Below are 55,093 nucleotides of genomic sequence, written 5' to 3' on the forward strand. Positions count from 1 at the left end.
CTTTCTGCTTTTTTTTTGTTTTGGGGGGGGGGGGGTGGTGGGCCCCGGGGGGGGGGGGGGGGGGTTTTCCCCCCCCCCCCCCACGCCGGAGCGTGACACGGGCACGCACGGGCACCCGCCCCCCCTGGCCGAGCACCGCCCCTGCACCGCACGCAACGAGACTCCGCTGCAACGCGCCGACCGCAACGCCGTCGAGCTGCTCCAGGCACTCCGCGTCACCCGGACGGGCGTACAGATCCTCTTCGTGTTCCCGCTGTCGCTCGCCTTCACCTCGCGCGTCGAGGGCCTCGGCCCGTTCCCGCGCGTCACCTACGTCATCACGCTGCTGATGGCGGTCCCGGCCGCGGCGCTGTTCACCGCGCCGGCTGCGCCGTGTGGATGTGACCACGGACCGGGCCGGCGTGCAGGTCTCCTCGCGGCCGGCCAGCACGCAGGAACGTTTCCCGTCTGCTTCGGCCTGTGGGGGCTGCTCTCCCGGCTGGTGCGGCGCGCGGGACTGCGTGAGGAGGAGAGGGGGACCTCGGCCTCCGAGAGCCCCGGGACGCCGTCCCGGGACGGTACGAGGGGCCCCGCACCACTGGGGCGCCGGGAGGCCTCGGCACGGCACCGGTGAGGGCGGCTACGGCTCCTGCTGGACGGCCGTGGGCACGGGCTGGGCGGGGGTGGCCCACGGCAGTTCGATCGAGATGGTCTTGCCGCCCTCGCGCGTGGGGCGGATCCTGAACCGGCCGCCGCACTCGGCGGTCAGCCACCGGATGATGACCAGGCCGCGGCCGTTGTCCTGCTGGACGGCGGCGGGGAGCCGTCTGGGGAAGCGCGGATGGCTGTCCGTGACGCGGATGCACAGCCGCTCGTCGCGGTCGAGGGCGAGGTCCACGGTGAAGGTGGGCGACTGCCCGAAGGTGTGCTGGACGGCGTTGGTGGCGAGTTCGGAGATGATGAGCCGGACGGTGTCGGACACCTCCGTGCCCGCCGGCAGCCCCCACTCGGCGAGCGTGCCCACCACGTAGGCACGCGCTGCCGAGACCGAGGCCGGATCGCTCGGCAGAGTGACGGATGCTTCCAGGTGGTCTGCCATGGCGACGTCGTCCCTTTCCCACGGGACCGCGGTCCGACACGGAGCGGATGGTTCGAGTACGGTCCCGGACTGGTGCTTCGTCCGCCAGACTGCCACCGAATCACCCATGAAGGACGGCGATCCACCAAGATATGCATATATCTGTCGCTCGATGCGGTGAACTCTGCGACGCGAGACCGTATGTGGGTGGCACGGAAGGAGTAGGGAGAAGCCCATGCAGCACGGTCCCGCGGTGCGCCGCCGGAAGCTGGGCGCCGAACTGCGCGCGCTGCGCGCCGCGGCGGGTCTCACCAGCGGTGAGGCGGCCCGGCTGGTGGGCTGGCACCAGTCCAAGGTCAGCCGGATCGAGACGGGCACGAGCGGGGTGAAACCGGCCGACGTGCGGTTACTGCTCGACGCCTACGACGTGGCGGACACCCAACTGCGCGAGCTGCTCACGATGTTGGCCGGCTCCGACGACAGCGGCGGGCGGCACCACTGGTGGCACGCCTACCGCGGGGTGCTGCCGCCGACCTACCGGGACTTCATCAGCCTGGAGTCGCAGGCCGGCACGATGCGCACGCTGGAGACGACCGTCGTCCCGGGCCTGCTGCAGACTCCCGAGTACGCCCGCGCCGTGACGCGGGCGGCGGTGGAGGGGCTGCCGGAGGACCGGCTGGACACCCTGGTCGAGGTGCGGCTGGCCCGGCAGGACGTGCTGCGCGCGGATCCTCCCCTGGAACTGAGCGCCGTCCTGGACGAGGCGGTGCTGCGGCGGGAGGTGGGCGGGCCCGGGGTCATGACCCGGCAGCTGGAACGGCTGGTCGAGGCGGCGCGCCTGCCCCAAGTGCGCTTGCAGGTGCTGCCGTTCGCCGCCGGGGCGCACATCGGCGTCACCGGCCCTTTCGTTATCTTCTCATTTTCGAGCACTTCTGATCTGGATGTGGTTGTTCTCGACCACTTGACGAGTAGCCTCTACCTGGAACGGAAAGAAGACCTCCAGGCGTACACGGAGGCCTTCAACGCCCTTCAGATCCACGCCCTTTCGCCCGAGGACTCGTTGGATTTCATCGCCGGGACAGCCGCCGGCGCGTAAGGAGGCACCATGCGTGCACTGCCTCGTCATGTCCCCTCAAGCAGCGAACTGCACGGTGTGCGGTGGTTGCGCAGCAGCTACAGCACCGGCGCGAACAACTGCGTCGAGACCGCGTGTCCGGACACCCCGCCCTGGGCCGGACTGCTCGCCGTGCGCGACTCCAAGGCCCCGGACGGGCCCGCACTGCTCTTCTCCACGCGGAGTTGGGCCGACTTCACGTCCGGGGTCGACCGTATGTGAGCGCCTTTTTGATCCGTCCGTCATCGTGCGACGCACGGCCGTGTCACGCCGACTCATGGCCGCGTCTCGCCGATCAGCCGTACAGCGCGTTCGATCTGCTGAGAGGTCAGGTCCGCGCGGGCGGTCAGCCTGAGCCGTGAGACGCCGTCCGGCACGGACGGCGGGCGGAAGCAGCCCACGGCCAGGCCCGCCGCGCGGCACTCGGCCGCCCAGCGCACGGCGTCCTCGGGAGAGGGCGCCCGCACCGAGACCACCGCGGCGTCCGGACGCACCGCTTCCAGGCCCGCGGTGGTCAGGCGTGCGTACAGCTCGTCGGCCACCGCGCGGGCCCGCTCCGCCCGTTCCGGCTCGCGACGCAGCAGCCGCAGGGCCGCCAGGGCGGCTCCCGCCGCGGCGGGGGCGAGGCCCGTGTCGAAGATGAACGTCCGTGCCGCGTTGACCAGGTGGTCGACGACCCGGGCCGGGCCGAGGACGGCTCCGCCCTGGCTGCCGAGCGACTTGGACAGCGTGACCGTCGCGACGACGTCGTCGGCGCCGGCGAGTCCCGCCGCGTGCGGGGCGCCGCGGCCACCGTCGCCGAGCACGCCCAGGCCGTGGGCGTCGTCCACGACCAGTCCGGCGCCGTGCTCCCGGCAGGCCTCGGCGAGTGCGGCGAGCGGAGCCGCGTCGCCGTCGACGGAGAAGACGGTGTCGGACACGGCGATCCCCGTGCCCTCATGACCCGCCAGCGCCTTGCGCACGGCCTCCGGCTCGGCGTGCGCCACGACCTGCGTCGTGCCGCGGGCCAGCCGGCAGCCGTCGATGAGCGAGGCGTGGTTGCCCGCGTCGGAGACGATCAGCGAGCCGTGCGGCGCCAGCGCGGTGACCGCCGCCAGGTTGGCGGTGTAGCCGGAGGAGAAGACGAGGGCCGCCTCGAATCCGCAGAATGCGGCCAGTTCCCGTTCCAGCTCGGTGTGCAGTGCGGTGGTGCCGGTGACGAGCCGGGAGCCGGTCGAGCCGCCGCCCCAGGTCCTCGCCGCACGGGCCGCGCCCTCGGTGACCTCGGGGTGGTGGGCCAGCCCCAGATAGTCGTTGCCCGCCAGGTCGAGGAGCGGGGAACGCGCCGGACGGGGACGCAGGGTCCGCACGAGTCCGGCGCGGCGGCGCAGCTCCGCCTGCTCGTCGATCCAGCCGAACGCCATGGGTGGTCCTCCGCGGAATTTGTAGGCAGTGCACAGACCCTAGCGGGGCGACCAGCGGGTCACTGTGTGGCAATACCCACACCTCGAAGGGACTCTGTTGTGCGAACTCTCCTTGGCCCGGACCGCCTCGGTAGGACAGGATCGGCTCTCATGGACCTGCTGAACACGCTGGTGGACAAGGGGCTTCGGCGCGAACTGCCGACCCGGGACGAGGCACTGGCCGTCCTCGCGACGTCCGACGACGATCTGCTCGATGTGGTGGCCGCGGCCGGAAAGGTGCGCCGGCACTGGTTCGGCCGGCGGGTGAAACTCAACTATCTCGTCAACCTGAAGTCCGGCCTGTGCCCCGAGGACTGCTCGTACTGTTCGCAGCGGCTCGGCTCCGAGGCCGGGATCCTGAAGTACACCTGGCTCAAGCCGGACCAGGCGTCCGACGCCGCGGCGGCCGGGGTGGCCGGGGGCGCCAAGCGGGTCTGCCTGGTGGCCAGCGGGCGTGGCCCCACCGACCGTGACGTGGACCGGGTCTCCGAGACGATCAGGGCGATCAAGGAGAACAACGAGGGCGTCGAGGTGTGCGCCTGCCTCGGCCTGCTCTCCGACGGCCAGGCGGAGCGGCTTCGCGAGGCCGGAGCCGACGCCTACAACCACAACCTCAACACGTCCGAGGCGACGTACGGGGACATCACCACCACCCACACGTACGCGGACCGGGTCGACACGGTCAACAAGGCGCACGCGGCCGGTCTGTCCGCCTGCTCCGGGCTGATCGCCGGCATGGGCGAGAGCGACGAGGACCTGGTCGACGTCGTGTTCTCGCTGCGCGAGCTGGACCCCGACTCGGTTCCGGTCAACTTCCTGATCCCGTTCGAGGGCACCCCGCTCGGCAAGGAGTGGAACCTCACCCCGCAGCGGTGCCTGCGGATCCTGGCGATGACCCGGTTCGTCTGCCCGGATGTGGAGGTCCGCATCGCGGGCGGGCGCGAGGTCCATCTGCGCACGATGCAGCCACTCGCCCTGCACCTGGCCAACTCGATCTTCCTGGGCGACTACCTCACCAGTGAGGGCCAGGCGGGCAAGGCGGACCTGGAGATGATCGCGGACGCCGGGTTCGAGGTGGAGGGCACCGGTCAGGTGACGCTGCCCGAGCACCGGACCGCGAGCGGCTGCGGAAGCGGCGATGGCGGCTGCGGCTCCGAGAGCGGGAGCGTGTGCGGCTCCGTGCCGGCCGCGCAGCCCGCCGAGCCCCGGACCGACCTGGTCGCCGTGCGCCGCCGGGGCGCCGGGACGGACCTCGCGCCCAATGCCTGAGCGGCCGGTCGCCGAGCTGCTGGAGCTCGACCGGCGGCACGTGTGGCACCCGTACGGCCCGATGCCCGGACGGCAGGAACCGCTCCTCGTGGAGTCGGCGAGCGGGGTGCGCCTCAGACTCGCGGACGGTTCGGGCGAGCTGGTCGACGGGATGTCGTCCTGGTGGTCGGCGATCCACGGCTACAACCACCCGGTGCTGAACGAGGCCGCGCGCGAGCAGCTCGGGCGGATGAGCCACGTGATGTTCGGCGGACTCACCCACGAGCCCGCCGTACGCCTGGCGAAGCTCCTTGTCGACATGTCGCCGGACGGGCTCGAGCACGTCTTCCTCGCCGACTCCGGGTCGGTGTCGGTCGAGGTGGCGGTCAAGATGTGCCTGCAGTACTGGCGTTCGCTGGGCCGCCCCGGCAAGCGGCGGCTGCTGACCTGGCGCGGCGGCTACCACGGCGACACCTGGCAGCCGATGTCGGTGTGCGACCCCGAGGGCGGGATGCACGAGCTGTGGAGCGGGGTGCTCCAGCGCCAGGTGTTCGCGGACCCGCCCCCGGCCGAGTACGACGAGGTCTACGCCGAGCACCTGCGGACGCTGATCGCGCGGCACGCCGACGAACTGGCCGCGGTGATCGTCGAGCCGGTGGTGCAGGGCGCGGGCGGGATGCGGTTCCACTCCCCCGCCTATCTGCGGGTACTGCGCGAGGCGTGCGACGCGCACGGTGTGCTGCTGGTGTTCGACGAGATCGCCACCGGCTTCGGCCGCACGGGCGCGCTGTTCGCGGCGGAGCACGCGGCGGTCGCACCGGACGTGATGTGCGTGGGCAAGGCGCTGACCGGCGGCTATCTGACGATGGCGGCGACCCTGTGCACCGCGCGGGTGGCCGACGGCATCTCCCGCGGCGAGGTGCCGGTCCTCGCGCACGGCCCGACGTTCATGGGCAACCCCCTGGCGGCGGCCGTGGCCTGCGCCTCGATCGAGCTGCTGCTCGGGCAGGACTGGCTCGCCGAGGTCAAGCGGATCGAGGCGGGCCTGCGCGAGGGACTCGCCGCGGCCGGGGACCTGCCGGGCGTGCGGGACGTACGGGTCCTCGGGGCCATCGGCGTCGTGCAACTGGACCACACCGTGGACATGAAGGCGGCGACGGGGGCGGCCGTGCGCGAGGGCGTGTGGCTGCGGCCGTTCCGCGATCTGATCTACACCATGCCGCCGTACGTCACGGGCGACGCGGACCTGGCGCGCATCGCGCGAGCGGTGTGCGCGGCGGCGCGGGAGGGATGACATGACGGTACTGGTGATCACGGGCACGGGCACGGAGGTCGGCAAGACGGTCGTGACCGCGGCCGTCGCCGCGGCGGCGCTGGCGGCAGGCCGTTCGGTGGCCGTGCTGAAGGCCGCGCAGACGGGCGTGCTCCCGGGCGAGGCGGGCGACGCGGCGGAGGTCGCGCGCCTCGCGGGCCAGGTGACGACGGCCGAACTCGCCCGCTACCCGGATCCGTTGGCCCCGGCCACGGCCGCGCGCCGGGCCGGCCGGGCCCCGGTGCACCCGCACGAGGTCGCGGAGGCCGCCGCCAAGCTGGCCACCGAGCACGACCTGGTGCTGGTGGAGGGAGCGGGCGGACTGCTCGTACGGTTCGACGCGGCCGGCGGCACCCTGGCGGACGCGGCCGGGCTGCTGTCGGCGCCCGTGCTGGTCGTGACCGCGGCCGGTCTGGGCACCCTCAACGCGACGGAGCTGACCGCGCGTGAACTGCGGCACCGGGGGCTGGACCTGGCCGGGGTCGTGATCGGCAGCTGGCCCGCCGAGCCGGACCTGGCCGCGCGCTGCAATCTCGCCGATCTGCCGGACGTGACCCGGGCGCCGCTGCTGGGGGCCGTGCCCGCGGGGTCGGCGGCTCTCTCCCCCGCCGCCTTCCGGGCCTCGGCCCCGCGCTGGCTGGCACCCCGGCTGGACGGCACGTGGGACGCGGAGGCCTTCCGGAGGAGGCAGGCGCCTGCCGCGTCCTGAGTTTCCGGGGGCACGGGGTGAAACCGGCGGGGACGTCCCTCGCGTGTCGACCTTCGTACGCGACCACCGTCGAAGGGAACACCGTGCACTGCGAACAGCCACGCCCCTCCCGCCGTGCGGCACTCGTGCTGGGTGCGGCCGCCGCCCTCGCGCTGGGCGGCGGCACGGCCCACGCGTCACCGGCCACCGGCGGCGTCACCGCCCGGCTGCGGGAGCTGGAGCGGGAGCACACCGCCCGGCTGGGCGTCTACGCCCGCAACCTGCGCACGGGGCGGACGGTGGCCTACCGGTCCGACGAGCGCTTCCCGATGGCCTCGGTGTTCAAGACGCTCGCCGCGGCGGCCGTGCTGCGCGACCTCGACCGTGACGGCGAGTTCCTTTCCCGGCGGGTGCGCTACACCCAGGCCTACGTGACGAGGTCCGGGTACTCCCCGATCACCGAGCAGCACGTCGCGAACGGGATGACCGTCGGCGAGCTGTGCGACGCCACCATCCGCTTCAGCGACAACACCGCCGGCAACCTGCTGCTGAAGGAGCTCGGCGGGCCGACCGCGATCACCCGCTTCGCCCGCTCGGTCGGCGACGTCGTCACCCGGCTGGACCGCTGGGAGCCCGAGCTGAACAGCGCGGAACCGTGGCGCGTGACCGACACGACCACGCCGCGCGCCATCGGCCTGACCTACGCCCGGCTCGTGCTGGGCGACGCGCTGGCGCCGCGGGACCGGGCCCGGCTCACGGACTGGCTGCTGCGCAACACCACCAGCGCCGAGAAGTTCCGCAAGGCCCTGCCCGCCGACTGGCTGATCGCCGACAAGACCGGCGGCGGGCGCTACGGCGGCAACCACGACGTGGGCGTCACGTGGCCGCCGGACGGTCCGCCGATCGTGATGTCGGTGCTGACGACCCAGCCGGAGGAGGACGCCCCGGCCGACAACCCGCTGGTGGCGAAGACGGCCGCGCTGCTGGCAGCGGAACTCGCCTAGGGGCCGGCCCGCGTGCTGGATGCGCTCGGGTCGGGGGCCGGTGCGGCGAGAGCGCGTGGGGTTCGCGTTCAGCTGGCCGTCCGCCCTGCCGGTGGCGCGCATCGACCAGGTGCCGGGCCGCGCCCGTCTGCCGTAGCCGGCAGGGGTGGGCCGGGCCTCTCCGGGGGAGAATCGCGGTGAGGCCGGCCTTGTCCAGGGAGGTCCCATGCCGCTCCGCTCCGGCACGCTGCCGCGGGACGCCGTGCGCCATCCGCTGTTCGCCCGCTACTACGCCCGGATCAGCGTCACCGCGGAGACCCGGATGGGCATGGGCCGGGTGCGCGAGAGACTGCTCGGCGGGCTGTCCGGGCGGGTGATCGAGATCGGGGCGGGCAACGGCCTGAACTTCGCGCACTACCCGGGCACCGTCGCGGAGGTCGTGGCCATCGAACCGGAGCGGCGGCTGCGGCAACTGGCCGTTCAGGCCGCGCTGCGCGCCGAGGTGCCGGTGGACGTGGTGCCGGGTGCGGCCGAGGCGCTGCCGGTCAAGAGCGAGGGCTTCGACGCGGCGGTGGTGTCGCTGGTGCTGTGCAGCGTGCGGGACGTGCCCCGGGCGCTCGCGGAGCTGAAGCGGGTGCTGCGGCCGGGCGGTGAGGTGCGGTTCTTCGAGCACGGCCGGGGCGGCGGCAGGGCGATGGGCGCCACGCAGCACGCGCTGGACCGGACGGTGTGGCCGCTGCTGAACGGGGGCTGCCATCTGTCCCGCGAGCCGGTGCGGGCGTTGCGGGAGGCCGGGTTCGAACTCGGCCCCTACCGCCGGGCGCTGATGCCGGAGCAGGGGCCGGTGCTGCCCACGTCGTACTGCGTGCTGGGCACGGCGTGGCGGCCCTGAGCCACCCGGGCGCAGGCCCGGCTCGCCGGGTTCCTCACCGGCTCTCCACTGGAGCACTTCCCGCTCGATGTCGCGGACGGAGGCCTCACCGCTCCTGACGCGTCAGGTCGCGGACCGGCTCGGGTGAGGTGACGGCCCCGGCACCCGTCGGCGACGGGGCAGGCGTAGGCGGCAGCGGAGGCGAACAGGGCGTGGGAGCGCTCGGCGGTCCCGCGTCGACGCACGCGTCCGGCCGGGTCGTCGCCGTACCTGGGAAGCCGGCGCGCTCGTGCCGGCAGGAATCCGGTCCGGAGTCCGGCCCGCGGACGGTGCCGGGTGTGGGCCCGGTCACATTACCCTCGGGCAGAGCCGGGAGTCCCGGCACCGACCCTCGAGGAGGCGGCCTTGTCCACACCTGCTGCGGAGCACGCACCCGGCCTCGCGCCGGCCGACGGGATCGCGGCCCGGGCCCGCGGTCTGACCAAGGCCTACGGGTCGGGCGAGACGGCCGTGCTCGCACTCGACGCGGTGGACGTGGACGTGGTCCGCGGCCGGTACACCGCGGTGATGGGGCCGTCCGGCTCCGGCAAGTCCACGCTGATGCACTGCCTGGCCGGGCTCGACACGGTCTCGGCCGGTCAGGTGTGGCTCGGCGACATCGAGATCACGGGCCTGAAGGAGCGCGAGCTGACGCGGCTGCGCCGGGACCGGATCGGCTTCATGTTCCAGTCCTTCAACCTGATCCCGACCCTGAACGCGCTGGAGAACATCACCCTGCCGATGGACATCGCGGGCCGCAAGCCCGACCCGCAGTGGCTGGACCGGGTCATCGACACGCTGGGCCTGCGCGACCGGCTGAGGCACCGGCCGTCGCAGCTCTCCGGCGGCCAGCAGCAGCGCGTGGCCTGCGCGCGGGCCCTGGCCTCCCGGCCGGAGCTGATCTTCGCGGACGAGCCGACGGGCAACCTCGACTCGCGCGCCGGTGCGGAGGTGCTCGGCTTCCTGCGCGAGGCCGTGGACCGGCTGGGGCAGACCGTCGTCATGGTCACCCACGACCCGGGGGCCGCCGCCCACTCGGACCTGGTGCTGTTCCTCGGGGACGGCCGGATCGTCGACGAGATGCGGCAGCCGACCGCGGAGGCCGTACTGGAACGTATGAAGCGTTTCGACGTGATCCGCACCCGCTCCGAGGACACCCCGGCCGAGGAGAACTGACCCGGTGCTCAAGGCGACCCTGAGGAGCTTCCTGGCACACAAGGGGCGGCTGCTGCTCTCGGCGCTCGCCGTCCTGCTGTCGGTCGCGTTCGTCACGGGGAGCCTGATCTTCTCCGACACGGTCGGCCGGACCTTCGACCGGCTGTTCGCCTCCACCGCGGCCGATGTCACGGTCAGTCCGAAGGAGGACCTCGACGAGGCGGTGCCCTCCGGCCGGACGGCGACCCTGCCGGCGGCGCTCGCCGAACGGGTGCGCCGGGTCGAAGGGGTCGCGGCCGCGCGCGCCGAGGTGGAGGTGGCGGGCCTCACCGTCACGGACGGGAACAACGAGTCGGTGAGCCCCACCACCGGCGCGCCCACGCTCGGCAGCGCCTGGCTCCCGAGCCCGCGCAGCCCCGTCGAGCTGAGCTCGGGCCGCGCCCCGCGAGGACCCGCCGAGGCCCTGCTCGACTCGGAGACCGCCGGTCGCGAGGACGTGGACGTCGGAGACACGCTCACGGTGATCGCACCGCCCGGCTCGTTCCGGGTCCGGGTCGTCGGCCTCGTCACCTTCACGACCACCAACCCCGGCGCCGCCCGGATCTACTTCGACGCCCCCACCGCCCGGGCGAAGCTGCTCGGCGCCCCGGGCGCCGCCACCTCCCTCGCGGTCGACGCGGCGGACGGCGTGGACGACCAGCGGCTCAAGCGGCGCGTGGCCGCCGCGCTCGGCCCGCGCACCTACGACTTCCGGACGGCCGGCGAGCAGGCCGAGTCGGACGTCGAGCAGCTCGGCGGGTTCCTCGACGTCATCAAGTACGTGATGCTCGGCTTCGCCGGGGTCGCCGTGCTGGTCGGGGTGTTCCTGATCGTCAACACCTTCTCCATGCTCATCGCCCAGCGCACCCGTGAACTGGGTCTGCTGCGCGCGCTCGGGGCGGACCGGCGCCAGGTGCGCCGTTCCGTCCTCGCCGAGGCCTTCCTGCTCGGTCTGGTCGGCTCCACGCTGGGGCTCGCCGCCGGCATCGGGCTCGCGGCCGGGCTCATCGAGCTGATGGGCCTGCTCGGGACCAACATCGACGCCGACGAGATGGTCATCGGCCGGGTGACTCCCGTGGCGGCTTACGCCGTCGGTCTCGGCGTCACCTTCGTCGCCGCGTACCTCCCGGCGCGGCGGGCGGCGGGCGTCTCGCCGATGGCGGCGCTGTCGGACGCCGAGGTGGCCGGGGTGGGCCGACCGCTGCGGGTGCGCGCGGTGGCGGGCGCGGTCGTCGGGGCGGCCGGTGCGGCGGCGCTCGCGGGGTGCGCGGCGTCCGGGCGGACGGCGTCGGCGGCGTCCCTGCTGGGTCTCGGGGTGGTGCTGACCCTGATCGCGGCCGTGCTCGCGGGGCCGCTGCTGGTGCGCCCGGTGATCCGGGTCCTCGGCGCGGCGTTCCCCACGCTGTTCGGGGCGGTCGGCCGGATGAGCCAGCGCAACGCGCTGCGCAACCCGCGCCGCACGGGGGCGACGGCGGCCGCGCTGATGGTGGGCATCGCACTGGTCGGCGGGCTGTCCGTGGCCAGCGAGTCGATGACCAAGTCGTTCGACCGGCAGATCGACCGGACGCTGGGGGCCGACTTCGTCGTCCAGAACACCGGTTTCCAGCCGTTCCCGCGGGAGGTCACCGACGCGGTGCGCGACACCGCGGGGGTGGGGCTGGTGGTGCGTGGGCGGTTCGCGCCGGTGGCGGTGCGGCTGCCGGACGGCGACCGTGTGGAGACGACCGCCGCGGGCTACGATCCGCGGCTCGACGAGGTCGCCAACATCACCTACACGCACGGGGGCACCGCCGCCGCGCTCGCGCCGGGGCACCTGGCCATGGACCGGGACTTCGCACGCGACCACGGTGTGCGGGTGGGCAGCGCGCTCCCGGTGTGGTTCCAGGGCGGGCGAAGCGCCGAGCTGAGGGTCGGCGCGCTCACCGACCAGGACTCCGCCGAGGGCTTCGGCACCCAGGGCGGGCTCTACTTCGGGCTGGCCACCCTGGAGCGGTACGCGCCGGGCGGGCAGGACTCCGCGCTGTACGTCAACGCCGCCCCCGGCACGGGCGACGAGGCCCTGCGCGCCGGTCTGGAGGAGACCCTGGAACGGTACCCGCAGGTGCGGGTGCGGGACCTGGCCGACTACAAACAGCTGGTCCGCGACCAGATCTCGGTGCTGCTGTACCTGGTGTACGCGCTGCTCGGACTGGCGATCATCATCGCGGTGCTCGGCGTGGTCAACACGCTCGCCCTGTCGGTCGTCGAGCGCACCCGGGAGATCGGGCTGCTGCGGGCCATCGGGCTGGCCCGCCGTCAGCTGCGGCGCATGATCCGGCTGGAGTCGGTGGTGATCGCGGTGTTCGGGGCGGTCCTGGGGCTCGTCCTGGGGCTGGTGTGGGGCGTGTGCATGCAGCAGGTGCTGGCGCTGCAGGGGATGACGGCCCTGGCGATCCCGTGGTTCACGATCGTGGCGGTGGTGGTGGGCTCGGCGGTGGTCGGGGTGGTGGCGGCGCTGCTGCCGGCGTTGCGCGCCTCGCGCATGAACGTGCTGGCGGCCATCGCACACGAGTGACGCGATCGCGGGCGGGCACTCACGTCGCATCGCGGTGAGGAGGGTTCATGAGGTGTTCGCGCCGGTCACGGAGCGGGTGCGCGGACCGTGATGTCCGCATCCTGAAACGGCCTGCTCCCCCGAACGCCGCGTGGTGTGATCACCGCATGAGCGAACTGCGCATCCGGGCCGCCACACCCGACGACCTCGACGCCGTGCTGGCCTTCTGGAAGGTGGCCGCCGAGGGCACGAGCATCAGTGACGACCGGGCCGGTGTGGAGCGCCTGGTGACGCGCGACCCCGAGGCGCTCGTCCTGGCCGAGCGGGACGGCGAGCTGGCCGGCACGGTCATCGCCGGGTTCGACGGCTGGCGCTGCCACCTCTACCGGCTGGCCGTACACCCGGGCCACCGCCGCCAGGGGATCGCCTCGGCGCTGCTCGCCGCCGCCGAGGAGCGGTTCGTGCGGCTCGGCGGGCGGCGCGCCGACGCGATGGTCCTCACCCGCAACGAGACGGCGCGCCACGCGTGGGGCGCCGCCGGGTACGCGGCCGAGGAGCAGTGGCGCCGCTGGGTGAAGCCGCTGGCCGGCTGAAGGGCCGGCCGGGCACAGGGCCGTCGGACCCTCTCCGTCGTCGCCCGGAGGCGCCGGCCGATCACCCGACCGAAGGACTTTGCCCATCCTTTACTCTGGGATGGCCACTCGGTTCTTTATGAAAGGTTGTGAGCGTCCGCCCATGGGCGAGCCTCCCAGCGCGCCGCGTCGCGCGCCCCGCCCGGTCCTGGAGAACCATGGAACGGGGGTGAACCGATGACCGAAGTGCTCCTCCTCCTGGCGGCGATCCTGCTCTCGCTGGCCTGCGGCGCCTTCGTGGCGGCCGAGTTCTCCCTCACCACGGTCGAGCGCGCGGAGCTGGAACGCGCGGCGGAGCGCGGCGAACGCGGCGCCCAGGGCGCCCTGAAGGCCGTACGGAACCTGACGTTCCAGCTCTCCGGGGCGCAGCTCGGCATCACCGTCACGAATTTGGTCGTCGGCATGCTGGCCGAGCCGTCCATCGCCGCGCTGATCGCCGGTCCGCTGGAGGACGCCGGCGTCTCGCGCTCCACCTCGCGCAGTCTCGCGCTGGTGGTCGGCACGGGCCTGTCGACGGTGTTCCTGATGGTCGTCGGCGAGCTGGTGCCCAAGAACTGGGCGATCTCCTCACCGCTGACCGTCGCCAAGAACGTGGGCAACGCGCAGCGCTGGTTCAGCGCCGCGTTCCGGCCGTTCATCACGCACCTGAACAACACGGCGAACCGGGTCGTGCGCCGGATCGGCGTCGAGCCCGCCGAGGAGCTGGCCTCGGCGCGCGGGCCGCAGGAGCTCGCGGCGCTCGCCCGGCACTCCGCCAGGGAGGGCGTCCTGGAGGCCGACACCGCCGAACTGTTCGTACGGACGCTGAACCTCGCCGACCTGACCGCGGAGAACGTGATGACGCCCCGGGTGCAGGTGGTCGCCCTGGAGGTGCAGGCGACCCTGGAGGACGTGGCGAACGCGACCCGGGCGACCGGTCTGTCCCGGTTCCCCGTCTACCGCGGCACGCTCGACTCGGTCGTCGGCACCGCGCACGTGAAGGACGTGCTGGCGGTCCCGGCCGAGCAGCGCACCCGGGTCCACGTCTCCGAGCTGATGCGCGAGCCGCTGCTGGTCCCCGAGTCGCTCACCGTCGACCGCCTCCTGGACCGGCTCTCCGGCAAGCGCACCATGGCCGTCGTGATCGACGAGTACGGCGGCACCGCGGGCGTGGCCACCCTGGAGGACATCGTCGAGGAGGTCGTCGGCGAGGTGCGGGACGAGCACGACCCGCACGAGCTGCCGGACCTCGCGCCGGCCGGTACGGACGAGACCGGGCACGCCCTGTTCTCGGCCGACGGCTCCGCGCGCGTGGACCACCTGGAGCGCGTCGGCCTGCGCGCGCCGGAGGGGCCCTACGAGACGCTCGCCGGGCTGGTGGCGACGGAACTGGGACGCATACCGGCCGCGGGTGACACCCTCCAGGTCGCCGGCTGGCGGATGGAGGTCCTGGACGCCACCGGCCGGCGGGCCGCCCGCGTCCTGCTGCGCGCGCCCCTGGACGACGAGAAGCCGGACGCGAAGCGCGCCGAGAAGGGGGTGGAGCTGTGACCGCCGTCCAGCTGCTGATCGGCCTGGCGACGCTCGTCGTCAACGCCTTCTTCGTCGGCGCCGAGTTCGCGCTGATCTCGGTGCGCCGCAGCCAGATCGAGCCCCACGCCGACCAGGGCGACCGGCGCGCCAAGAGCGTGCTGTGGGGGCTGGAGCACGTGTCCGCGCTGATGGCGGCCGCGCAGCTCGGCATCACGCTGTGCACGCTGGTGCTGGGCGTGGTCGCCGAGCCCGCGATCGCCCACCTGCTGGAGCCGGCGTTCCACGCCATGGGCGTGCCCGAGGGCGCCGGGCACGCGGTGTCCTTCGTGATCGCGCTCTCCCTGGCGACGTACCTGCACATGCTGCTCGGCGAGATGGTGCCGAAGAACATCGCGCTGGCCGAGCCGGTGCGCAGCGCGCTGGCCCTCGGCCCGCCCCTGGTGGCGGTGTCCCGGGCGCTGCGGCCGGTGATCTTCACGGTGAACGCCTTCGCCAACGCGCTGCTGAAGCTGCTGCGCGTGGAGGCCCGGGAGGAGGTCGCCGCCTCCTACTCGGACGCCGAGATCGCGCAGATCGTGAAGGACTCCAGCGAGGCCGGCCTCATCGACGACCGCGCCCAGGAGCGGCTGCACGACGCGCTGGAACTGGGCCGCCGCCCGGTGCGCGACGTGGTGATGCCCCTGGAGCGGGTGGTCTACGCGCGCGTGGGCATCACCCCGGAGCAGTTGGAGCGGCTGTCGGCGGAGTCCGGGTTCTCCCGGTTCCCGGTGGTGGACGAGGGACGGCGGATCGTCGGCTACCTGCACGTGAAGGACGCCCTGGACGCCATCGGACGCGACGTGCCGTTCCGGCTGCGCGACATGCGCTCCATCGCGCGCGTGCGGGAGCACACGCCGCTGGACGACGTCCTCACGGCGATGCGGGGCAGCCGGACGCACCTGGCGGCCGTCCTCGGGTCGGACGGGCGGCTGGCCGGGCTGGTGACGATGGAGGACGTGCTGCGGGAGCTGTTCGGGCAGCGGGCGTGAGGCACCGGTCGCCGGTGCGGGACGGGTGACCGACTGCTGGGTATGTGCACGGGATATCATTTCCGCCGCCATGGACACGAACCCCACCCACAGCAGCCTGGTCGCCCTCGGCGACTCCTTCACCGAGGGCATGTCGGACCTGCTCCCCGACGGCACCTACCGGGGCTGGGCCGACCTGCTCGCCGCGCGGATGGCCGCCCGGACGCCCGGCTTCCGGTACGCCAACCTCGCGGTGCGCGGCAAGCTGATCCGCCAGATCGTCGACGAGCAGGTGGATGTCGCGGCGGCCATGGGCGCCGACGTGATCACGCTGGTGGGCGGGCTCAACGACACCCTGCGGCCCAAGTGCGACATGGGCCGGGTGCGCGCTCTCCTGGAGGAGGCCGTCGGGAAGCTGGCCCCCGCCTGCCGGCAGCTCGTGCTGATGCGCAGCCCGGGCCGTCGGGGCCCGGTCCTCGAGCGGTTCCGGCCGCGCATGGAGGAGCTGTTCACCTGCGTCGACGAGCTGGCCGCGCGGCACGGCGCGCTCGTCGTCGACCTGTACGGCGCCCCCTCGCTCGCCGACCCGCGGCTGTGGGACGTGGACCGGCTGCACCTGACGGCGGAGGGCCACCGCCGGGTCGCCGAGGCGGTCTGGCAGGCCCTCGGCTACGAGCCGGAGGACCCGGAGTGGCACACACCGATGCCGGCGACGCTGCCCCCCGGCTGGGTCATGCGGCGCGCGGCGGACGTGCGGTTCGCCCGGCAGCACCTGCTGCCGTGGATAGGCCGCCGCCTGACGGGCCGCTCCTCGGGGGACGGCCTCCCGCCCAAGCGGCCGGAACTGCTGCCGTGGCAGGACCTGGCCTAGCGGGTCGCCACCCGCGGCTGCGCCGTGTCCGGTGACCGCCGCGCCCGCTCCGCCCAGGCCCCCGCCGCACCCGGGACGCTCTCGTAGGTTCCGACGAACCCACCCGTTGCGCTGGCCTGCACGAATCGCCAGTAGAATCCGTCCACGTGACTTCCGCTCCCGCCAAGCCCCGCATCCCGAACGTCCTCGCCGGACGCTACGCCTCCGCCGAGCTCGCCACGCTCTGGTCGCCCGAGCAGAAGGTGAGGCTGGAGCGGCAGCTCTGGCTCGCCGTGCTGCGCGCTCAGAAGGACCTCGGGATCGAGGTGCCGGACGCGGCGCTCGCCGACTACGAGCGGGTCCTCGACACCGTCGACCTGGCCTCCATCGCCGAGCGCGAGAAGGTCACGCGGCACGACGTGAAGGCGCGGATCGAGGAGTTCAACGACCTCGCCGGGCACGAGCACGTGCACAAGGGCATGACCTCCCGCGACCTCACCGAGAACGTCGAGCAGCTGCAGATCCGGCTCTCGCTGGAGCTGATGCGCGACCGTACGGTCGCGGTCCTGGCGCGTCTCGGCAAGCTCGCCGGCGAGTACGGCGAGCTCGTCATGGCCGGCCGCTCCCACAACGTGGCCGCGCAGGCCACCACCCTCGGCAAGCGTTTCGCGACCGCCGCCGACGAGCTGCTGGTCGCCTACGGCCGCGTCGAGGAACTGCTGGGCCGGTACCCGCTGCGCGGCATCAAGGGCCCGGTCGGCACCGCGCAGGACATGCTCGACCTGCTGGGCGGGGACGCCGCGAAGCTCGCGGAACTGGAGCAGCGGATCGCCGCGCACCTGGGCTTCTCGCAGGCGTTCACCTCGGTCGGCCAGGTCTACCCGCGCTCCCTGGACTACGAGGTCGTCACCGCACTGGTGCAGCTGGCCGCGGCGCCCTCGTCGCTGGCGAAGACGATCCGGCTGATGGCCGGGCACGAGCTGGTCACCGAGGGCTTCAAGCCCGGCCAGGTCGGCTCCTCGGCGATGCCGCACAAGATGAACACCCGCTCCTGCGAGCGCGTCAACGGCCTGATGGTCATCCTGCGCGGCTACGCCTCGATGACCGGCGAGCTGGCGGGCGACCAGTGGAACGAGGGCGACGTGTCCTGCTCGGTGGTGCGCCGGGTCGCGCTGCCGGACGCGTTCTTCGCGCTGGACGGCCTGCTGGAGACGTTCCTGACGGTGCTCGACGAGTTCGGCGCGTTCCCGGCGGTCGTCGCACGCGAGCTCGACCGGTACCTGCCGTTCCTCGCCACCACCAAGGTGCTGATGGGCGCCGTGCGTGCGGGCGTCGGCCGGGAACTCGCGCACGAGGCGATCAAGGAGAACGCCGTGGCCTGCGCGCTCGCGATGCGCGAGCAGGGCGCCGAGCGCAACGAACTGCTCGACAAGCTGGCCGCGGACGCGCGCATCCCGCTGGACCGTGCCCGGCTGGACGCGCTGATGGCCGACAAGCTGTCCTTCACGGGTGCCGCGGGCGACCAGGTCGCCACGGTCGTCGCCCGGGTCGAGGAGATCGTCAAGCAGCACCCCCGGGCCGCGGGCTACACCCCCGGCGCGATCCTCTGACGCGCCGCACGCCATGCCCCGTTTCACCCCTGAGGAGCTGGAGGCCGCCCGCGACCGCGTCGTGTCCGACGTGGTCGCGGAGGACCTGCGCGTGCTGTTCTGCGGCATCAACCCCGGGCTGATGACGGCCGCGACGGGCCACCACTTCGCCCGCCCGGGCAACCGCTTCTGGCCGGTGCTGCACCGGTCCGGGTTCACGCCGCGGCTGCTGAAGCCCGCCGAGCAGGAAGAGCTGCTGTCGTACGGGCTGGGCATCACCAACGTCGTGGCGCGGGCGAGCGCCCGGGCCGACGAGCTGAGCGCGGAGGAGTACCGGGAGGGCGGCCGCCTGCTCGCGCTGAAGGTGGAGCGGCTGCGCCCGCGCTGGCTTGCGGTGGTGGGAGTGACCGCCTACCGCGCCGCGTTCGACGACCGCAAGGCCCGGGTCGGGCCGCAGGCGAGGACGATCGGCGACACGCGCGTGTGGGTGCTGCCCAATCCGAGCGGACTGAACGCGCACTGGACGGCCGAGACGATGGCCGAGGAGTTCGCCCGCCTGCGGGAAGCGGCCGAGGGCTGAGCGCCCACGACGAGTCGATCCCTGTCCGGGCGCTCCCCCTCAGGGCGGGGGGATCTCCGTCACCAGCGCCACCAGTTGAAGCCCTTGAGTCGCGTCGCGGTCGGTGACCGCCAGGGCGACCCAGCGGCCGGTGCCCTCCACTTCCCACACGTGGGCCAGGCTCGCGCGCTCGCTCAACTCGGCCCAGGGCCCGGGTATCTCCTCGCGCTCGGTGCGCAGCAGGACCGTCTGCAGGCCGTACGGCGGCGTGTCGCCCCACCGGGAGGCCAGCAGCTCGCAGACGGCGTCCCGCTCCTTCTCCAACTGGTCCACCACCACCGCCCACCGCGCCGGGTCCTCGTCCGCCGCGGCGTCTAACACCGCGACGTGCCGGCCGGGCCCCGAGGCGCCGACGTCCGACGGGCCGTGCTCCGCCGGGAAGGGCCGGTAGCACAGCTCGTCGATGAGGGCGATGTGCTGTGCGATGTTCATGGCTCCTAGTAAACCCGCCCCCACTGACACTTGGCGGGGCATCAGGCCGGCCCCCCTCTCAGGCGTCTCTGCACCGCAGGCTCCACCCCCCCACCAGCAGGGCGGCGCCCGTCCACAGCGCGGTCACCGCCAGCCCCGACCAGGGCCCGAGGGTTCCCTCGTACGTCGTGTGCAGGACCTGCTGTCCCGCCTTGTCGGGGAGGAAGCCGGCGACCGTGCCCGTCGCGTCGCCGATCACGAAGGACACGACGAGGAGGAACGGGATCAGCAGGGACAGGGTGGCGACCCCGCTGCGCAGGAGCGCGGCGAGCCCGGCCGCGAGGAGGGCCATCAGCGTCAGGTAGAGGGCGCAGCCCACGACACCGCGCGCCTGCTGCGCGGCACCGAGCCCGTCGGCCGCCGCGCCGAGCCCCGCCCGCGCCACGAACAGGGCCGCCGAAGCCGTCAGCAGCCCGACCGGGAAGACCGCTGCGGCGACGACGGCCGCCTTGGCCGCGAACCACCGGCCCCGCCGCGGCACCGCGGCCAGCGAGAGCCGCAGCGCACCCGGGTGGAACTCCGCCGACACGGCCATCGCCCCGAAGGAGACGGCCGCGATCTGTCCGGGTACGACACCGGACAGGGCCGTGAACAGCGGGTCGAAGTTGGGGGCGGACGTCTCGGAGACACCGGCGATCGCGGAGAACGCCGTGGTGGCGGCGAACAGGGCCAGGAGCGCTCCGGGGAGGGACCGCAGGGTGCGGATCTTCAGCCACTCGGAGCGGAGTACGGGTGTGTGGTCCATGGTCAGGCCTCCTGCGGCTGTGCGGTGAACTCGGTCTCGGAGCCGGTGAGGTCGAAGTAGGCCTGCTCCAAGGTGGCCTCCTCGGCGGCGAGTTCCAGGACGGGCACGCCCGCCGCCGAGGCGATGCGGCCGATGTCGTCCACGCGCGCGTGGGGGACGGTCCAGTGCCCGTCCGGGTGTTCCACGGCGGCGTGGCCGTGCCGGGCGAGGGCGCTGCTCAGGGCGGCGGGGTCGGTGGTGCGGATCCGTACCCGGGGACGCACGCGCGCGTGGATGAAGTCCCGCATCGGGGTGTCGGCCAGCAGCCGGCCCCGGCCGAGGACGACGAGGTGGTCGGCGAAGGACGCGGTCTCGTTCATCAGATGGCTGGAGACCAGCACCGTGCGGCCCTCCGCCGCGAGCCGGCGCAGCAACTGCCGGATCCAGGCGATGCCCTCGGGATCGAGCCCGTTGGACGGCTCGTCCAGCATGACCACGCCGGGGTCGCCCAGCAGGGCGGCGGCGATGCCGAGCCGCTGCCGCATGCCCAGGGAGTACGTCCGCACGCGTCGGCGGGCCACGGAGGCCAGGCCGGTCTGCTCCAGCACCTCGTCGACCCGCCGGTCCGGGATGCGGTTGCTCACGGCCAGGATCCGGAGGTGGTCACGGGCGGTGCGCGCGCCGTGCGCCGCCTGCGCGTCGAGCAGGGCGCCCACGTGGCGCAGGGGTTCGCGCAGGGTGGCGTAGGCGTGTCCGCCGAGCGTGGCGGAACCGGCGGTGGGCCGGTCGAGGCCGAGCACCAGCCGCATGGTGGTGGACTTCCCCGCGCCGTTGGGGCCGAGGAAGCCGGTGACGCGGCCGGGCAGCACACGGAACGAGAGCCGGTCCACGGCCCGCCGGCCGCCGAACTCCTTGGTGAGGTCCTGGACGTCGATGCTGGTCATGGCGCCAAGCGTGGCCGTCGGCGCGGGGTCGGGGCCTCCCCCGGCGGCGGAGACCGGCTCCCCCGTGCGGGGGAGGCCCGCTGTCGGTGGCGGCTGGCACGATGACGCCATGGTCCGCATGCTGCGCCCGTTGACGCGGGCGGTGACGTACACACGATGGCTGCACCTGGCCATGGCCGTCGTGTGGCCGTCCCTGTGGCTGTTCATCGAGGAGACGTGGTGGACGCAGGCCACGGCGGCCGTGCTGCTCGGGCTCGCCGGTCTCGTGCCCGCGATGCGGCTCGTGGAGGGGCTGCAGGCCCGGTTGCTGCTGACCGGCCACCGGCACGACAGCGCGAGCGCGGAGATCGGGGCCGCCCCGTCGGCCACCTGGGCCGACCGTGGCCGCACCGTGGTGTGGCTGGAGGCCCGGCTCGTCCTCGGCTACACCGTGGCCATGCTCTCCATGCAGTTGCCGCTCCTGTCGATCGACCTGGCGACGACGGCCCTGGGCGGGGAGCCGGAGGGCGGTGCGCTGCTGCCCCTCTCGGGTCAGCACTGGTGGTACGGCCTGCTCGCGCCCGTGCCCCTGCTGCTGTTGCCCGTGGTGGTCGTCTGGTCGGGCCACCTCGTCACCGCGCTGGCCGTGCGGCTGCTGGGCCCCTCCCCCACCGAGCGGGTCGCCGCCCTGGAGGAGCGCACCGAGCAACTGCTGGAACGCACCCGGATCGCCCGCGAGTTGCACGACTCCATCGGCCACGCGCTCACGGTCGCCGTCGTCCAGGCGGGGGCCGCGCGGGCCGCGGGTGATGCCGCGTTCACCGATCGGGCGCTGAGGGCCATCGAGGAGACCGGCCGCGCCGCCCTGGAGGACCTGGAGCGGGTGCTCGGCGTCCTGCGCGAGTCGGGCAAGCCCGTCGGCGGCAGACCGACCCTGGCGGACGCCGGCCGGCTGCTGGAGTCCGCGCGGTCCTCGGGCGCGAAGGTGGACGCCGAGGTGACCGGACCGGTGGAGGCGGTGCCCGGGCCGGTGTCCCGCGAGGGCTACCGGATCCTTCAGGAGGCGCTCACGAACGTACTGCGGCACGCGGGGGCGGTCCCGGTCCGGGTCCGGGTGCGGATCGCCGACGGCACCCTCGTCCTCGCGATACGCAACCCGCTGCCCGCCGGGGCACCGGGCCGAGGGAGCGGCAGCGGCCTGCGCGGTATCCGCGAGCGCGCCGCCCTGCTCGGCGGACGGGCCCGGACCGGTCCCGACGAGGGCGACTGGCAGGTCCACGCTGAACTGCCGCTGAGTTGATCTACGCTGGTCCGATGCCGGTCACCGTTCTGCTCGTCGACGACGAACCCCTCGTGCGCGCGGGTCTGCGGGCCGTGCTGGAGGCGCAGCCCGACATCGAGGTCGTCGGGGAGGCGGCCGACGGGGCGGCGGTGATCCCGCTGGTGCGGCGACTGCGGCCGGACGTGGTGGCCATGGACGTGCGGATGCCGCTGCTGGACGGCATCGAGGCCACCCGGGCGCTGCTGCGGTCGGTCGACGAGCCGCCGCGCATCCTCGTGGTGACGACCTTCGAGAACGACGAGTACGTCTACGAGGCGCTGCGCGCGGGCGCCGACGGGTTCCTGCTGAAGCGGGCCCGGCCCGCCGAGATCGTGCACGCGGTGCGGCTGATCGCCGAGGGCGAGTCGCTGCTGTTCCCGGCCTCGGTGCGGCAGTTGGCCGCCGAGTACGGCGACAGCGGCGGAAACCGGGCCGCGCGGGCCGCCATGGAGCGGGCGCGGCTGACCGAGCGCGAGGCGGAGGTACTGCGGCTGATGGCGCGGGGCCTGTCCAACGCGGAGATCTCGGACCGGCTGGTCGTCGGGACGGAGACCGTGAAGTCGCACGTCAGCTCGGTGCTGGCGAAGCTGGGGGCGCGGGACCGCACACAGGCGGTGATCGCGGCGTACGAATCGGGGTTCGTCGCACCGGGCTGATCACCCGGGCGCGGTGCCCGCCCCTCGCCGGGGCGCGCCGTGCCGAAGTACGATCCGGCCAACACGCGCACGACCTGGGAGGACGGACGGTGGGGCGGCTGACCGGCGGGGATCCCTCGCTGCTGCGAAGGATCAACTCCGCGGTGGTGCTGCACGCGCTGCGTGCCACGGACTGCGCGACGCTGACCGAGATCACCCGGGTGACGGGCCTGTCGAGACCGACGGTCGAGGGCGTGGTGGAGGGGCTCATCGAGGCCGGCCTGGTCGTCGAGAAGGCGGCCGAGGAGGGAGCCGCCCGGCGGCAGGGGCGGCCGGCGAGGCGGTTCCGGTTCCGGGCGGAGGCCGGGCATCTGCTCGGCGTGGAGGTGGGCGCGCGCCGGGTCGCCGTGCTGCTCGCCGATCTGGACGGCCGGGTGATCGGCTCCCATGCCAAGGACGTGGCGGAGACGACCGAGGCCGACGAGCGGCTGGAGCGGCTGCGCGGGGCCGTGGCCGAGCTGCTGCGACGGGCCGGGGTCGCGCGGGGTTCGCTGCGGGCCGTGGGCGTGGCGACGCCCGGGATCGTCGAGGCGGACGGCACGGTACGGCTCGGGACCGCCCTGCCGGGGTGGACGGGGCTGCGGCTGGGCGAGCGGCTCAGCCGGTCGTTCAAGTGCCCGGTGCTGGTGGAGAACGACGCCAACGCGGCGGCCGTCGCCGAGCACTGGAAGGGCGCGGCCACCGAGACCGACGACGTGGTGTACGTACTGGCGGGGCTCAGCCCCGGCGCCGGTTCGCTGATCGGCGGGCGGCTGCACCGGGGTTACGGCGGCGCGGCCGGCGAGATCGGGGCGCTGCACCTGCTGGGCCGCGAGGTGACGCCCGAGACGCTGCTGTCGACCACGGACGAACCGCTGCACCCGCTCGACGAGCAGGCGGTCGCCGAGGTCTTCGCGCAGGCCCGTGAGGGCGACCAGCGGGCCCGGGCCGCCGTCGACCGCTTCATCCAGCGCCTGGTCCACGACGTGGCGGCCCTCGCTCTCGCCCTGGACCCGGAGCTCGTCGTCGTCGGCGGCTGGGCGGCGGGCCTGGACGGCGTCCTGGACCCCCTTCGCCGGGAACTCGCCCGGTACTGCCTGCGCCCCCCGCGGGTGACGCTGTCCCGTCTCGGCGACGCGGCCGTGGCGACGGGTGCCCTGCGCCTCGCCCTGGACCACGTCGAGGAACAGCTTTTCACGGTGGAGGGAAGGGCGACGCCCTTCCCTCCGCGCGGACGCGACCGGTCGTGACGCACCCTCACCCGCGGGCCGCGACGCTCAGGACGCCTTCCGTTCCGGCCCCGTGTGGATCTCCACGCCCCCCGCGTCACCGAAGGTCAGCCGGCAGGTGTCGGCGCGGTACGTCGCGACCGACAGCGCGGCCGTGCGCCCGGCCGCGACGAAGCGGGTCGTGACGACGAGGACGGGCGCCCCGGGCAGCCGGTCCAGTTCCTTCGCGTCGTCCGCCCCGGCGGAGCCGAGCTCCACCGCGTTCTCCTGCCGCTCCAGCTCCCGCCGCTGCAGCTCGCGCAGCACCGCACGCGCGCGAGCCGCCCCGGACGGCGCGTCGATGCCGGAGAGCTCCGGCACCGAGAAGTCGGGGACGTAGAGCAGTTCGGCGGCCACCGGCCGGCCGTGCGAGACGCGGGAGCGGCGCACGATGTGCACGGGCTCGTCACGGCCCGCCTCCAGGGCGTCGGCGACGGCCGCGGGCGGCACCGCCGCCGTGCAGTCGACCGGCTGCCAGGCGTCCGCGGGGCCGCCCGGCCAGGTGTGCGGGCCGGTGCCGAGGGAGACGCCCATGCGCGGCGGCGCGACGGTCGTGCCGACACCGCGGCGGCGCTGCAGCCTGCCTTCCAGTTCGAGTTGCTCCAGGGCCTGGCGGAGCGTGGCGCGGGCGACGCCGAAACGGGCCGCCAGATCACGCTCGTTGGGCAGGATCTCCCCCACGGAGAAGTCCGAGTCGAGCGCTTGGCTGAGCACGGTCTTGAGATGCCAGTACTTCGGTTCCGGCACCGATTCCAGCTGCGTGGTCCCCACCCTGTCCTCCGCAATAGCCGTGGCCGGCGGCGTTTTAGCGCCCTTGTTTATTAAAGGTTGTTGCACTTCTCTGCGACCATAGGGCGGCCCTGATCCTTGGTCAAGACCAATGCCGGGAACGTTCACGGCACGGCAACACGGCCTTGGCGGTGCCGCGACGGCCCCCGTCAGACGGCCAGCGACCGCAGCTTGTCGGGGTTGCGCACGACGTACACGGCCTGGATGCGCCCGTCGGCGACGTCGAGCTGGAAGACCGAGTCGGGCTTGTCGCCGGACAGGACCAGCACGGCCGGGCCGCCGTTGACCTCCAGGAACCGCACGGAGAAGTCGTGCAGGCCCTTGCGCGCGGCGCCCACGAGGAAGCGGCCCACCTTGTCCGCGCTCTCCAGCACCCGCAGCGGCGCCCGGGCCTTGCCGCCGCTGTCGCCGACCAGCCGGACGTCCGGGGCGAGCAGTGCCATCAGCCCTTCGAGGTCGCCCTCGGCGGCGGCGGCGAGGAACCGTTCGGTGAGGTCGCGGCGCTGGGCGGGGTCGACCTCGTAGCGCGGCCTGCCCTCCTCGACGTGTTTGCGGGCCCGCCCGGCGAGCTGACGCACCGCCGGTTCGCCGCGGTCGAGCATGGCGGCGATGTCGGCGTACGGGAAGCCGAAGGCCTCGCGCAGCACGAACACCGCCCGTTCCAGCGGTGACAGCGACTCCAGGACGACGAGGACGGCGAGCGAGACGGAGTCGGCGAGCACGGCCCGCTCGGCGGTGTCCGGCACGGTGGCGCCGAAGTCGGTGACGTACGGCTCCGGCAGCCAGGGGCCGACGTAGGTCTCGCCGCGGGACTTGATCTGGCGCAGCCGGTCGATGGCGAGGCGGGTGGTGATCCGGACGAGGTAGCCGCGCGGTTCGCGCACGTCCGCGTGGTCGGCGCCGGACCAGCGCAGCCAGGCGTCCTGGACGACGTCCTCCGCGTCGGCCACGCGGCCCAGCATGCGGTAGGCGACGCCCAGCAGGACGGGGCGGTGTGCTTCGAACACGTCGGTCGCGGTCTCGGTGGTCACGGCTCCATCCCAGCCCACGGCCGCGGCCCTGTCCAGGCGGAACCGCCTGTTCCCAGGACAAGTCCGGGCACGTCGGCGCGCTGTGGCCCGGACACGCGGTGACATCCCGGCCCTACCCGTCGGTAGCAATTGCTGACAAGCTGTCTACGGCGTCCGTCAGCGAGTCCAGCCGAGGAGCACCGCATGCCCACCACCGTCTCCTTCCCCGTCGCCACCGCGCGCGGCGCACAGCACGTGACCCTCGCCTACACCCGCAGGGGCAGCGGCGAGCCCCTCCTGCTGCTGCACGGCATCGGCCACCACCGGCAGGTCTGGGACCCGGTGCTCCCGGCGCTGGCCGCCGAGCGCGACGTGATCGCCGTGGACCTGCCCGGCTGCGGTGAGTCGCCGGCGCTCCCGGACGGCATGGCGCACGACCTGCCGACGATGAGCGCCGTGCTGGTGGCGCTGTGCGCGGCGCTGGAGATCGAACGGCCGCACGTGGCGGGCAACTCGCTGGGCGGCCTGCTGGCCCTGGACCTGGGCCGGGCGCGGCTGGTGCGGTCCGTCACGGCCCTGTCCCCCGCCGGGTTCTGGAACGACGCCGAACGGCGCTACGCCTTCACGGTGCTGAGCGCGATGCGGCGCATCGCCCGGCGGATCCCGCCGCCCGTGGTCGAGCGGCTGGCCCGCCCGGCGATCGGCCGGACCCTGCTGACGAGCACCATCTACGCCCGGCCGGGACGCCGCTCCCCCGAGGCCGTGGTCGCCGAGACGCTCGCGCTGGCCCGGGCCCAGGGCTTCTCGGAGACACTCCGCTCGGGCCGGACCGTGCAGTTCACCGACGACATCGTCGGCACGCCGGTCACCGTGGCGTGGGGCAACCGGGACCGGCTGCTCATCCCCCGCCAGGGCGTGCGCGCCAAGAGCGTCATCCCGAAGGCTCGCCTGGTGCGGCTGCCCGGCTGCGGCCACGTCCCCATGAACGACGACCCGGCGCTGGTGGCCCGGGTCGTCCTCGACGGCAGCCGCTGACCCCACGGTCGCGACCGCCCCGGCCCGGGAGCCTCTAAGGTCTCCCCTCATGAGGGCAACGCAGAGCGATGCGGGCGAAGATGCCGCGTCCGCGGCCTGGGAGCTGCTCCTCCCGGCCGCTTCGGCACCGGCACGCACGCGTGGCCGCTCCCTGCAGGCGGCGCTGCGCGAGGCGGTCCGCTCGGGCCGGCTGGCACCGGGCACCCGGCTGCCGTCGAGCCGGGATCTCGCCGCCGACCTGGGGGTGTCACGGGGACTGGTCACGGAGGCGTACGAGCAGCTGACGGCGGAGGGTTACCTGCGCAGCGGCCGGGGTGCCGGGACCTGGGTGGGCGCGGCCGTACGGGCCGCGCCGCCGCGCGCGCACGACCTCGCCCCGCGCTCGCCCGGCACCCGCGCGGACTTCGTACCCGGGACACCGGACCTCGCGCTGTTCCCGCGCTCGGCGTGGGCGGCCGCCCAGCGCGGCGTGCTGGCCGAGCTGCCGCACCAGGAGCTGGGCTATCCGGATCCGCGCGGGCTGCCCCGGCTGCGGACGGCCCTGGCCGAACTGCTGGCCCGGCGGCGGGGCGTGGTGGCCGACCCGGAGCGGATCGTGGTGGTCTCCGGGGTCGCCCAGGCGACGACCCTGCTCGGTTTCGCGCTGCACGCGCGCGGGGTGCGTACGGTCGGGGTGGAGGACCCCGGCAGTCCCCAGCACGACACGCTGTACGCGGCGGCCGGGGTCCGGGCCGTACCCGTGCCCGTGGACGGTGAGGGGGTCGCCCTGGAGCCGCTGCGGGCGTCGGGCGTGCGGGCCGTGGTGACGACACCGGCCCACCAGTTCCCCACCGGCATCGCCTGCTCGGCCCGCCGCCGCGCCGGACTGCTGGACTGGGCGCGGTCCGTGGACGGCATCGTCCTCGAGGACGACTACGACGGCGACTTCCGCTACGACCGCGCCCCCGTCGGCGCCCTCCAGGGGCTCGACCCGGACCACGTCGCCTACACGGGCTCGGTCAGCAAGTCGCTCGCCCCGGGCCTGCGGCTGGGCTGGCTGCTGGTGCCGGAGTCATGGACGGAGGACGTCGTCGAGCGCAAACGCACCATGGATCTCGGCCACCCCGCCCTCGACCAGGCCCTGTTCGCCCGTTTCCTGGAGCGCGGCGACTACGACCGCCAGCTCCGCCGCTGCCAGCGCGCCTACCGGGAGCGGCGCGACGCCCTGGTCGCCGCCCTGGAGGCGCACTTCCCCGGCTCCCGGGTGTCCGGGATCGCCGCGGGACTGCACGTCATCGCCACGCTGCCGGAGCGGTACGGCCCCGAGGAGCGGTTCCTCGCGCGCGTGGCGGCGTCCGGGGTAGCGGTGCGCCCGCTGTCGGCCTACGCCCACGCTCCCGGCGGGCAGGGCGCCGAGGCGAAGGAGGTCCGGCTCGTGCTGGGCTACGCGCACGTGCCGCCCGCCCGGATCGCCGAGGGTGTGCGGCTGATGGCGCAGGCCGCCACCGGCTGACACCGTCCCCGGCCCGGGCTCCCTCACCCCGCGGTCGGTTGTTCACTTGGGGTTGGTGTGGGCGCTGCGGCGTGCCAGTAGTTGTGGCTGTGCACACTGGCCGGATCCCGTCCCTGGAGGCGTATCCATGTCCCACCGTCCGTTCCCCGGGCGCCGTAGCGTCCTGCGCGGCTCCCTCGCCGCGTCGGCGGCCCTGTCCCTGCCCACCGCGCTCGGCGCGGCGCCCGCCTTCGCGCGCTCGGGGCGTCCCGCCGCGGGCTGGGGTGTCCAGACCGGAGACGTGACCTGCGACTCCGGGCTGGTGTGGGTGCGCTCCGACCGGCCGGCCCGGATGATCGTCGAGACGTCGGCCACCGAGTCGTTCCGCAACCCGCGCAGATGGCACGGCCCGCTGCTGGGCTCCGGCACGGACTTCACCGGCACGACCCGGCTGCGCGGCCTGCCGCCCGGCGAGCAGATCCACTACCGGGTGCTGCTCGCCGACCCGGACGACCCGCGCCGCACGGGCGAGCCGGTCACCGGCACCTTCCGTACGGCCTCCGTGAAGCGGCGCGACGGGGTGCGCTTCGTCTGGTCCGGCGACCTGGCCGGTCAGGGCTGGGGCATCAACCCGGAGTTCGGCGGTTACACGATCTACAACGCGATGGCCGCGCTGGACCCCGACTTCTTCCTGTGCAGCGGTGACAACATCTACGCCGACGGCCCGATCAGCGCGACCGTGGCCCTGCCGGACGGCCGCACCTGGCGGAACGTCACCACCGAGGAGAAGGCGAAGGTCGCCGAGACGCTCGGGGAGTTCCGCGGCAACTTCCGCTACAACCTGCTCGACGAGAACCTGCGGGCCTTCAACGCCCGGGTGCCGTCCATCATCCAGTGGGACGATCACGAGGTCACCAACAACTGGTACCCGGGCGAGATGCTCACCGACGCCCGGTACACCGAGAAGCGCGTCGACGTGCTCGCCGCCCGGGCCCGCCAGGCGTTCTCGGAGTACTTCCCGATCTCCACGCTGCGCCGCCCCGACGGCCGGGTCTACCGGGTGCAGCACCACGGCCCGCTGCTGGACGTCTTCGTCCTGGACATGCGCACCTACCGCAACGCCAACTCCCCCGGTACCCAGCCCGCCGACGCGCAGGGCATCCTGGGGCGCGAGCAGCTGGAGTGGCTCAAGCGCGAGCTGTCCCGCTCCCGGGCGGTGTGGAAGGTGATCGCCTCCGACATGCCGCTCGGCCTGGTCGTGCCGGACGGCACGGACATCGAGGCCGTCGCCCAGGGCGACCCGGGCAAGCCGCTCGGCCGTGAGCTGCAGATCGCCGAGGTGCTGCGGCACATCAAGCACCGGCGGATCACCGGCACGGTGTGGCTGACCGCCGACGTGCACCACACCTCGGCCCAGCACTACCAGCCGTCGAAGGCCGCCTTCACCGACTTCGAGCCGTTCTGGGAGTTCGTCTCGGGCCCGCTGAACGCCGGTGCCTTCCCGGCGAGCGCGCTGGACGCGACCTTCGGTCCTGAGCGGGTGTTCGTGAAGGCCCCCACCACCGCCAACGTCTCACCGGCCGGCGGTTACCAGTTCTTCGGCGAGGTCGACATCGACGGCGGCAGCGGCGAGCTGACGGTGCGTCTGCGCGAGCAGGACGGCACCGTGCTGTTCACCAAGGTCCTTCAGCCGGGACGGGTGGGCCAGTAGGTACGGAACGCAACGTTTGAAGCGTCGACAATGGGGGGAAACTGGCCCCTTTACCCTCTGGTCACAGTGCGTTCTCGATCGCGCAACACCGTTCCGTCACAGTGGGTGCATGACGCGAGAAGTGACCCAGGTGCCGCACCGGAACGACGACTGCCGACCCGCCACCCGGTGGCAGCGGTTCGCGGAGGCGTTCCGGTCCCGGCGAACACGACGCCACGAACACGCGCCGCCGACGAGTGATACCGAGTCCCCGGCACCGGAGCCGGTGCCGGGGGCGCACACCCTGTGGCGGATGCGGACCACGGTGAAGGACGAACCGGGATCCCTGGCCGCCCTGTGCGTGGCCCTGGCCGGGCACCGGGTCGACATCCTCAGCCTCCAGACGCATCCGCTGGCCGAGGGCACGGTGGACGAGTTCCTGCTGCGGGCCCCCGGCGACCTGCCGGCCTCCGCGATCACCACGGCGGTCTCCTCGGCCGGCGGCAGCGACACCTGGATCGAGCGGGCCGACGCGCACGACCTGGTGGACGCGCCGACCCGGGTGCTCTCCCTCGCCGCCCGCACCGCCCTGGACGCGGCGGAACTGCCGCTGGCGCTGCGCCAGTTGCTGGGCCGGTGCACCATCCGCTCGCAACCCGCACCGGCCGGTGGCGACCGGATGGCGGGCGGCCTGCCCGTGGAGGGCGCCCTCGACGACACGGTGATGCGGCTGCGCGCCCCCGAGGGCGGAGTGATCACCGTGGAGCGGCCCTATCTGCCCTTCACCCCGACCGAGTTCGCCCGGGCCCGGGCCCTGGTCGAACTGGACACCCGGCTCGGGCCGCGCGTCCCGCGCGGCCGGGACGTGCTGACCCTCGCCGAGGGCAGCGACATCACCGTGCGGCGGGCCGACACCCGTGACCTGGGGGCGGCCAGGGCGATGCACGAACGGTGCTCGGCGCGCACGCTGAAGTTGCGCTACCACGGGCCGGTCGGCGATGCCGACCGGTATCTCAACCACCTGCTGAGCCCGCGCTTCGGCCGCACCCTCGCCGTGCAGACCGCCTCCGGGCGGATCGTCGGGCTCGGTCACCTCCTGTGGGACGGGGACGAGACGGAAGTCGCGCTGCTCGTCGAGGACGCCTGGCAGCGCCGGGGCGTGGGCGCGGAGCTGCTGGGACGGCTGGTCGCGTTGGCCCGCGAGGCCGGGTGCGCGAGTGTGTACGCCGTGACGCAGGCGTCCAACACGGGGATGGTCGCCGCGATGCGGGGGCTCGGGCTGCCGCTCGACTACCAGGTCGAGGAGGGGACGCTGGTCATCACGGCGCGGCTGGATGAGTCCGTGGTGACGACCGGTGCGGAGGAACTGGGGAGCGCCTCCGCGCCGTAGGAGCGTGGGTCAGTGGGCGGGCGCGGGTACGTGGTGGCCGGTCGCGCCGCTCCCCGCGCCCCTTTCGGGGCGCTTCAGGGCCTGGTCGAGATCCGACCAGAGGTCCTCAAGGTCCTCCAGGCCCACGGACATGCGCAGCAGCCGGTCGCTCACCCCCGCGCCCCTGCGGTCCTCCGCGTCCACGATGCGGTGGCTGATGGACGCCGGGTGCTGGATGAGGGTGTCGACGCTGCCGAGGCTGACCGCCGGGGTGATGAGGCGCACCCCGGCGATGACCTCGTGCGGGTCGCCGTCGACCTCGAAGGCGACCATGGCGCCGCCGATCCGGGGGTAGTGGACCCGAGTCACGCGCGGGTCGGCGGCGAGGCGGCGGGCGAGTTCGGCCGCCGTGGCGGAGGCGGCCCGGACCCGGACCGGCAGGGTGGACAGGCCGCGCAGCAGCAGATAGCCGGCCAGCGGGTGCAGGACGCCGCCGGTGGCGAAGCGCACCTGCCGCAGCCGGCCCGCGAACTCCTCGTCGCAGGCGACCACGCCCGCCAGCACGTCCCCGTGCCCGCCGAGGTACTTGGTGGCGCTGTGCAGCACCAGCCGCGCCCCCTGCCCGGCCGGACGCTGGAGGACCGGCGTGGCGAAGGTGTTGTCCACCAGCAGCGGCACCGAGCCGCAGGCGTGCGCCACGGCCCGCAGGTCGACCTCGGCGAGGGTCGGGTTGGCCGGGGACTCCACCATGACCAGACCGGTGTCCGGGCGCAGCGCGTCGGCGACACCGGCCGGGTCGGTCCAGGTGACCTCCGTGCCGAGCAGCCCGGCGGTGAGCAGGTGGTCGCTGCAGCCGTACAGGGGGCGTACGGCGACGACGTGGCGCAGGCCCGTCGCGCCGCGCACCAGGAGGACGGCGCTCAGCGCGGCCATGCCGCTGGCGAAGGCGACCGCCGCCTCGGTGCCCTCCAGACGGGCCAGGGCGGTCTCGAAGCGGGCGACGGTCGGGTTGCCCAGCCGCCCGTACACGGGCGGGCCGTCCGGCTCGGCGCCGGTGGCGGCGAAGGCGTCGATCCGGGCCGCCTCGCCGCGGCTGTCGTACGAGGGGTAGGTGGTGGACAGGTCGATCGGCGGGGCGTGCAGTCCCTGCCGGGCGAGGTCGTCCCGGCCGGCGTGCACGGCCTCGGTGGCGAGTGCTCGCGGTGCGGTGCGTACGTCGTCGTAGGCGCCCATGCTCGCTGTGTCCATGACGGAAGGGTGAACACCGGCCGGGCCGGCGGCGGCGAACCCCGTGCTACGTTCGGCCGATGGCCGAATCTGTCGTACTGGACCCGGTTGATCTTCACCTTCTGCGGCTGTTGCAGAACGACGCCCGGGCGACGTACCGGGATCTCGCCGCGCAGGTCGGGGTGGCGCCGTCGACCTGTCTGGACCGGGTGGCCCGGCTGAGGCGCTCGGGGGTGATCCTCGGGCACCGGCTGGAGCTGGATCCGGCCAAGCTGGGGCGCGGGTTGCAGGCGCTGCTGTCGGTGCAGGTCAGGCCGCACCGGCGGGAGCTGGTCGGGCCGTTCGTGGAGCGGATCCGGGCGTTGCCGGAGTCGCGGACGGTCTTCCATCTGACCGGTCCCGACGACTATCTGGTCCATGTCGCGGTCGCCGACATGGCCGATCTGCAGCGGCTCGTGCTGGACGAGTTCACGGCGCGGCGGGAGGTGGCCCGGGTGGAGACCCGGCTGATCTTCCAGCAGTGGGAGTGCGGGCCGCTGCTGCCGCCTTCGCCCACGGCTCAATCCGCGTGACGTGCGCGGTGCGTCGTACGAGGATGGCCGCATGTCAGAGATCAAGAGCCCGCTGCCCCGTGAGGTCGCCGACGCGTACGTCGACGAACTCGTCGCCCTCGACCCGATCACCGGCACGTTCCTCGGCGTCTCCGAGAGTTCCAGCAGGCTGCCCGACACCTCCCCCGCGGGCCAGGAGGCGCTCGCGGAGCTGGCGCGCCGGACGCTGGCCCTGCTGGACGAGGCCGAGCGGCGGCCCGGGGCGGACAGCGACATCGAGCGCCGCTGCGCCCGGCTGCTGCGCGAGCGGCTCACCGCCGAACTGGCCGTGCACGAGGCCGACGAGAGCCTGCGCTCCGTCAGCAACCTCAGCTCGATCGCGCACGCGGTGCGCCAGGTGTTCACCGTGACCCCGGCGCAGACCGAGCAGGACTGGGCGGCGATCACCGAGCGGCTGCGCGCGGTCCCGGCGGCGCTGGACGGCTACCGCGAGTGCCTCGCCCTCGGCCTGGAGCGCAAGCTGTACGCCGGGCCCCGCGCCACGGCCACCTTCGTGGACCAGCTCGGCGAGTGGGCCGACGCGGACGGCCGGGGGCACGGCTGGTTCGAGCGGTACGCGGCCGCCGGCCCCGAGGCGCTGCGCACGGAGCTGGACCCGGCGGCCCGCGCGGCCACGGAAGCCGTGGTGGCGCTGCGCGACTGGATGCGGGACGTGTACGCGCCGGCGATCGAGGGCGCGCCGGACGTGGTGGGCCGGGAGCGGTACGCGCGCTGGGTCCGCTATTTCAACGGCACGGACCTCGACCTGGACGAGGCGTACGCCTACGGCTGGTCCGAGTACCACCGCCTCCTCGGCGAGATGAAGGCCGAGGCGGAGAGGATCCTGCCGGGCGCGGCCACACCGTGGGTGGCGCTGGCCCATCTCGACGAGCACGGCACGCACATCGAGGGCGTCGACGAGGTGCGCGACTGGCTGCAGGGCCTGATGGACGAGGCGATGGAAGCGCTCGACGGCACCCACTTCGACCTGGCCGAGCGGGTGCGCCGGGTCGAGTCGCGCATCGCGCCCCCGGGCAGCGCCGCGGCCCCGTACTACACGCCGCCGTCGGACGACTTCTCCCGCCCGGGCTGCACGTGGCTGCCGACCATGGGCAAGGACCGCTTCCCGGTCTACGACCTGGTGTCGACCTGGTACCACGAGGGCGTGCCCGGCCACCACCTCCAGCTCGCCCAGTGGAAGCACGTGGCCGCGGATCTCTCCCGCTACCAGGCGAGCGTCGGCATGGTCAGCGCCAACGCCGAGGGCTGGGCCCTGTACGCCGAGCGGCTGATGGACGAGCTGGGCTTCCTGACCGACGCGGAGCGCCGGCTCGGCTACCTCGACGCGCAGATGATGCGGGCCGTGCGGGTGATCATCGACATCGGCATGCACCTGGAGCTGACGATCCCGGACGACTCGCCCTTCCACCCCGGCGAGCGCTGGACGCCAGAGCTGGCGCAGGAGTTCTTCGGCGCGCACAGCAGCCGGCCCGCCGACTTCGTGGAGAGCGAGCTGACCCGCTACCTGTCCATGCCGGGCCAGGCCATCGGCTACAAGCTCGGCGAGCGGGCCTGGCTCCTGGGCCGCGAGAACGCCCGCAGGCGCCACGGCGACGCCTTCGACCCGAAGGCCTGGCACATGGCGGCGCTGTCCCAGGGCTCACTGGGGCTGGACGACCTGGTGGACGAGCTGTCCGCCCTGTGATCAGCGTCGGAAGCCGCCCTCGGAGTTGATGACCTCGCCGGTGATCCAGCCCGCCTCGTCGGTCGCGAGCCAGGCGATGAGGCGGGCCGGATCGTCGGGCATCCCCCACCGGCCGGAGGGGAAGCGAGCGGCGACGGCCTCGTAGTCCGCGCCGGTCAGGTAGTCCGTGTCGACCGGGCCGGGGTTGACGGTGTTGACCGTGATCCCCTGCCCGGCGAGCGCGGACGACAGGGAGCGGGTGATGGAGGCCAGGGCGCCCTTCTGGAGGGCGTAGGCGATCTCGCCGTGCATGCCGCCCGCGATGTCCTGGCCCGAGGTCATCATCACCACGCGCCCTCCGGGGCCGGCGGGCCGCAGCCGGGCGTGGGCCTGGACCAGCAGCAGCACGGACCGGGTGTCGACCGCCCAGTGCCGGTCGAGCATCGCGGCGTCGACCTCGTCGAGAGTGCCGTCGAAGCCGCTCTGCGCGTGGTTGGCGACCAGGATGTCGAGGCGTCCGCCGAGCGCCTCGGCGGCACGGGCGACGAGTTCGGCGGGCGCGGCCGGGTCGGCCAGGTCACCCGGGCCCGCGAGGATCCGGGCGGCCGGGTCGCCGAGCGCCTCGCGCACCGAGGCGAGGACGTCCTCGGGACGGTCGGCGCCCCAGGGCTGGGCCACGTCGTGCGGCACGTGGTGGTGGAGGTAGACACTCGCCCCGTAGGCGGCGAGGCGGCGGGCGACGGCGTGCCCGATGCCGCCGCGGCGGCTGGCTCCGGTGACCAGCGCGGTCCGGCCGCGCAGGGGCAGGGGGTCGCGGCGCAGTTCGTCCGGGGTGGGGTGGGGAAGACGTGGCATGGGTGATCCTCGAGAACTCGTGACGGCGGAGCTTCCGCGGCCGGTCGCGGCCACACGGCAGGGCCGCACACCGGTACGGCCCCGGTCCTGAGGGCCGGCTAGCGCGGCGCCAGCAGGCGGAGCTGGACCAGGTCCAGCCAGATCTCCGGACCGGGCTGGACCCGTGCCGCGCGGACGGCGTAGCGGCCGGGCTCCAAGGGGACGCGGACCTGGTCGGCGCCTGTGGGGCCCGTGCCGGGCCAGGCCGCGTCGAACAGCAGGACGGAGCCGGGCACGCTCCAGAGCACCTCCGGCTCCCACTCCGCGGCGGCGATCGCCGACGGGACGCCGGCCAGCAGTTCCGCCTCGGAGTCGCCTGCCCGCCACCGGACGAAGGCGGCCTGCTCGGGCAGGTACGCGGTGGAGGCGGGCTCGTCGCCCAGGACGAGGGCGGTGCAGTCGCCCACCGGCAGCAGTCCGACGCTTCCGTCCACCTCGCAGGCCCGGTCGTAGTCGGAGGCCGTCTCCTCGCCGTCGGCGCCCGCCCAGAACGGCAGGACGGTCTCGGGCACCGCTATCAGCGGCCCGCCGCCCGACTCCACCCACTCCACGACGCCCGGTTCCGCGTATCGCACCATGGCGCACGAACCTACAGGGTCAAGTCGCGGTGTGATCAAGGGGGTTCAGCAGCCGCACTCTCCGCCGTCCACGGGCGCCGTCAGCGGGTCGGCGTCCCGGCGCTCACCGCCCCGCCGGGTCTCGAACGCGAAGCCCTCACGCACCCAGTACTCGAAGCCGCCGAGCATCTCCTTGACCCGGTAGCCGAGTTCGGCGAGGGCCAGGGCCGCCCGCGCGGCCCCGTTGCAGCCGGGGCCCCAGCAGTACGTCACGACCGGCACCGCCGGGTCCAGGAGCTGTCCGGCCCGCTCGGCCACGAGCGCGGTCGGCAGGTGGAGGGCGCCGGGGAGGCGGCCCCGGTCCCAGGCCTCGGTCGAGCGGGAGTCGACGAGGACGAAGCCGGGATCGCCGCCGGACGCGAGCGCGGCGGCGACGTCGGACACGTCGGTGTGGAAGGCGAGGGAGGCGCGGAAGTGGGCTGCGGTCTCGGCCGGCGCGGCGGGGGCGACCCGCAGGACGGGGTTCACGGTGGTGGTCATGACCAGAAAGCTACGGCCGCCGAACCGCTCCCTGAAGCGGCGATCCGTTGCGTTCGGCTTGATCCGCCGGGGATTTCCCTGCTATCCCTCGGCCATGACCGCGTATTCCCCGGACGCCACCGACTGGCGCATCCTCGACGTCCTCCAGCGCGAGGGCCGCGCCAGTTTCGCCGAACTGGCCCGTGCCGTCTCCATGTCCGCGAGCGCGGTCACCGAACGCGTGCGGCGCATGGAGGAGGCCGGGGTCATCCAGGGGTACGCGGCGGTGGTCGACCCGGAGCGGCTCGGGCTGCCGATCCTGGCGTTCGTGCGGCTGCGCTATCCCAACGGCAACTACAAGCCCTTCCACGACCTCGTCGCCGTCACGCCGGAGATCCTGGAGGCGCACCACGTCACCGGCGACGACTGCTTCGTCATCAAGGTGACGGCCCGCTCGATGCGCCACTTGGAGGAGGTGTCCGGGAAGATCGGCGCCCTGGGCTCGGTGACGACGAGCGTCGTGTACTCCTCGCCCCTCCCCCGGCGCCCCCTGGGCCGCTGAGCTCAGCCCGTGCCGCGCTGCCGCAGCACCGAACCGGAGCGGCCCTTGACGACCTCCAGCTGGGCGTGGATCCGGCGCCGCAGGTCGGGCACGTGGCTGACGATGCCGACGCTGCGGTCCCGTTCGCGCAGCGAGTCGAGGACGTCGAGGACCTCGTCGAGGGTCTGGTCGTCGAGACTGCCGAAGCCCTCGTCGATGAAGAGGGTGTCCAGCCGCACCCCGCCCGCCTCGTCCGTGACGACGTCGGCGAGGCCGAGGGCGAGCGCGAGGGAGGCGAAGAACGTCTCGCCGCCCGACAGCGTCGCCGTGTCGCGCTCGCGGCCCGTCCAGGCGTCGACGACGTGCAGTCCGAGCCCGCTGCGCCCGCGCCCGGTGCGGTCGTCGGAGTGGACGAGGGTGTAGCGGCCGGACGACATGCGCCGCAGCCGGACGGTCGCCGCGGCGGCGACCTGTTCCAGCCGGGCCGCGAGGACGTACGACTCCAGGCGCATCCGGCGTTCGTTGTCGGCGGAGGTGCCGGCGGTGAGCCCGGCCATGCGGGCGACCCGGTCGTGCTCCTCGCGCAGCGGCCCCAGCCGGCGCACGGCTTCGGCCGCCCGGGCGGAGAGCCGGTCGAGTTCGGCGCAGCGCCGGGACGCCGCGTCGTGCGCGGAGGCGGCATCGCGCACCCGCCGGGTGGCGAGGTCGGCGGCCCGTTGCGCCGACTCGACGTCGGCCCGGGGCTCCTGGGCCGCCGCGGCCGTGTCGGCCTCGGCGAGCACGGCCCGTACGGCGGCCTCCTCGGTCTGCCAGGCGTCGAGCCGGTGCTGCAGCTCCCGGTGGGCGGCGGGGTCGAGCAACGCGTCGGCCGCCGCCTGCGGGGTCTCGAAGCCGGCGCGGAAGGCGGCGTCGGCGAGCCGCGCGTCGGCGTCCTTGAGCCGCTGGGCGGTGTCCTCGGCGACCCGGGCGGCGTCGGCCGCGTCCGTGAGCAGCGCGGTACGCCGCTGCAGCTGCGCGGCCCGCGCCGCGACGCTGTCCAGGTCGCCCCGCGCCAGGTCCAGCTCCTGTTGCAGCGCGGCCCGTTCGCGGTCGAGCCGCTCCCGGTGACCGACCCGGGCCGCGGCCCGCACGGCGGCTTCCTGCCGGGCGGCGACACGGCGTTCGTGCTCCTGACCGGCCTGCCGCAGCCGCTCCTGCGCGGAGTGCAGCTCGGCGGCGGCGCTCCGGGCGTGCGCGTACTCCCTCTCCAGCTCCTCCACCTCGGCGGCCAGGTGCGCGGTGGGCGTGTCACCGGCCTCGGCGGAGGCGGCGGCCAGCGCCTCGCGTACGGCGGCGAGGCGCTGTTCCTGCTCGGCGCGCTGCGCGTCGGCGCGCCGGTAGGTGGCGAGGGCCTGTTCCTCCGCCTCGCGGTCGACGTGCCCGGCGACCTTGCGGGCGGGGGCGGGGTGCTCGGTGGCACCGCAGACGGCGCAGGGCGCGCCGTCGGTGAGCTGCGCGGCCAGTTCCGCGGCGATGCCGGTGAGGCGCTGTTCCTTGAGTTCGAGCCAGTGCTGCTGGGCGCGCAGCGCCTCCTGCCGCGCGGAGCGGACCTGTTCGACGGCCCGGTCGGTGTCCTCGGCGAGCTGGTCGCGCAGCCGGGCCGCCGTCAGGCGCTGCCGGGCGGGTTCGCGCCGGACGGCGAGCTGTTCGGCGAGGGTTGCGGCCCGCTGCGCGGAGTCGACCCGGTCCTGCAGGGCGGCACGAGTCTCCTCCCAGCCGTCGAGCCAGGCCTCCGCCTCGTGCAGGAGGTCGGCGTCGGCGCGCTCCTGGCGGTCCAGGCCGGTGCGTTCGTCGAGGAGTTCGGCCAGGCGGTGCTCGGCGCGGCGGGCGGAGTCCAGTCCGCCCAGTTCCTCGGCGGCGCGGCGGGCGGCGGCGGCGAGCCCGGCCGCGCCCTCGCCGGCGAAACGCTCGGGCAGCAGCGCACGCGCGCGTGCCTCGGCGTCGGCCGCCCTGCGGTGTTCGGCCTCGGCGGACTCCCGCAGCTGAAGGGCGGGCGCGACCGCCTCGGCCTTGCGGGCCCGCTCCATCAGCGCCTGCGCCCGGCGGTACGCCTCGGCGCCCTGCTCCAGGAGCGCCGCCTTCTCCCGCGCGTCGGCGAACCGGCGCTGCAGCCGGGCGAGTTCGCGTACGTCGTCCAGGGCACGGCCGGTGGCGGCCTGCGCGGACTCGGCGGCGGCGAGCCGGCACGCGGCGACGGTGAGCTGCTCCCGGGCGGTGCTGCGGGCGACGGCGGCGGCGTTCAGCACGGCCTCGGCGAGTCCGGGTTCGCCGGGGGCCAGCTCCGGCAGCTCCATGGCGTCGCCGGCGGCCTGCTGCATGCGGTGGGCGTCGGCGAGCAGCGCGGCGTCGCCCTCCCGGACCCGGGACTCGGTGGCCCGGCGGCGTTCGGCGAGGCGCTTTTCCACGTCGGCGAAGCGGCGGGTGTCGAAGAGGCGGCCCAGGAGCTTGCCGCGGGCCTCGGCGTCCGCGCGCAGGAACCGCGCGAAGTCCCCCTGCGGCAACAGCACGACCTGGCAGAACTGCTCCCGGCTCATGCCGAGCAGCTGGGTGACCTCCTCGCCGATCTCCTGGTGGGAGCGGCTGAGGTCCTTCCACGCCCCGGCCGTGGCGTCGTACTCGCGCAGCCACGTCTGGGCCTTGTCCACCGTCGTGCCCGTGCCGCGCTTCTTGGGGCGTTCCCAGGGCGGCTGGCGGGTGACCTCCAGGCGGCGTCCGGCGACGGTGAGTTCGAGCGTGACCTCGGTACGGGTGGCGGGGGCGGCGTGGTCGCTGCGCAGGGTGGTGCCCTGCCCGCCGCCCTGCCGGGCGCCCGGGACCGAGCCGTAGAGGGCGTAGCACACCGCGTCCAGGACGGATGTCTTGCCCGCGCCGGTCGGTCCGTGCAGCAGGAACAGCCCGGCCGCCGACAGCTCGTCGAAGTCGACGGTCTGGGTACCTCCGAAGGGCCCGAAGGCGGTGAGTGTGAGCCGGTGGAGCCTCACCGGGCCACCTCCCGTACGGCCTCGTCGGCGCGCACCGCGTCGAAGGCGTCGCGCAGCACGCCCTGCTCGTGGGCGTCGGGTCCGGCGCCGCGCACGTGGGCGACGAAGTCCTCGGCGATCTGCTGGTCGCTGCGGCCGGCCAGGCGGCGGACGTAGGACACCTCCGGGTCGTCCTCGGCCCGGTCGGGTTCGAAGACGAGGCTGAGGGTGTGCGGGAAGCGCGCGGTCAGCCGGGCCATCGGGTCCGCCGGGCGGACCGGGTCGGTGAGCGTCGCCTCGACCCAGGCCTCCTCGTGCCGGGCCAGCTCCGGGTCGGCGAGCAGCTCCTCCAGGGGACCCCGGAGGCGGGCCAGGGGGCGCGGCACCGGGCAGTCGACGCGTTCGGCGCTGACGGAGCCGTCGGCGGCGAGGTCGACGAGCCACATGCTCTTGCGGTGGGCCGCCTCCGAGAAGGAGTAGGGCAGCGGGGAGCCGGAGTAGCGGACGCGGTCGGTGAGGGTCTGGCAGCCGTGCAGGTGCCCGAGCGCCACGTAGTCGACGCCGTCGAACACGCCGGCGGGCACCGCTGCGACGCCGCCGACGGTGATGTCCCGCTCGCTGTCACTGGGCTCGCCGCCGGTGACGAAGGCGTGCGCGAGGACGACGGAGCGCGTGCCGGGCGCACGGCCGGCGAGGTCGGCGCGGACCCGGTCCATGGCGGCGGCGAGCACGGCCTCGTGGCCGGCCTTCTCCACTCCGAACTCGTCCTTCACCAGGGCCGGTTCGAGGTAGGGCAGTCCGTAGAAGGCGACGTCGCCGTGGGCGTCGGACAGCACCACCGGGGTGCCGGCCGCCGACGGCTCGGTCCGCAGATGGATGCCGGCCCGCCCGATCAGGCCCGCGCCGACGCCCAGCCGGCGGGCCGAGTCGTGGTTCCCGGAGATCATCACCGTGGGCACGCCGAGGTCCGCGAGACGGTGCAGGGCGTCGTCGAACAGCTCGACCGCGGCGAGCGGCGGCACCGCCCGGTCGTACACGTCTCCCGACACCAGCACCGCGTCCACGGCCCGCTCCCGCACGGTCGTGACGAGGTGGGCGATGAACTCGGCCTGGGCCCCGAGCATGTTGACCCGGTGGAACGCCCGGCCGAGGTGCCAGTCGGAAGTGTGCAGCAGTCTCATGATCCCCCGAGACTAACCGCCGGGTCTGACAGCACGGGCGGTTACTCCCGTATCGACCGTCATCTCCCGCCACGGATGCGACCGTTATGACCGCTTCGATCCGTAACGTCAGGCGTCCCCGTACGCCTCGCCGCCCGCCTCGAAGCCGGCCGTGCCGGAGGTCACGTCGGCGAGCCAGGCCCGGAAGGGCGCGACGTCCGCGTCCGGGAGGGCGATCTCGATGGTGACCGCCTCGCCGTAGCTCACGTCCCGGACCTCGCGTCCGGTGGCGCGCAGGTCGTTCTCCAGCTTCCCGGCCCGCTGGTGGTCGACGGTGACCGTGGCGAGGCGGAACCTGCGGCGGGTGCGCGTGCCGAGGGCGTCCAGGGCCTCGCCGACCGCCCCGCCGTAGGCCCGGATGAGTCCGCCCGCGCCGAGCTTGACCCCGCCGTAGTAGCGGGTGACGACGGCGACGACGTACCGCATGTCGCGGCGCAGCAGCATCTGGAGCATGGGGACGCCGGCGGTGCCGCCGGGTTCGCCGTCGTCGCTCGCCTTCTGCACGGAGGCGTCGGCGCCGATGACGTAGGCCCAGCAGTTGTGGGTGGCGTCGGCGTGCTCCTTGCGGACCGCGGCGATGAACGCCTGGGCCTCCCGCTCGGTGGCCGCCGGTGCGAGGGCGCACAGGAAGCGGGAGCGGTTGACCTCGGTCTCGTGCACGCCCGCGCGGGCGACCGTGCGGTATTCGTCCTGCATCGGGCCAGCCTATGCGCGGGCCCGGGCCTACTTCCTCGCGCCCCGGGGCACGGTCAGGGACGTCAGCAGCGCCGTGCCGGGGCCGAGGTCCCGCCAGGTCGTTCCGCGCCAGGACAGGACGGCGATCGCCGAGGTGGGGAACTTGGTGCGGACCCGTTCCAGGGTGTCGTCGAGGCCGTCGCGCGCCAGGGCGAGGACCAGTTCCTCGAGGCCCGGGTTGTGGCCGATCAACAGCAGCGTCTCCACCTCGGCGGGCACCTCCCGCACGACGGTCAGCAGACCGGCGGGCCCGGCGGCGTACAGGCGCCGGTCGTGGCGGACCGGCGGGGGCGTGCCCCATTCGGCGGCGGCCAGCTCCCAGGTGCGGCGGGCGCGTACGGCGGTGGAGCACAGGGCGAGGTCGGGCAGGCAGTCGGCCTCGGCCAGGGCCCGCCCGGCGGCGGGGGCGTCGCGGCGGCCGCGGGGGGCCAGCGGGCGTTCGTGGTCGGCGACGTCCACGGGCCAGGCGGACTTGGCGTGCCGCAGCACGACCAGGCGGCGCAGCGGACCGGTCCCGGCACGTTCGATCATGAGGAGGTTCCCAGGTCGCGGGTGAGGTCGAGGGCGAGGAGGCGGTCGGCGTGGGCGTAGGTCTCGAAGCGGGCGCCGTCCGGCAGTTCCGGGTCGCCCTCCACCCGGCGCAGGACCTCCAGCACCCCGGGCACGTCGAGGTCGTCCTCCCAGGCGTCGCGCAGCCGCGCCCGCACGTCGTCGGGGACGGGCCGCGACGGTCGGCGGGCCCACCGGGCGACCGCCGTGCGCCAGCGGGCGAGGGTGGTGCGGGCCTCCTCCAGGGCGGCCTCGTCCAGCCGGACGCCGGCGCTGTGGTGCCGGGCGAACAGTGCGAGACGCAGGACGGCGGGGTCGGCGGGGTCGGCCGGGTCGGCGGCGCCGGGAGGGCCGGAGGGTCCGGGAGGGCCGGAGGGACGGGGCGGGTCCGGCCGTACCGGCGCGACGGCGATCCGGAGCCCGTCCGGTGCCGTGCCGCCCTCCGCCGCGACGTGGACGACCTGGGCCTCGCCCAGGCCCGCGCCGACGTCGTGGCTGTCCTCGAAGGGGCGGATGCCGAGGGCCGTGGCCCGGGCCCGCAGCTCGGCCTGGCGGTGGCCGCCGGTCAGCAGGGCCCACACGGGTGTGCCGCCGATCTCCAGGGCCCGCACGAGCAGGTCCGCGACGAGCAGCACCCGCAGGTCCGTCGGTTCGCAGCCGGGCGCGTGTGCCTGGACTCGCGTCAGGCCACGGCGGGCCGGGGCGGCGGCGGCCGGCTCGCCGGTACGGGCGTCGATGATGCGCAGCACGAGGCGAGCGTAGGCGGGCGGGCCCGGACGCGCAGTCATGCGCGCCGCTTTCCGGTCACCGGGGCGGATCCGCCCCGGCCGTCGCCCGGTCCAGCGTGCCCAGGAACCGCACGTGGGGGCGCCCGTCGGGGCCGTCCGGGTGAACGGCGGCCCGCACCCCGTACACCTCGGCGATCAGCTCCTCGGTGAGGACGTCGGCCGGCGTCCCGCCCGCGACGACCCGGCCCGCGCACAGCACGACGACCCGGTCGCAGTACATCGCCGCGAGGTTGAGGTCGTGCAGGGCGACGACGGTGGTGACCGGCAACCGCGCGACCAGGGCGAGCAGGCCGAGCTGGTGGTGGATGTCGAGGTGGTTGGTGGGCTCGTCCAGGAGGAGTTCGCGGGGTTCCTGGGCGAGCGCGCGGGCGATCTGGACACGCTGGCGCTCGCCGCCCGAGAGGGTGTGCCAGCGCCGGTCGGCGCGGTCGGCGAGGCCGGTGCGCTCGAGGGCGGCCCGCACGGCGCGCTCGTCGTCCGCCGAGGCGGGTGTCCAGGCCCGCCGGTGCGGAATGCGGCCCAGGCGTACGACGTCCTCGACCGTCAGCTCGACCTGGGTGTCCGACTGCTGTTCGACGACGGCGAGGCGGCGGGCGACGGTACGGCGGGGCAGGTCGCCCAGCGGCGTGCCGTCGAGGGTGACGATCCCCGCGGTCGGGGTGAGCAGCCCGGCCAGCAGCCGCAGGAGCGTGGACTTGCCGGAGCCGTTGGGGCCGAGGACGCCGACGGTGGAGCCGGGCTCCGGCGCGAGGACGACGCCGTCGAGGATGAGACGTCCGTCGGTCCGACGCCCGACCCGGTCGGCCCGCAGCCCGTCGCCGCGGCACCCGCCCCACTCTGCTCGCACGTCGCCGGCCGGTCGCCCGTCCCGCCCGGGCCCCTCGGCCCCCTCATCTCGCGCCTCGCCGGCACGGCGGCCGTCCCGCCCGGGCCCCAAGTCCCGCCCGGCCCGCGCCTCACCGGCACAGCGACCGGCCTGCTCAGCACCCTCGGCCGACACCTCGCCGGCACGAAGCCCAGCCCGCTCAGCCCCTTCGGCCGGCACCTCGCCGGCACGGCGGCCGTCCCGCCCGGCCCGGCGGCCGGTGCTGTCCGCCGACGGCTCCGCCCCGGTCACCGTGCCCTCCGTGTCCGGTACAGCACGGCCACGAATGCCGGGACCCCGATCAGGGAGGTCACGACGCCCACCGGCACCTCCCGGGGATCCAGGACGGTCCGGGCCAGCGTGTCCACCCACACCAGGAACACCGCACCGGCCAGCGCCGTGACCGGCAGCAGCCGGGCGTGCCCGGGCCCGGCCAGCGCCCGGGCGGCGTGCGGCAGGACCAGCCCGACGAAGCCGATCGCCCCGGCCGAGCTGACCAGCGCCGCTGTGAGCAGGGCCGTGACGCACAGCAGCACCAGCCGGGTACGGGCCACGGACACCCCGAGCGCGGCCGCCGCGTCCTGCCCGAAGGCGAAGGCGTCGAGGGTACGGGCGTACGCGAGGCACACCACCAGGGCCACGGCCAGCACGGCCAGGCACAGCCACACGTCGGTCCAGCCGACCCCGCCGAGGGAGCCGAGGAGCCAGAACAGCACGCCCCGGGTCGTCTCGGCGTCGGCGGAGGTCATCACCACGAAGGACGTGAGCGCCGAGAACAGCTGCATGGCGGCGACCCCGGCGAGGACCACCCGGTCGGTGGTGCCGCCCAGGGTGTGGCTGAGCAGCAGCACCAGCGCGAAGGAGACCAGGGCCCCGAGGAACGCGCCGGCGGAGACGGAGACGGCACCGCCGCCCGCGCCCAGCACGACCACGAGCACCGCGCCGGTGGAGGCGCCCGAGGAGACCCCGAGCACGAACGGATCGGCGAGCGGGTTGCGCAGCAGCGACTGCATCACCGCCCCGCACACGGCGAGTCCGGCCCCGCACACGGCCGCGAGCAGGGTGCGGGGCAGCCGCAGCTGCCAGACGATGCCGTCCCGGATCGGCGTCAGGTCCGAGCTGCCGAGGCCGAGGTGGGAGGCCACCGCGGACCACACCTCACCGACCCGGATGTCGGCGGGGCCGATGGTGAGGGCCACGGCCAGGGAGGCGACGAGTGCGAGGGACCCGGCGGCACCCAGCGCGAGCCCGGTCCGGCGGCGGGGCCGGGCCCCGGCGTCCGCGAGACCCTTGGCGGTCACTTCACCAGCCCGAACCGGCGCAGCCCCGCGGCCACGCGTTCCACGCCCTCGACCGTGCGGATGGTCGGGTTCATGGCCTGCCCGCTGAGCAGCACGTACCGCTTGTGCCGGACGGCGTCCATGTTCTTCGTGGCAGGGTTGGACTCCAGGAAGGCGATCTTCTTCGCGGCCGATTCGGCGGTCTGCGACTTGCGGGTCAGATCGCCGATGACGAGGACGTCCGGGTCGCGGTCGGCGACCGTCTCCCAGTTGATCTGCGGCCACTCCTCGTGCGTGTCGTCGAAGACGTTCTTCGCGCCGAGGGAGCGGGTGATGATGCCGGGCGCACCGCAGCAGCCCGCCATGTAGGGCGACTCGGAGTTGGCGAACCAGTACAGGAGGGTGACGTCGGAGGCGTCGACGCCCGCGGTGGCCTTGGACATGCGCTGCCGGAGGGAGGCCACGAGGGCGTCGCCGCGCTCTTTCACCCCGAAGACGGTCGCGAGGTCCCGCACTTCGCGGTAGACGGTGTCCATGCCGAGCGCCTTGGTGCGAGCGCCGTCGCCGCCGCCGGAGTTGTCCTTCCCGGCGCAGTCGGACGGGGAGACGTAGGTGGGCACGCCGAGCTTCTCGAACTGCTCGCGGGTGGCGACTCCGCCCTGGCCGAGGGTGGAGACGAAGGAGGCGGTGACGAAGTCCGGGTCCGCGTCCAGGACGCGTTCGAAGGAGGGGGTGCCGTCGGCGATGCGCGGCACCGTCGCCTCGGCCTTCTCCAGCCCCTTCATCACGGGGTCGGTCCAGGTGGCGGTGCCCGCGAGGCGGTCGGCGAGGCCGAGGGAGAGCAGGATCTCGGTGGTGCCCTGGTTGAGGGAGACGGCGTGCCGGGGCGGGGCCTCGACGCGGACCGCGTGGCCGCAGTTGACGAGGGTGGCGGCGGCCTTCCCGGTGGCGGGCTTCGCGTCGCCACAGCCGGTCAGGAGCAGGGAGCCGGCCGCGAGCAGCACGGCGGCACGGGCGGGTGGGGCGAGGGGCACGGGAACCAGTCCTCAGTCGTCGAGGGCCCGATCGCGGAGCCCGGTCGTACGGTGCTCCCCCGCCGCGCACCGGCCGCGGGGGCCGCCAGCAGGTCTTCGGACTCGGGTTCACCCGGATCGGAGCGCCTTCCCGGACGTCCGTGCAGGAGTCCAGTGGCCGAGGCCCCGCCCGTCCCCCTCACCGCTGCGCGTCAGTTCCGGATTTCCACCGGATTCCCTGACCCACGTACATGGGTTCGACTGGCCTCGGCAAGCTATCACGGCGGCTTCCGGGGAATCACCGCGCGCCCCGTTGCGTTGCCCGGACAGCAGTTCAGCCACGACGTTCCGAGGAGGCCGCCGGTGTACGGCGACGAGGCAACGGTCCGCAAAATCCTCAACGAGCTCGGCGACACCTGGGCCGTGGTGGGCCTGTCGTCGAACCGGCAGCGCGCGGCGTACGGCGTCGCGGCCGTGCTCCGGCGCTTCGGCAAGCGTGTCGTGCCGGTGCACCCGAAGGCCGAGACGGTGCACGGCGAGCAGGGGTACGCGAGCCTGGCGGACATCCCCTTCGACGTGGACGTCGTGGACGTCTTCGTCAACAGCGAGCTGGCCGGAGCCGTCGCGGACGAAGCGGTCGCCAAGGGCGCGAAGGGTGTCTGGTTCCAGCTGGGCGTCGTCGACGAGGCGGCGTACGAGCGGACCCGCGCCGCGGGCCTGGAGATGGTGATGGACCGCTGCCCGGCGATCGAGATCCCACGACTCGGGAGATGACCCCACCCGGGCGATCACCGCAACCCGGGCCGGTGACCGTCGCGGCCCCCCGTCGCCGGGAGGGGAAGCGGTCCCCCCGTCCGGCCGTCGCGCGGGTGCCCGCGCGCTGACACCGGCTCCATAATGAGCGGCATGGCCTACCCCCCGGCGCCCGTCAACTCCGGCGCCCCGCAACGCTTCCCGGTCGTCGTCCTGGGCGCCGGACCCGCCGGTCTGACCGTCGGCAACATCCTGCGCGCCGCCGGGGTGGACTGCCTGGTGCTGGAGACCGAGACCCGGGAGTTCATCGAGCAGCGGCCCCGGGCCGGGGTCATCGAGGAATGGGCCGTACGGGGCCTGGAGAAGCGCGGCCTCGCCCGCAACCTGCTGGACCGGGCGGAGCTGCACACCGCCTGCGAGTTCCGCTTCGACGGGGAGCGCTACCGCTTCTCCTACGGCGAGCTGACGGGCAGCCATCACTTCGTCTACCCGCAGCCCTTGCTGGTGACGGACCTGGTCCGCGAGTACGCCGACGTACGCGGCGGCCGGATCCGCTTCGGCGTCCGGGACGTACGGCTCCACGACCTCGACTCCGACCGGCCCTCGGTGTCCTACGTCTGCCCCGACACGGGTGAACGGCAGGTCGTGCGGACCGAGTTCGTCGCCGGGTGCGACGGGGCGCGCGGAGTGAGCAGGGCGTCGCTGCCGCCGGAGCGGGTGCGCATCGCCCGGCACGACTACGGCATCGGCTGGCTGGCGCTGCTCGCCGAGGCTCCGCCGTCCGCGGACTGCGTGCTGTTCGGCTGTCACGCCCGGGGGTTCGCGGGCCAGATGCCGCGCAGTCCGGAGGTGACCCGCTACTACCTGCAGTGCCCGCCGGGCGACGACCCGGAGAACTGGCCGCACGAGCGGGTCTGGGCGGAGCTGCGGGAGCGGCTCGGGGCGTCCGGTGCGCCGCCGCTGACGGAGGGGCGGCTGATCGAGAAGCGGGTGCTGGACATGCACGACTACGTGGTCGAGCCGATGGTGCACGGCCGGCTCTTCCTCGCCGGTGACGCGGCCCACCTGGTCGCCCCCATCGCCGCCAAGGGCATGAACCTCGCCCTGCACGACGCCTTCCTGCTGGGTGACGCCCTCGTGGACCGGCTGGCCCGCGGCGAGGACGGCGGTCTGGCCGGCTATGCCCAGGCGTGTCTGCGGCGCGTGTGGGACTACCAGGAGTTCTCGCAGTGGCTTTCCGAGGTGTACCACGGCACGGCGGCGGGCGATCCGTTCCGCGCGGGCACCACGCTGGCCCGCTTGCGCCGCCTGTTCACCTCGCCCGCGGCGGCGGCCGCCTTCGCCGAGCAGTACCTGGGGACGGCCGCGCGGTACTGACTCAGTCGTGCGGGGGGTGGTCGCCGATCCGGTGGTCGGCCACGTTCAGCGCCTCGTCCACGAGCCGGCGCAGAGGGGCGTCGCGGAGTGAGTAGACGACCCGTCGGCCTTCCTTCCGGGTGTCCACCACGCCGGCGAGGCGCAGTCGGGCCAGGTGCTGGCTGACGGCGGGGCGAGCCGCCCCGCAGGCCTGGGTGAGGGTCGTGACGTCGGCCTCTCCCCCGGTCAGAGCGTGCAGCAGGGCGAGCCGGGTCCGGTCCCCGAGCAGCGCGAGGAGTTCGGCGGCGAGCGCGAACTGCTCCTCGCCGGGACTGCGCGGATGCGCATCGTGCGCAGGTGACAGGTGCATGCGTGCGCTCATACGCACATAATGGCGCCAGGGACGCACGCGCGTCCACCCGCCCGCACCGGAAGGGACCCCCGTGAGCGACCGGCACGAGCACTCCCACCCCCACGGCCACGACCACGACCACGGCCACGGTCGTGCGCAAGACCGTCGGCACGGCCTGCGCCACCGTCTGGCGCACCTGCTCACCCCGCACTCCCACGAGACGGCCGACAAGGTCGACCCCGTCCTGGAGTCCTCGGCGCGCGGGATGCGGGCGCTGTGGGTCTCGCTCGCGGTGCTCGGCGCGACGGCGCTGGCCCAGGCGTTCGTGGTGGCCGCCTCCGGTTCGGTGGCGCTGCTCGGGGACACGGTGCACAACACCGCGGACGCGCTGACCGCCGTGCCGCTCGGCATCGCCTTCGTGCTGGGGCGGCGGGCGGCCACACGCCGTTTCACCTACGGCTACGGCCGGGCCGAGGACCTCGCGGGCCTGGTGATCGTGCTGACGATCGCCGCGTCGGCGGTCTTCGCCGGCTGGACGGCGGTCGAGCGTCTCCTCGACCCGCGCCCGGTGGAGCACGTCCCGGCGGTCGCGGTGGCCGCGCTGGCGGGCTTCGCGGGCAACGAGTGGGTGGCCCGGTACCGCATCCGCGTGGGCCGCGCGATCGGTTCGGCGGCGCTGGTCGCCGACGGACTGCACGCCCGCACGGACGGGTTCACGTCCCTGGCCGTGCTGCTGGGCGCCGGCGGCTCGGCCCTGGGCCTGCACCTGGCCGATCCGGTCGTCGGTCTGGCCATCACGGCGGCGATCGCCCTGGTCCTGCGGGACGCGGCCCGGGAGGTGTTCCGGCGGGTGCTGGACGCCGTCGACCCGGCCCTGGTCGACCGGGCCGAGCGGGCACTGGCCGAGGTCCCCGGCGTGCTCGGGGTGGGTGAGCTGCGGCTGCGCTGGATCGGCCACCGGCTGCGCGCGGAGGTGGCGGTCGTGGTGGACGGGGACGTGACGGTGCGCGAGGCTCACCAAGTCACCGTCGACGCCGAGCACGCGCTGCTGCACGCGGTGCCCCGCCTCACCGCGGCCCTGGTGCACGCGGACCCGGAACCGGCCCCCGGCGAGAGCGACCCCCATCTGCCGCTGGCGCACCACACGGCGGCGTAGGTCAGGACACCCCGAGCCCCTCCACGACCACGGCGCCCGGCAGTTCCGCGAACGCCTTGCCCGGCACCAGGAGCTTGCCCCGCCGCCGGCCGCTGCCGACCAGCACATACGGCAGGTCGACCACGGCGGCGTCCACCAGCACGGGCCAGTCCTGCGGCAGACCGAGCGGGGTGATGCCGCCGTACTCCATGCCGGTCTCGCCCGTCGCCGTGTCCATCGGGGCGAAGGAAACCTTGCGGGCGCCGAGCCGCCGGCGCACGACGTTGTTCACGTCGACCCGGGTGGTGGACAGCACGACACACGCGGCGAGCGTGGCCTCGCCGCCGCGCTTGCCTGTGACCACCACGCAGTTCGCCGACTGCTCCAGCAGTTCCTGGCCATAGTGCTCCACGAAGGTGGCCGTGTCGGCCCATTCGGGCTCGGTGTCCACGTAGAGGATCCGCTCGGCCGGGACGCCGCCCCGCCAGTGACGTACGGCGTCGGCGACGGGGCCGGTGAGTTCGTCGAGGCAGCCGGGGGCGGGCCGGGCGTCGTCGAAGTGTCCGATGGGTGCGCGCATGGCCGCACGCTAACAACTCCCGGCCGCCTTCGGGCCGGGTGTCTCAGGGCACGGGCGGCACCGAAACGGCCATGACCATCTCCATCGGCACCTCGCCGGTGTTGCCGTACGTGTGCGGGACGTTGGCCTCGAAGTGAACGGTCGCGCCCGCGGGGACGCGGTGCTCGACGCCGTCGACGGTGAGCGTCAGCTCGCCCGCCGTGACGTGGAGCAGTTCGGTCGTGCCGGCCGGGTGCGGGTCGGAGGGGCTGGACTCGCCGGGCATGAGCCGCCAGTCCCACATCTCCAGCGGGCCGGGTGCCTCGGTGCCCGCGAGCAGCCGGTTGTAGCTGCCCGCGTCGGTGTGCCACAACCGCACGGCCTGGTCGGCGGGGACGATGCGGACGTTCGGGCCCTGCTCGTGTTCCAGCAGGGTGGTGACGCTGACGCCGAGGGCGTCGCCGATCTTGACGACGGTGCCGAGGCTGGGGTTGGTGCGGGCCTGCTCGATCTGGATGAGCATGCCGCGGCTGACGCCTGCCCGGGCGGCGAGCACGTCCAGGGTGAAGCCGCGCACCGCGCGCCAGTGCTTGACGCTGCGCGCCAGGGACTGGGTCAGCAGGTCGAGGTCCGACACATTCCGTCCAATATTCTGCATGACACAGTGCAACAGAATGCACTATGGTGTGGTTGACCTGATCGTTCACTGCACTGTACTGCGAGGCCCGAGTCCCATGACAGCGCTCTTCGCCCTGGCCACCAGCGTGCTGTGGGGCCTGGCCGACTTCGGCGGCGGACTGCTGACCCGGCGCGTCCCCGCGCTCACCGTGGTCGTCGTCTCCCAGTCGATCGCGGTGGCCGTCCTGGGCGCGCTCGTCGTGGCGACCGGCGGCTGGAGCGAGGCGGGCCCGCAGCTGTGGTTCGCCGTCGCGGCCGGTCTCGTCGGGCCGGTGGCGATGCTGGCGTTCTACAAGGCGCTCGCGCTGGGCCCCATGGGCGTGGTCTCACCGCTCGGGTCGATCGGCGTGGCCGTGCCGGTAGGGGTGGGTCTGCTGCTGGGCGAACGTCCCGGACTGCTGCAGCTCGTCGGCATCCTGGTCGCCGTCGCCGGGGTGTGTCTCGCGGGCGGTCCCCAGTTCCGGGGCGCCCCGGTGCAACGGCAGGCCATCGCGCTGACCCTGCTCGCGGCGTTCGGCTTCGGCGCGGTGATGGCCCTGATCGCGGAGGCGTCGACGACGCTCACGGGGCTGTTCCTCGCCCTGTTCGTGCAGCGGGTGACGAACGTCGCCGCCGGCGGGCTGGCGCTGTACGTCTCCGTGCGCCGCGGCACTCCCGCCCTCCCGGCGGAGGGGGGCTTCCCGTGGCGCGCCCTGCCGGCCCTCGCCTTCGTCGGTCTCGCGGACGTGGCCGCCAACGGCACGTACTCGATCGCCGCGCAGCAGGGCCCGGTCACCGTGGCGGCCGTCCTCGCCTCGCTCTACCCGGTGGTGACGGCGGTGGCCGCGCGCGGGTTCCTGCGCGAACGGCTGCGGGCGATCCAGGCAGCGGGCGCGGGACTGGCCCTGGTCGGGACGGTCCTGCTGGCGTCGGGCTGAACCCGCCGGTTCAGGAACCGGGTTCCAGCTCGGCCAGACCGGCCGCCGCCTCCTCGTCCAGCTCGGCCAGGCGTGCCGCCGTCTCGTCGTCCAGCTCCGACAGCGCCCGCAGTTGCTCGGGGGTGACGCCCTCCGGTATCGGCACCGGCGCCGGGGTGCGCAGCGGCGGCTGCCAGCCGTCGGCCGGGGTCCAGCGCCGTACGACGCGGGCCGGAGCGCCCGCCACCACCGCGTGGTCCGGCACCGCACCCCGCACCACCGCGCCCGCGGCCACCACCACGTTCCGCCCGATCCGGGCCCCGGGCAGGATCACCGCTCCGGTGCCGATCCAGCAGCCGGTGCCGATCTCCACCGGTTCCATCCGCGGCCACTGCCTGCCGATCGGCTGGTGCGGGTCGTCGTAGGAGTGGTTCGTGGACGTGACGTACACGTACGGGCCGAAGTAGCAGTCGCTGCCGATGGTGACCGTGGTGTCCGCGATGACATGGCTGCCGCGGCCCAGGACGACCCCGTCGCCGATGCGCAGGATGGGGTCCGGGCCGAGGTCGAGGTCGGGCATCAGACCGGCGGTCAGGGTGACCTGTTCACCGATGATGCAGTGGGAGCCGAGCTGGATCCAGGGCTCGCCGAAGACCGTGCCGAGCGGGAAGGCGAGCCTGGTACCTGTTCCCATCGCGCCGAAGCGGTAGCGCCCCGGGTGCTCGGCGGTCACGGAGGCCGTGCGCTGCAGCCAGGCCCAGCCCGCGTGGACGGCGCGCTGTGTGAGGCCCCGCCGCCAGGATGAGAACGTGTTCTTGCGCTTCGGCACGAGCTCACCGTACTCAGCGGAGCGAGCCCGCAGCGGGCCGAGGGCCTGTGATCTTCGCCCTACCCGGTGGCGTACGGTGCGGGGTGTCCACGACATCTCTGGAGGCGGGCATGGCACAGCGGGCGATGATCACCGGGATCGGCGGCAGGGAGCCGGAGATCGACGACACGGCGTTCCTGGCGCCGACGGCGTCGGTGATCGGGGGCGTGACGCTGGGCGTCGGCGCGAGCGTCTGGTACGGGGCCGTGCTGCGCGGGGACGTCGAGTCGATCTCCGTGGGGGCGAGCAGCAACGTGCAGGACAACTGCACGCTCCACGCCGACCCGGGGTTTCCCGTCACGGTGGGCGAGCGGGTCTCCATCGGGCACAACGCGGTGGTGCACGGGGCGACGGTCGAGGACGACTGCCTCATCGGCATGGGGGCGACCGTGCTCAACGGCGCGGTGATCGGCGCCGGGTCCCTGGTCGCCGCGCAGGCGCTGGTGCCGCAGGGGATGGTCGTGCCGCCCGGGTCGCTGGTCGCCGGGGTGCCCGCGAAGGTCCGGCGGGAGCTGTCGGAGGAGGAGCGGCAGGGCGTCACCCTCAACGGCACGATGTACGCCGAGCTGGCGAAGGCACACCGGGACGTGCACGCCCAGCCGGGACCGCGGCCCGGCCCCTTGGGGGGCTGACCGCGCCGCTAGGAGGTTCGCGCCCCGGTCGCTTCCAGGGTCTGGTTCGCCTTCTTCGCCTTGCGCTTGAGCACCAGCATGGACGTCAGGCCCACCAGGACCGCCGCCACCAGGCCCAGCCACGAGAAGCGCTTCAGCCAGGACTCCGCGACGACGCCGACGTAGTAGATGACCGCCGTGGTGCCGCCGGCCCAGAGGATGCCGCCGAGGACGTTGGCGATGGCGAACTTCCAGTACGGCATGCGCAGCACGCCCGCGAGGGGGCCAGCGAAGATGCGCAGCAGGGCGACGAAGCGGCCGAAGAAGACGGCCCACATGCCCCACTTCTCGAAGGAGCGCTCGGCGGTGGCGATGTGGCCCTCGCTGAAGTGCTTGGGGAACTTCCTGCCCAGCCAGGCCAGCAGGGGCCGCCCGCCCTTGCGGCCGATGGCGTAGCCGATCGAGTCGCCGATGATCGCGCCGGCCGTGGCGCTGGCGCCGAGGACGACGGGGTCGATGTCCCCGTGCTGGGAGGCGAGCAGCGCGGACGAGACCAGGATGATCTCGCCCGGCAGCGGGATGCCCAGGCTCTCCAGGCCGATGACCACGCCCACCAGCGCGTAGACGGCGACCGCGGGTACGGTTTCGAGCCACTCCTGGACGTGCAACGCCGGTTCCTCTCCCTGTGCTTCCCTGCGAGCCCCGGGAAGCCTACCGGCTGATGGGACGTCCCTCGCGACTCACGCGTTCCAGCTCCACTCGGCGACCTCCGGCAGGTCGGTGCCGTGCTCGCGGATCCAGGCGTGGTGGCGGGTGCGGGCGTCGGCCATCCGCTGGCGCACGGCCGTGGCCCGCACCGCGAGGCCCGGGACGCGGTCGACGACGTCCATGACCAGGCGGTAGCGGTCGAGGTCGTTGCGCACGACCATGTCGAAGGGCGTGGTCGTCGTGCCGGCCTCCTTGTAGCCACGCACGTGCAGATGCCGGTG

The 55,093-nt window shown here is 74.1% G+C and carries 56 protein-coding genes and 1 riboswitch (1 of these 57 running past the window's edge); of the genes, 31 read left to right on the forward strand and 25 right to left on the reverse strand.

Going from position 1 to position 55,093, the window contains the following annotated elements:
• The first annotated feature begins 37 nt into the window (after positions 1–37).
• Positions 38–613: a DUF6328 family protein gene (locus RIN80_RS02445; RefSeq protein ID WP_375141594.1), complete on the forward strand. Its 576-nt coding sequence runs from the start codon at positions 38–40 to the stop codon at positions 611–613.
• Between the two features lie 6 nt (positions 614–619).
• Here RIN80_RS02445 and RIN80_RS02450 read toward each other — a convergent pair whose 3' ends face one another.
• Positions 620–1,078 carry an ATP-binding protein gene (locus RIN80_RS02450; RefSeq protein ID WP_309093782.1) on the reverse strand — a complete coding sequence of 153 codons (459 nt, stop codon included), beginning with the start codon at positions 1,076–1,078 and terminating at the stop codon, positions 620–622.
• Between the two features lie 214 nt (positions 1,079–1,292).
• Here RIN80_RS02450 and RIN80_RS02455 point away from each other — a divergent pair, with 214 nt between their 5' ends.
• Positions 1,293–2,153, forward strand: a complete 861-nt coding sequence (locus RIN80_RS02455) for a helix-turn-helix transcriptional regulator (protein ID WP_309093783.1) — start codon at positions 1,293–1,295, stop codon at positions 2,151–2,153.
• A 9-nt stretch (positions 2,154–2,162) separates the two neighbouring features.
• Entirely contained in the window at positions 2,163–2,393 is a 231-nt protein-coding gene (locus RIN80_RS02460) for a DUF397 domain-containing protein (RefSeq protein WP_309093784.1), read from the forward strand.
• Positions 2,394–2,446: 53 nt separating this feature from the next.
• Here RIN80_RS02460 and RIN80_RS02465 read toward each other — a convergent pair whose 3' ends face one another.
• Positions 2,447–3,574, reverse strand: a complete 1,128-nt coding sequence (locus RIN80_RS02465; RefSeq protein ID WP_309093785.1) for an 8-amino-7-oxononanoate synthase — start codon at positions 3,572–3,574, stop codon at positions 2,447–2,449.
• A gap of 150 nt (positions 3,575–3,724) precedes the next feature.
• Here RIN80_RS02465 and bioB point away from each other — a divergent pair, with 150 nt between their 5' ends.
• The 13 genes from bioB (at position 3,725) to mug (ending at position 18,651) form a co-directional block, all read left to right on the forward strand.
• Positions 3,725–4,882, forward strand: a complete 1,158-nt coding sequence (bioB, locus tag RIN80_RS02470) for a biotin synthase BioB (RefSeq protein WP_309093786.1) — start codon at positions 3,725–3,727, stop codon at positions 4,880–4,882.
• Positions 4,875–6,155, forward strand: coding sequence for an adenosylmethionine--8-amino-7-oxononanoate transaminase (locus tag RIN80_RS02475; RefSeq protein ID WP_309093787.1), 1,281 nt, complete (start codon positions 4,875–4,877; stop codon positions 6,153–6,155). Before bioB ends, RIN80_RS02475 begins: the two co-directional genes overlap by 8 nt.
• Position 6,156: 1 nt before the next feature.
• Positions 6,157–6,882 (forward strand): dethiobiotin synthase, encoded by a 726-nt coding sequence (bioD, locus tag RIN80_RS02480; protein WP_309093788.1) that lies wholly within the window; start codon positions 6,157–6,159, stop codon positions 6,880–6,882.
• A gap of 83 nt (positions 6,883–6,965) precedes the next feature.
• Positions 6,966–7,865, forward strand: a complete 900-nt coding sequence (gene bla, locus RIN80_RS02485; RefSeq protein ID WP_309093789.1) for a class A beta-lactamase — start codon at positions 6,966–6,968, stop codon at positions 7,863–7,865.
• 205 nt (positions 7,866–8,070) lie between these two features.
• A complete protein-coding gene (locus RIN80_RS02490; RefSeq protein WP_309093790.1) occupies positions 8,071–8,736 on the forward strand; it encodes a class I SAM-dependent methyltransferase in 666 nt (221 codons plus the stop codon).
• 384 nt (positions 8,737–9,120) lie between these two features.
• Positions 9,121–9,930 (forward strand): ABC transporter ATP-binding protein, encoded by an 810-nt coding sequence (locus RIN80_RS02495; protein WP_309093791.1) that lies wholly within the window; start codon positions 9,121–9,123, stop codon positions 9,928–9,930.
• A gap of 4 nt (positions 9,931–9,934) precedes the next feature.
• Positions 9,935–12,502 (forward strand): FtsX-like permease family protein, encoded by a 2,568-nt coding sequence (locus tag RIN80_RS02500; RefSeq protein ID WP_309093792.1) that lies wholly within the window; start codon positions 9,935–9,937, stop codon positions 12,500–12,502.
• A 146-nt stretch (positions 12,503–12,648) separates the two neighbouring features.
• Positions 12,649–13,074 (forward strand): GNAT family N-acetyltransferase, encoded by a 426-nt coding sequence (locus RIN80_RS02505; protein ID WP_309093793.1) that lies wholly within the window; start codon positions 12,649–12,651, stop codon positions 13,072–13,074.
• 216 nt (positions 13,075–13,290) lie between these two features.
• A complete protein-coding gene (locus RIN80_RS02510; protein WP_309093794.1) occupies positions 13,291–14,643 on the forward strand; it encodes a hemolysin family protein in 1,353 nt (450 codons plus the stop codon).
• A complete protein-coding gene (locus RIN80_RS02515; RefSeq protein WP_309093795.1) occupies positions 14,640–15,653 on the forward strand; it encodes a hemolysin family protein in 1,014 nt (337 codons plus the stop codon). The genes RIN80_RS02510 and RIN80_RS02515 overlap by 4 nt, the downstream gene beginning before the upstream one ends.
• A gap of 70 nt (positions 15,654–15,723) precedes the next feature.
• On the forward strand, positions 15,724–16,503 hold the full coding sequence (locus RIN80_RS02520; RefSeq protein WP_309093796.1) for an SGNH/GDSL hydrolase family protein: 780 nt from the start codon (positions 15,724–15,726) through the stop codon (positions 16,501–16,503).
• A 146-nt stretch (positions 16,504–16,649) separates the two neighbouring features.
• A complete protein-coding gene (gene purB / locus RIN80_RS02525; RefSeq protein ID WP_309093797.1) occupies positions 16,650–18,092 on the forward strand; it encodes an adenylosuccinate lyase in 1,443 nt (480 codons plus the stop codon).
• A 13-nt stretch (positions 18,093–18,105) separates the two neighbouring features.
• Complete coding sequence (mug, locus tag RIN80_RS02530; RefSeq protein WP_309093798.1) at positions 18,106–18,651, forward strand: G/U mismatch-specific DNA glycosylase; 546 nt, start codon at positions 18,106–18,108, stop codon at positions 18,649–18,651.
• 39 nt (positions 18,652–18,690) lie between these two features.
• Here mug and RIN80_RS02535 read toward each other — a convergent pair whose 3' ends face one another.
• Genes RIN80_RS02535 through RIN80_RS02545 form a run of 3 tightly spaced genes read right to left on the reverse strand, consistent with a single transcriptional unit; the run spans position 18,691 to position 20,829 of the window.
• The gene (locus tag RIN80_RS02535) at positions 18,691–19,122 is read right to left on the reverse strand and encodes a hypothetical protein (RefSeq protein WP_309093799.1); all 432 of its coding nucleotides are present in this window, start codon (positions 19,120–19,122) and stop codon (positions 18,691–18,693) included.
• Positions 19,123–19,180: 58 nt separating this feature from the next.
• Entirely contained in the window at positions 19,181–19,906 is a 726-nt protein-coding gene (locus RIN80_RS02540) for an ABC transporter permease (RefSeq protein WP_309093800.1), read from the reverse strand.
• A gap of 2 nt (positions 19,907–19,908) precedes the next feature.
• The gene (locus tag RIN80_RS02545) at positions 19,909–20,829 is read right to left on the reverse strand and encodes an ABC transporter ATP-binding protein (protein ID WP_309093801.1); all 921 of its coding nucleotides are present in this window, start codon (positions 20,827–20,829) and stop codon (positions 19,909–19,911) included.
• A 109-nt stretch (positions 20,830–20,938) separates the two neighbouring features.
• On the opposite strand from RIN80_RS02545, the gene RIN80_RS02550 reads away from it, so the two are divergent.
• The 3 genes from RIN80_RS02550 (at position 20,939) to RIN80_RS02560 (ending at position 24,053) form a co-directional block, all read left to right on the forward strand.
• Complete coding sequence (locus RIN80_RS02550) at positions 20,939–22,108, forward strand: histidine kinase (protein WP_309093802.1); 1,170 nt, start codon at positions 20,939–20,941, stop codon at positions 22,106–22,108.
• Positions 22,109–22,122: 14 nt separating this feature from the next.
• Entirely contained in the window at positions 22,123–22,785 is a 663-nt protein-coding gene (locus RIN80_RS02555; protein ID WP_309093803.1) for a response regulator transcription factor, read from the forward strand.
• Between the two features lie 89 nt (positions 22,786–22,874).
• Positions 22,875–24,053, forward strand: coding sequence for an ROK family transcriptional regulator (locus RIN80_RS02560; RefSeq protein ID WP_309093804.1), 1,179 nt, complete (start codon positions 22,875–22,877; stop codon positions 24,051–24,053).
• A gap of 27 nt (positions 24,054–24,080) precedes the next feature.
• Here RIN80_RS02560 and RIN80_RS02565 read toward each other — a convergent pair whose 3' ends face one another.
• Together RIN80_RS02565 and RIN80_RS02570 are read right to left on the reverse strand one after the other, a co-directional pair.
• Positions 24,081–24,842 (reverse strand): GntR family transcriptional regulator, encoded by a 762-nt coding sequence (locus tag RIN80_RS02565; RefSeq protein WP_309093805.1) that lies wholly within the window; start codon positions 24,840–24,842, stop codon positions 24,081–24,083.
• Between the two features lie 167 nt (positions 24,843–25,009).
• Positions 25,010–25,891, reverse strand: coding sequence for an RNA polymerase sigma-70 factor (locus RIN80_RS02570; RefSeq protein ID WP_309093806.1), 882 nt, complete (start codon positions 25,889–25,891; stop codon positions 25,010–25,012).
• A gap of 183 nt (positions 25,892–26,074) precedes the next feature.
• On the opposite strand from RIN80_RS02570, the gene RIN80_RS02575 reads away from it, so the two are divergent.
• The 4 genes from RIN80_RS02575 (at position 26,075) to RIN80_RS02590 (ending at position 31,456) form a co-directional block, all read left to right on the forward strand.
• The gene (locus tag RIN80_RS02575) at positions 26,075–26,905 is read left to right on the forward strand and encodes an alpha/beta fold hydrolase (RefSeq protein WP_309093807.1); all 831 of its coding nucleotides are present in this window, start codon (positions 26,075–26,077) and stop codon (positions 26,903–26,905) included.
• Between the two features lie 49 nt (positions 26,906–26,954).
• Positions 26,955–28,397, forward strand: a complete 1,443-nt coding sequence (locus tag RIN80_RS02580; protein WP_309093808.1) for a PLP-dependent aminotransferase family protein — start codon at positions 26,955–26,957, stop codon at positions 28,395–28,397.
• Between the two features lie 127 nt (positions 28,398–28,524).
• Positions 28,525–30,087, forward strand: a complete 1,563-nt coding sequence (locus tag RIN80_RS02585) for an alkaline phosphatase D family protein (protein WP_309093809.1) — start codon at positions 28,525–28,527, stop codon at positions 30,085–30,087.
• 109 nt (positions 30,088–30,196) lie between these two features.
• On the forward strand, positions 30,197–31,456 hold the full coding sequence (locus tag RIN80_RS02590; RefSeq protein WP_309093810.1) for a GNAT family N-acetyltransferase: 1,260 nt from the start codon (positions 30,197–30,199) through the stop codon (positions 31,454–31,456).
• Positions 31,457–31,465: 9 nt separating this feature from the next.
• On the opposite strand, the gene RIN80_RS02595 is transcribed toward RIN80_RS02590, so the two are convergent.
• The gene (locus RIN80_RS02595; RefSeq protein ID WP_309093811.1) at positions 31,466–32,683 is read right to left on the reverse strand and encodes a PLP-dependent transferase; all 1,218 of its coding nucleotides are present in this window, start codon (positions 32,681–32,683) and stop codon (positions 31,466–31,468) included.
• Between the two features lie 59 nt (positions 32,684–32,742).
• On the opposite strand from RIN80_RS02595, the gene RIN80_RS02600 reads away from it, so the two are divergent.
• Positions 32,743–33,234: an Lrp/AsnC family transcriptional regulator gene (locus RIN80_RS02600; RefSeq protein ID WP_309093812.1), complete on the forward strand. Its 492-nt coding sequence runs from the start codon at positions 32,743–32,745 to the stop codon at positions 33,232–33,234.
• Between the two features lie 31 nt (positions 33,235–33,265).
• Entirely contained in the window at positions 33,266–34,957 is a 1,692-nt protein-coding gene (locus tag RIN80_RS02605; protein ID WP_309093813.1) for a DUF885 domain-containing protein, read from the forward strand.
• Here RIN80_RS02605 and RIN80_RS02610 read toward each other — a convergent pair whose 3' ends face one another.
• The 3 genes from RIN80_RS02610 to RIN80_RS02620 all read right to left on the reverse strand — a co-directional run bounded on the left by RIN80_RS02610 (position 34,958) and on the right by RIN80_RS02620 (position 36,927).
• The gene (locus tag RIN80_RS02610) at positions 34,958–35,791 is read right to left on the reverse strand and encodes an SDR family oxidoreductase (protein ID WP_309093814.1); all 834 of its coding nucleotides are present in this window, start codon (positions 35,789–35,791) and stop codon (positions 34,958–34,960) included. It lies immediately after the preceding gene.
• 98 nt (positions 35,792–35,889) lie between these two features.
• Positions 35,890–36,408 carry an immunity 21 family protein gene (locus tag RIN80_RS02615; RefSeq protein ID WP_309093815.1) on the reverse strand — a complete coding sequence of 173 codons (519 nt, stop codon included), beginning with the start codon at positions 36,406–36,408 and terminating at the stop codon, positions 35,890–35,892.
• A gap of 45 nt (positions 36,409–36,453) precedes the next feature.
• On the reverse strand, positions 36,454–36,927 hold the full coding sequence (locus RIN80_RS02620) for a rhodanese-like domain-containing protein (protein WP_309093816.1): 474 nt from the start codon (positions 36,925–36,927) through the stop codon (positions 36,454–36,456).
• A gap of 94 nt (positions 36,928–37,021) precedes the next feature.
• Between RIN80_RS02620 and RIN80_RS02625 the strand changes: the two genes are divergently transcribed.
• On the forward strand, positions 37,022–37,468 hold the full coding sequence (locus tag RIN80_RS02625; protein ID WP_309093817.1) for an Lrp/AsnC family transcriptional regulator: 447 nt from the start codon (positions 37,022–37,024) through the stop codon (positions 37,466–37,468).
• 2 nt (positions 37,469–37,470) lie between these two features.
• Here RIN80_RS02625 and RIN80_RS02630 read toward each other — a convergent pair whose 3' ends face one another.
• The 8 genes from RIN80_RS02630 to RIN80_RS02665 all read right to left on the reverse strand — a co-directional run bounded on the left by RIN80_RS02630 (position 37,471) and on the right by RIN80_RS02665 (position 46,917).
• Positions 37,471–40,467 (reverse strand): SMC family ATPase, encoded by a 2,997-nt coding sequence (locus tag RIN80_RS02630; RefSeq protein ID WP_309093818.1) that lies wholly within the window; start codon positions 40,465–40,467, stop codon positions 37,471–37,473.
• Positions 40,464–41,627 carry an exonuclease SbcCD subunit D gene (locus tag RIN80_RS02635; protein WP_309093819.1) on the reverse strand — a complete coding sequence of 388 codons (1,164 nt, stop codon included), beginning with the start codon at positions 41,625–41,627 and terminating at the stop codon, positions 40,464–40,466. The genes RIN80_RS02630 and RIN80_RS02635 overlap by 4 nt, the downstream gene beginning before the upstream one ends.
• Before the next feature lie 108 nt (positions 41,628–41,735).
• Positions 41,736–42,362, reverse strand: coding sequence for a YigZ family protein (locus RIN80_RS02640; RefSeq protein ID WP_309093820.1), 627 nt, complete (start codon positions 42,360–42,362; stop codon positions 41,736–41,738).
• Positions 42,363–42,389: 27 nt separating this feature from the next.
• The gene (locus RIN80_RS02645) at positions 42,390–42,932 is read right to left on the reverse strand and encodes a histidine phosphatase family protein (RefSeq protein ID WP_309093821.1); all 543 of its coding nucleotides are present in this window, start codon (positions 42,930–42,932) and stop codon (positions 42,390–42,392) included.
• Positions 42,929–43,738 carry a hypothetical protein gene (locus tag RIN80_RS02650; protein WP_309093822.1) on the reverse strand — a complete coding sequence of 270 codons (810 nt, stop codon included), beginning with the start codon at positions 43,736–43,738 and terminating at the stop codon, positions 42,929–42,931. Before RIN80_RS02650 ends, RIN80_RS02645 begins: the two co-directional genes overlap by 4 nt.
• A gap of 16 nt (positions 43,739–43,754) precedes the next feature.
• Positions 43,755–44,585, reverse strand: a complete 831-nt coding sequence (locus RIN80_RS02655; protein WP_309093823.1) for an ABC transporter ATP-binding protein — start codon at positions 44,583–44,585, stop codon at positions 43,755–43,757.
• A 266-nt stretch (positions 44,586–44,851) separates the two neighbouring features.
• Positions 44,852–45,844, reverse strand: coding sequence for an iron chelate uptake ABC transporter family permease subunit (locus RIN80_RS02660; RefSeq protein WP_309093857.1), 993 nt, complete (start codon positions 45,842–45,844; stop codon positions 44,852–44,854).
• 56 nt (positions 45,845–45,900) lie between these two features.
• Complete coding sequence (locus RIN80_RS02665; RefSeq protein WP_309093824.1) at positions 45,901–46,917, reverse strand: ABC transporter substrate-binding protein; 1,017 nt, start codon at positions 46,915–46,917, stop codon at positions 45,901–45,903.
• Between the two features lie 69 nt (positions 46,918–46,986).
• Positions 46,987–47,177: riboswitch (cobalamin riboswitch) on the reverse strand.
• A gap of 82 nt (positions 47,178–47,259) precedes the next feature.
• On the opposite strand from RIN80_RS02665, the gene RIN80_RS02670 reads away from it, so the two are divergent.
• The gene (locus RIN80_RS02670) at positions 47,260–47,670 is read left to right on the forward strand and encodes a CoA-binding protein (RefSeq protein WP_309093825.1); all 411 of its coding nucleotides are present in this window, start codon (positions 47,260–47,262) and stop codon (positions 47,668–47,670) included.
• 132 nt (positions 47,671–47,802) lie between these two features.
• Positions 47,803–49,026, forward strand: coding sequence for a 4-hydroxybenzoate 3-monooxygenase (locus tag RIN80_RS02675; RefSeq protein ID WP_309093826.1), 1,224 nt, complete (start codon positions 47,803–47,805; stop codon positions 49,024–49,026).
• A gap of 1 nt (position 49,027) precedes the next feature.
• On the opposite strand, the gene RIN80_RS02680 is transcribed toward RIN80_RS02675, so the two are convergent.
• Positions 49,028–49,387 (reverse strand): metalloregulator ArsR/SmtB family transcription factor, encoded by a 360-nt coding sequence (locus RIN80_RS02680; RefSeq protein ID WP_309093827.1) that lies wholly within the window; start codon positions 49,385–49,387, stop codon positions 49,028–49,030.
• A 61-nt stretch (positions 49,388–49,448) separates the two neighbouring features.
• On the opposite strand from RIN80_RS02680, the gene RIN80_RS02685 reads away from it, so the two are divergent.
• A complete protein-coding gene (locus RIN80_RS02685; RefSeq protein ID WP_309093828.1) occupies positions 49,449–50,513 on the forward strand; it encodes a cation diffusion facilitator family transporter in 1,065 nt (354 codons plus the stop codon).
• Between the two features lies 1 nt (position 50,514).
• Here RIN80_RS02685 and RIN80_RS02690 read toward each other — a convergent pair whose 3' ends face one another.
• Together RIN80_RS02690 and RIN80_RS02695 are read right to left on the reverse strand one after the other, a co-directional pair.
• A complete protein-coding gene (locus RIN80_RS02690) occupies positions 50,515–51,072 on the reverse strand; it encodes a YbaK/EbsC family protein (protein WP_309093829.1) in 558 nt (185 codons plus the stop codon).
• A gap of 43 nt (positions 51,073–51,115) precedes the next feature.
• On the reverse strand, positions 51,116–51,688 hold the full coding sequence (locus RIN80_RS02695; RefSeq protein ID WP_309093830.1) for an XRE family transcriptional regulator: 573 nt from the start codon (positions 51,686–51,688) through the stop codon (positions 51,116–51,118).
• Between the two features lie 97 nt (positions 51,689–51,785).
• Here RIN80_RS02695 and RIN80_RS02700 point away from each other — a divergent pair, with 97 nt between their 5' ends.
• A complete protein-coding gene (locus tag RIN80_RS02700) occupies positions 51,786–52,646 on the forward strand; it encodes a DMT family transporter (RefSeq protein ID WP_309093831.1) in 861 nt (286 codons plus the stop codon).
• A 10-nt stretch (positions 52,647–52,656) separates the two neighbouring features.
• Here RIN80_RS02700 and RIN80_RS02705 read toward each other — a convergent pair whose 3' ends face one another.
• Positions 52,657–53,454, reverse strand: a complete 798-nt coding sequence (locus RIN80_RS02705) for an acyltransferase (RefSeq protein WP_309093832.1) — start codon at positions 53,452–53,454, stop codon at positions 52,657–52,659.
• A 110-nt stretch (positions 53,455–53,564) separates the two neighbouring features.
• Between RIN80_RS02705 and RIN80_RS02710 the strand changes: the two genes are divergently transcribed.
• Positions 53,565–54,125 carry a gamma carbonic anhydrase family protein gene (locus RIN80_RS02710; RefSeq protein WP_309093858.1) on the forward strand — a complete coding sequence of 187 codons (561 nt, stop codon included), beginning with the start codon at positions 53,565–53,567 and terminating at the stop codon, positions 54,123–54,125.
• An 8-nt stretch (positions 54,126–54,133) separates the two neighbouring features.
• Here RIN80_RS02710 and RIN80_RS02715 read toward each other — a convergent pair whose 3' ends face one another.
• Positions 54,134–54,772: a DedA family protein gene (locus tag RIN80_RS02715; RefSeq protein ID WP_309093833.1), complete on the reverse strand. Its 639-nt coding sequence runs from the start codon at positions 54,770–54,772 to the stop codon at positions 54,134–54,136.
• A 72-nt stretch (positions 54,773–54,844) separates the two neighbouring features.
• Positions 54,845–55,093: the 3' end of a phosphoketolase family protein gene (locus RIN80_RS02720; protein WP_309093834.1), read on the reverse strand. It continues 2,136 nt past the right edge of the window; 249 of the gene's 2,385 nt are visible here — the last part of the coding sequence; the start codon falls outside the window, past its right edge; its stop codon occupies positions 54,845–54,847.

It is taken from the genome of Streptomyces sp. (assembly GCF_031181705.1).
GTDB lineage: Bacteria > Actinomycetota > Actinomycetes > Streptomycetales > Streptomycetaceae > Streptomyces.

What these genes read in the sequence shown, in the direction of transcription:
- RIN80_RS02450 (WP_309093782.1), bottom strand. Translation starts at nt 1,078, where the DNA reads ATGGCAGACCACCTGGAAGCATCCGTCACTCTGCCGAGCGATCCGGCC.
- RIN80_RS02455 (WP_309093783.1), top strand. Translation starts at nt 1,293, where the DNA reads ATGCAGCACGGTCCCGCGGTGCGCCGCCGGAAGCTGGGCGCCGAACTG.
- RIN80_RS02460 (WP_309093784.1), top strand. Translation starts at nt 2,163, where the DNA reads ATGCGTGCACTGCCTCGTCATGTCCCCTCAAGCAGCGAACTGCACGGT.
- RIN80_RS02465 (WP_309093785.1), bottom strand. Translation starts at nt 3,574, where the DNA reads ATGGCGTTCGGCTGGATCGACGAGCAGGCGGAGCTGCGCCGCCGCGCC.
- bioB (WP_309093786.1), top strand. Translation starts at nt 3,725, where the DNA reads ATGGACCTGCTGAACACGCTGGTGGACAAGGGGCTTCGGCGCGAACTG.
- RIN80_RS02475 (WP_309093787.1), top strand. Translation starts at nt 4,875, where the DNA reads ATGCCTGAGCGGCCGGTCGCCGAGCTGCTGGAGCTCGACCGGCGGCAC.
- bioD (WP_309093788.1), top strand. Translation starts at nt 6,157, where the DNA reads ATGACGGTACTGGTGATCACGGGCACGGGCACGGAGGTCGGCAAGACG.
- RIN80_RS02490 (WP_309093790.1), top strand. Translation starts at nt 8,071, where the DNA reads ATGCCGCTCCGCTCCGGCACGCTGCCGCGGGACGCCGTGCGCCATCCG.
- RIN80_RS02505 (WP_309093793.1), top strand. Translation starts at nt 12,649, where the DNA reads ATGAGCGAACTGCGCATCCGGGCCGCCACACCCGACGACCTCGACGCC.
- RIN80_RS02510 (WP_309093794.1), top strand. Translation starts at nt 13,291, where the DNA reads ATGACCGAAGTGCTCCTCCTCCTGGCGGCGATCCTGCTCTCGCTGGCC.
- RIN80_RS02520 (WP_309093796.1), top strand. Translation starts at nt 15,724, where the DNA reads ATGGACACGAACCCCACCCACAGCAGCCTGGTCGCCCTCGGCGACTCC.
- mug (WP_309093798.1), top strand. Translation starts at nt 18,106, where the DNA reads ATGCCCCGTTTCACCCCTGAGGAGCTGGAGGCCGCCCGCGACCGCGTC.
- RIN80_RS02535 (WP_309093799.1), bottom strand. Translation starts at nt 19,122, where the DNA reads ATGAACATCGCACAGCACATCGCCCTCATCGACGAGCTGTGCTACCGG.
- RIN80_RS02540 (WP_309093800.1), bottom strand. Translation starts at nt 19,906, where the DNA reads ATGGACCACACACCCGTACTCCGCTCCGAGTGGCTGAAGATCCGCACC.
- RIN80_RS02545 (WP_309093801.1), bottom strand. Translation starts at nt 20,829, where the DNA reads ATGACCAGCATCGACGTCCAGGACCTCACCAAGGAGTTCGGCGGCCGG.
- RIN80_RS02550 (WP_309093802.1), top strand. Translation starts at nt 20,939, where the DNA reads ATGGTCCGCATGCTGCGCCCGTTGACGCGGGCGGTGACGTACACACGA.
- RIN80_RS02555 (WP_309093803.1), top strand. Translation starts at nt 22,123, where the DNA reads ATGCCGGTCACCGTTCTGCTCGTCGACGACGAACCCCTCGTGCGCGCG.
- RIN80_RS02575 (WP_309093807.1), top strand. Translation starts at nt 26,075, where the DNA reads ATGCCCACCACCGTCTCCTTCCCCGTCGCCACCGCGCGCGGCGCACAG.
- RIN80_RS02580 (WP_309093808.1), top strand. Translation starts at nt 26,955, where the DNA reads ATGAGGGCAACGCAGAGCGATGCGGGCGAAGATGCCGCGTCCGCGGCC.
- RIN80_RS02585 (WP_309093809.1), top strand. Translation starts at nt 28,525, where the DNA reads ATGTCCCACCGTCCGTTCCCCGGGCGCCGTAGCGTCCTGCGCGGCTCC.
- RIN80_RS02590 (WP_309093810.1), top strand. Translation starts at nt 30,197, where the DNA reads ATGACGCGAGAAGTGACCCAGGTGCCGCACCGGAACGACGACTGCCGA.
- RIN80_RS02595 (WP_309093811.1), bottom strand. Translation starts at nt 32,683, where the DNA reads ATGGACACAGCGAGCATGGGCGCCTACGACGACGTACGCACCGCACCG.
- RIN80_RS02600 (WP_309093812.1), top strand. Translation starts at nt 32,743, where the DNA reads ATGGCCGAATCTGTCGTACTGGACCCGGTTGATCTTCACCTTCTGCGG.
- RIN80_RS02605 (WP_309093813.1), top strand. Translation starts at nt 33,266, where the DNA reads ATGTCAGAGATCAAGAGCCCGCTGCCCCGTGAGGTCGCCGACGCGTAC.
- RIN80_RS02610 (WP_309093814.1), bottom strand. Translation starts at nt 35,791, where the DNA reads ATGCCACGTCTTCCCCACCCCACCCCGGACGAACTGCGCCGCGACCCC.
- RIN80_RS02615 (WP_309093815.1), bottom strand. Translation starts at nt 36,408, where the DNA reads ATGGTGCGATACGCGGAACCGGGCGTCGTGGAGTGGGTGGAGTCGGGC.
- RIN80_RS02620 (WP_309093816.1), bottom strand. Translation starts at nt 36,927, where the DNA reads ATGACCACCACCGTGAACCCCGTCCTGCGGGTCGCCCCCGCCGCGCCG.
- RIN80_RS02625 (WP_309093817.1), top strand. Translation starts at nt 37,022, where the DNA reads ATGACCGCGTATTCCCCGGACGCCACCGACTGGCGCATCCTCGACGTC.
- RIN80_RS02635 (WP_309093819.1), bottom strand. Translation starts at nt 41,627, where the DNA reads ATGAGACTGCTGCACACTTCCGACTGGCACCTCGGCCGGGCGTTCCAC.
- RIN80_RS02640 (WP_309093820.1), bottom strand. Translation starts at nt 42,362, where the DNA reads ATGCAGGACGAATACCGCACGGTCGCCCGCGCGGGCGTGCACGAGACC.
- RIN80_RS02645 (WP_309093821.1), bottom strand. Translation starts at nt 42,932, where the DNA reads ATGATCGAACGTGCCGGGACCGGTCCGCTGCGCCGCCTGGTCGTGCTG.
- RIN80_RS02650 (WP_309093822.1), bottom strand. Translation starts at nt 43,738, where the DNA reads ATGACTGCGCGTCCGGGCCCGCCCGCCTACGCTCGCCTCGTGCTGCGC.
- RIN80_RS02675 (WP_309093826.1), top strand. Translation starts at nt 47,803, where the DNA reads ATGGCCTACCCCCCGGCGCCCGTCAACTCCGGCGCCCCGCAACGCTTC.
- RIN80_RS02680 (WP_309093827.1), bottom strand. Translation starts at nt 49,387, where the DNA reads ATGAGCGCACGCATGCACCTGTCACCTGCGCACGATGCGCATCCGCGC.
- RIN80_RS02690 (WP_309093829.1), bottom strand. Translation starts at nt 51,072, where the DNA reads ATGCGCGCACCCATCGGACACTTCGACGACGCCCGGCCCGCCCCCGGC.
- RIN80_RS02700 (WP_309093831.1), top strand. Translation starts at nt 51,786, where the DNA reads ATGACAGCGCTCTTCGCCCTGGCCACCAGCGTGCTGTGGGGCCTGGCC.
- RIN80_RS02710 (WP_309093858.1), top strand. Translation starts at nt 53,565, where the DNA reads ATGGCACAGCGGGCGATGATCACCGGGATCGGCGGCAGGGAGCCGGAG.